This window comes from Nocardia sp. NPDC005998 (genome assembly GCF_040614395.1).
GTDB lineage: Bacteria > Actinomycetota > Actinomycetes > Mycobacteriales > Mycobacteriaceae > Nocardia.
Map to the genome: position 1 here is coordinate 169,497 of NZ_JBEXUI010000007.1, position 57,465 is coordinate 226,961.

Annotated in this window: 54 protein-coding genes, 1 tRNA gene and 4 pseudogenes (2 of these 59 running past the window's edge); 24 read left to right on the plus strand and 35 right to left on the minus strand. The window is 65.8% G+C overall.

What is annotated here, in order from left to right:
* The 6 genes and pseudogenes from ABZ293_RS13340 to ABZ293_RS13365 form a co-directional block, all read right to left on the minus strand.
* Positions 1-76 (minus strand): annotated as a pseudogene (locus ABZ293_RS13340) (recombinase family protein) (its annotated part extends 334 nt beyond the left edge of the window); the annotation flags it as partial.
* Between the two features lie 207 nt (positions 77-283).
* On the minus strand, positions 284-1,519 hold the full coding sequence (locus tag ABZ293_RS13345) for a DUF262 domain-containing protein (protein WP_355180248.1): 1,236 nt from the start codon (positions 1,517-1,519) through the stop codon (positions 284-286).
* 662 nt (positions 1,520-2,181) lie between these two features.
* Positions 2,182-2,652, minus strand: a complete 471-nt coding sequence (locus ABZ293_RS13350) for a hypothetical protein (RefSeq protein WP_355180250.1) — start codon at positions 2,650-2,652, stop codon at positions 2,182-2,184.
* A complete protein-coding gene (locus ABZ293_RS13355; RefSeq protein ID WP_355180252.1) occupies positions 2,633-3,619 on the minus strand; it encodes an IS30 family transposase in 987 nt (328 codons plus the stop codon). Before ABZ293_RS13355 ends, ABZ293_RS13350 begins: the two co-directional genes overlap by 20 nt.
* A 555-nt stretch (positions 3,620-4,174) precedes the next feature.
* On the minus strand, positions 4,175-4,801 hold the full coding sequence (locus ABZ293_RS13360; protein WP_355180384.1) for a hypothetical protein: 627 nt from the start codon (positions 4,799-4,801) through the stop codon (positions 4,175-4,177).
* Positions 4,802-4,925: 124 nt separating this feature from the next.
* A pseudogene (locus ABZ293_RS13365) lies at positions 4,926-5,564 on the minus strand (serine/threonine-protein kinase); the annotation flags it as partial.
* Positions 5,565-5,979: 415 nt separating this feature from the next.
* On the opposite strand from ABZ293_RS13365, the gene ABZ293_RS13370 reads away from it, so the two are divergent.
* Positions 5,980-6,300 (plus strand): hypothetical protein, encoded by a 321-nt coding sequence (locus ABZ293_RS13370; RefSeq protein WP_355180254.1) that lies wholly within the window; start codon positions 5,980-5,982, stop codon positions 6,298-6,300.
* On the opposite strand, the gene ABZ293_RS13375 is transcribed toward ABZ293_RS13370, so the two are convergent.
* Positions 6,248-6,640 carry a restriction endonuclease gene (locus ABZ293_RS13375; RefSeq protein ID WP_355180256.1) on the minus strand — a complete coding sequence of 131 codons (393 nt, stop codon included), beginning with the start codon at positions 6,638-6,640 and terminating at the stop codon, positions 6,248-6,250. The genes ABZ293_RS13370 and ABZ293_RS13375 overlap by 53 nt on opposite strands.
* Positions 6,600-6,938 carry a hypothetical protein gene (locus tag ABZ293_RS13380; protein WP_355180258.1) on the minus strand — a complete coding sequence of 113 codons (339 nt, stop codon included), beginning with the start codon at positions 6,936-6,938 and terminating at the stop codon, positions 6,600-6,602. The genes ABZ293_RS13375 and ABZ293_RS13380 overlap by 41 nt, the downstream gene beginning before the upstream one ends.
* Before the next feature lie 279 nt (positions 6,939-7,217).
* Here ABZ293_RS13380 and ABZ293_RS13385 point away from each other — a divergent pair, with 279 nt between their 5' ends.
* Positions 7,218-8,219, plus strand: a complete 1,002-nt coding sequence (locus ABZ293_RS13385) for a hypothetical protein (RefSeq protein ID WP_355180260.1) — start codon at positions 7,218-7,220, stop codon at positions 8,217-8,219.
* Positions 8,220-8,288: 69 nt separating this feature from the next.
* Here the strand turns inward: ABZ293_RS13385 and ABZ293_RS13390 are convergent, their stop codons facing one another.
* The 4 genes from ABZ293_RS13390 to ABZ293_RS13405 form a co-directional block, all read right to left on the minus strand.
* Positions 8,289-9,071: a hypothetical protein gene (locus ABZ293_RS13390; protein ID WP_355180262.1), complete on the minus strand. Its 783-nt coding sequence runs from the start codon at positions 9,069-9,071 to the stop codon at positions 8,289-8,291.
* 316 nt (positions 9,072-9,387) lie between these two features.
* The gene (locus ABZ293_RS13395) at positions 9,388-10,638 is read right to left on the minus strand and encodes a site-specific integrase (RefSeq protein ID WP_355180264.1); all 1,251 of its coding nucleotides are present in this window, start codon (positions 10,636-10,638) and stop codon (positions 9,388-9,390) included.
* Positions 10,639-10,764: 126 nt separating this feature from the next.
* Positions 10,765-10,840, minus strand: a tRNA-Gly gene (locus tag ABZ293_RS13400).
* Positions 10,841-10,971: 131 nt separating this feature from the next.
* Positions 10,972-11,739 carry an NAD(P)H-binding protein gene (locus ABZ293_RS13405; protein ID WP_355180265.1) on the minus strand — a complete coding sequence of 256 codons (768 nt, stop codon included), beginning with the start codon at positions 11,737-11,739 and terminating at the stop codon, positions 10,972-10,974.
* Between the two features lie 139 nt (positions 11,740-11,878).
* On the opposite strand from ABZ293_RS13405, the gene ABZ293_RS13410 reads away from it, so the two are divergent.
* Positions 11,879-12,679, plus strand: a complete 801-nt coding sequence (locus ABZ293_RS13410) for a helix-turn-helix domain-containing protein (RefSeq protein ID WP_355180376.1) — start codon at positions 11,879-11,881, stop codon at positions 12,677-12,679.
* Here ABZ293_RS13410 and ABZ293_RS13415 read toward each other — a convergent pair.
* The 3 genes and pseudogenes from ABZ293_RS13415 to ABZ293_RS13425 all read right to left on the minus strand — a co-directional run bounded on the left by ABZ293_RS13415 (position 12,634) and on the right by ABZ293_RS13425 (position 15,128).
* A pseudogene (locus ABZ293_RS13415) lies at positions 12,634-13,519 on the minus strand (IS5 family transposase). The gene ABZ293_RS13410 and the pseudogene ABZ293_RS13415 overlap by 46 nt on opposite strands.
* Positions 13,520-13,620: 101 nt before the next feature.
* On the minus strand, positions 13,621-14,367 hold the full coding sequence (locus ABZ293_RS13420) for a lysophospholipid acyltransferase family protein (protein WP_355180266.1): 747 nt from the start codon (positions 14,365-14,367) through the stop codon (positions 13,621-13,623).
* An 8-nt stretch (positions 14,368-14,375) separates the two neighbouring features.
* Positions 14,376-15,128, minus strand: coding sequence for a lysophospholipid acyltransferase family protein (locus ABZ293_RS13425; protein ID WP_355180268.1), 753 nt, complete (start codon positions 15,126-15,128; stop codon positions 14,376-14,378).
* 110 nt (positions 15,129-15,238) lie between these two features.
* Here ABZ293_RS13425 and ABZ293_RS13430 point away from each other — a divergent pair, with 110 nt between their 5' ends.
* The 3 genes from ABZ293_RS13430 (at position 15,239) to ABZ293_RS13440 (ending at position 19,024) form a co-directional block, all read left to right on the plus strand.
* Positions 15,239-16,147 carry a hypothetical protein gene (locus ABZ293_RS13430; RefSeq protein ID WP_355180270.1) on the plus strand — a complete coding sequence of 303 codons (909 nt, stop codon included), beginning with the start codon at positions 15,239-15,241 and terminating at the stop codon, positions 16,145-16,147.
* 42 nt (positions 16,148-16,189) lie between these two features.
* Positions 16,190-17,728, plus strand: a complete 1,539-nt coding sequence (locus ABZ293_RS13435) for a Rieske 2Fe-2S domain-containing protein (protein WP_355180272.1) — start codon at positions 16,190-16,192, stop codon at positions 17,726-17,728.
* 339 nt (positions 17,729-18,067) lie between these two features.
* Complete coding sequence (locus tag ABZ293_RS13440; RefSeq protein WP_355180274.1) at positions 18,068-19,024, plus strand: DMT family transporter; 957 nt, start codon at positions 18,068-18,070, stop codon at positions 19,022-19,024.
* A gap of 184 nt (positions 19,025-19,208) precedes the next feature.
* Here ABZ293_RS13440 and ABZ293_RS13445 read toward each other — a convergent pair whose 3' ends face one another.
* The 4 genes from ABZ293_RS13445 to serS all read right to left on the minus strand — a co-directional run bounded on the left by ABZ293_RS13445 (position 19,209) and on the right by serS (position 25,662).
* Positions 19,209-20,465: an oxygenase MpaB family protein gene (locus ABZ293_RS13445; RefSeq protein WP_355180276.1), complete on the minus strand. Its 1,257-nt coding sequence runs from the start codon at positions 20,463-20,465 to the stop codon at positions 19,209-19,211.
* Positions 20,466-20,711: 246 nt separating this feature from the next.
* Positions 20,712-22,283, minus strand: a complete 1,572-nt coding sequence (locus tag ABZ293_RS13450) for an MFS transporter (protein WP_355180378.1) — start codon at positions 22,281-22,283, stop codon at positions 20,712-20,714.
* 139 nt (positions 22,284-22,422) lie between these two features.
* Entirely contained in the window at positions 22,423-24,210 is a 1,788-nt protein-coding gene (locus ABZ293_RS13455) for a bifunctional diguanylate cyclase/phosphodiesterase (protein ID WP_355180278.1), read from the minus strand.
* 189 nt (positions 24,211-24,399) lie between these two features.
* Positions 24,400-25,662, minus strand: a complete 1,263-nt coding sequence (gene serS / locus ABZ293_RS13460; RefSeq protein WP_355180280.1) for a serine--tRNA ligase — start codon at positions 25,660-25,662, stop codon at positions 24,400-24,402.
* Positions 25,663-25,754: 92 nt separating this feature from the next.
* Between serS and ABZ293_RS13465 the strand changes: the two genes are divergently transcribed.
* From ABZ293_RS13465 to ABZ293_RS13490, 6 genes are all read left to right on the plus strand, one after another.
* On the plus strand, positions 25,755-27,446 hold the full coding sequence (locus tag ABZ293_RS13465; RefSeq protein WP_355180282.1) for an aldehyde dehydrogenase family protein: 1,692 nt from the start codon (positions 25,755-25,757) through the stop codon (positions 27,444-27,446).
* Between the two features lie 89 nt (positions 27,447-27,535).
* Complete coding sequence (locus ABZ293_RS13470; protein ID WP_355180284.1) at positions 27,536-28,675, plus strand: septum formation family protein; 1,140 nt, start codon at positions 27,536-27,538, stop codon at positions 28,673-28,675.
* Complete coding sequence (locus ABZ293_RS13475; RefSeq protein ID WP_354961496.1) at positions 28,675-29,025, plus strand: metallopeptidase family protein; 351 nt, start codon at positions 28,675-28,677, stop codon at positions 29,023-29,025. Before ABZ293_RS13470 ends, ABZ293_RS13475 begins: the two co-directional genes overlap by 1 nt.
* A 157-nt stretch (positions 29,026-29,182) precedes the next feature.
* A complete protein-coding gene (locus ABZ293_RS13480; protein ID WP_355180286.1) occupies positions 29,183-29,503 on the plus strand; it encodes a PE family protein in 321 nt (106 codons plus the stop codon).
* Positions 29,504-29,535: 32 nt separating this feature from the next.
* Positions 29,536-30,690 (plus strand): PPE domain-containing protein, encoded by a 1,155-nt coding sequence (locus tag ABZ293_RS13485; protein WP_355180288.1) that lies wholly within the window; start codon positions 29,536-29,538, stop codon positions 30,688-30,690.
* Complete coding sequence (locus ABZ293_RS13490) at positions 30,687-31,517, plus strand: ESX secretion-associated protein EspG (protein WP_355180289.1); 831 nt, start codon at positions 30,687-30,689, stop codon at positions 31,515-31,517. Before ABZ293_RS13485 ends, ABZ293_RS13490 begins: the two co-directional genes overlap by 4 nt.
* 36 nt (positions 31,518-31,553) lie before the next feature.
* Here ABZ293_RS13490 and ABZ293_RS13495 read toward each other — a convergent pair.
* From ABZ293_RS13495 to ABZ293_RS13525, 7 genes and pseudogenes are all read right to left on the minus strand, one after another.
* A pseudogene (locus ABZ293_RS13495) lies at positions 31,554-32,497 on the minus strand (IS481 family transposase); the annotation flags it as partial.
* Positions 32,487-33,677 (minus strand): Cmx/CmrA family chloramphenicol efflux MFS transporter, encoded by a 1,191-nt coding sequence (locus tag ABZ293_RS13500; RefSeq protein ID WP_355180291.1) that lies wholly within the window; start codon positions 33,675-33,677, stop codon positions 32,487-32,489. The pseudogene ABZ293_RS13495 and the gene ABZ293_RS13500, both read right to left, overlap by 11 nt.
* 452 nt (positions 33,678-34,129) lie before the next feature.
* The gene (locus ABZ293_RS13505; RefSeq protein WP_355180293.1) at positions 34,130-34,297 is read right to left on the minus strand and encodes a hypothetical protein; all 168 of its coding nucleotides are present in this window, start codon (positions 34,295-34,297) and stop codon (positions 34,130-34,132) included.
* 68 nt (positions 34,298-34,365) lie between these two features.
* Positions 34,366-34,659: a pyridoxamine 5'-phosphate oxidase family protein gene (locus ABZ293_RS13510; RefSeq protein ID WP_355180295.1), complete on the minus strand. Its 294-nt coding sequence runs from the start codon at positions 34,657-34,659 to the stop codon at positions 34,366-34,368.
* Positions 34,660-34,966: 307 nt separating this feature from the next.
* On the minus strand, positions 34,967-35,629 hold the full coding sequence (locus ABZ293_RS13515; RefSeq protein ID WP_355180297.1) for a histidine phosphatase family protein: 663 nt from the start codon (positions 35,627-35,629) through the stop codon (positions 34,967-34,969).
* Positions 35,626-36,540 (minus strand): prephenate dehydratase, encoded by a 915-nt coding sequence (gene pheA, locus ABZ293_RS13520; RefSeq protein WP_355180299.1) that lies wholly within the window; start codon positions 36,538-36,540, stop codon positions 35,626-35,628. The genes ABZ293_RS13515 and pheA overlap by 4 nt, the downstream gene beginning before the upstream one ends.
* Positions 36,541-36,550: 10 nt before the next feature.
* Complete coding sequence (locus ABZ293_RS13525) at positions 36,551-37,066, minus strand: hypothetical protein (protein ID WP_355180301.1); 516 nt, start codon at positions 37,064-37,066, stop codon at positions 36,551-36,553.
* A gap of 486 nt (positions 37,067-37,552) precedes the next feature.
* On the opposite strand from ABZ293_RS13525, the gene ABZ293_RS13530 reads away from it, so the two are divergent.
* The 5 genes from ABZ293_RS13530 to ABZ293_RS13550 all read left to right on the plus strand — a co-directional run bounded on the left by ABZ293_RS13530 (position 37,553) and on the right by ABZ293_RS13550 (position 41,959).
* Positions 37,553-38,314, plus strand: a complete 762-nt coding sequence (locus ABZ293_RS13530) for a DUF2470 domain-containing protein (protein ID WP_355180303.1) — start codon at positions 37,553-37,555, stop codon at positions 38,312-38,314.
* Positions 38,315-38,437: 123 nt separating this feature from the next.
* Positions 38,438-39,226 carry a CPBP family intramembrane glutamic endopeptidase gene (locus ABZ293_RS13535; RefSeq protein WP_355180305.1) on the plus strand — a complete coding sequence of 263 codons (789 nt, stop codon included), beginning with the start codon at positions 38,438-38,440 and terminating at the stop codon, positions 39,224-39,226.
* Between the two features lie 105 nt (positions 39,227-39,331).
* A complete protein-coding gene (locus ABZ293_RS13540; RefSeq protein WP_355180307.1) occupies positions 39,332-40,780 on the plus strand; it encodes an LCP family protein in 1,449 nt (482 codons plus the stop codon).
* Positions 40,781-40,790: 10 nt separating this feature from the next.
* A complete protein-coding gene (locus ABZ293_RS13545; RefSeq protein ID WP_354958658.1) occupies positions 40,791-41,339 on the plus strand; it encodes a ferritin in 549 nt (182 codons plus the stop codon).
* Between the two features lie 71 nt (positions 41,340-41,410).
* On the plus strand, positions 41,411-41,959 hold the full coding sequence (locus ABZ293_RS13550; protein WP_354958657.1) for a ferritin: 549 nt from the start codon (positions 41,411-41,413) through the stop codon (positions 41,957-41,959).
* A 295-nt stretch (positions 41,960-42,254) separates the two neighbouring features.
* Here the strand turns inward: ABZ293_RS13550 and ABZ293_RS13555 are convergent, their stop codons facing one another.
* From ABZ293_RS13555 to ABZ293_RS13570, 4 genes are all read right to left on the minus strand, one after another.
* Positions 42,255-43,178, minus strand: coding sequence for a DUF5926 family protein (locus ABZ293_RS13555; protein WP_355180308.1), 924 nt, complete (start codon positions 43,176-43,178; stop codon positions 42,255-42,257).
* Positions 43,179-43,422: 244 nt separating this feature from the next.
* The gene (locus ABZ293_RS13560) at positions 43,423-44,190 is read right to left on the minus strand and encodes a glycerophosphodiester phosphodiesterase (protein ID WP_354958655.1); all 768 of its coding nucleotides are present in this window, start codon (positions 44,188-44,190) and stop codon (positions 43,423-43,425) included.
* A complete protein-coding gene (locus tag ABZ293_RS13565) occupies positions 44,187-45,227 on the minus strand; it encodes a DUF4328 domain-containing protein (protein WP_355180310.1) in 1,041 nt (346 codons plus the stop codon). Before ABZ293_RS13565 ends, ABZ293_RS13560 begins: the two co-directional genes overlap by 4 nt.
* A 21-nt stretch (positions 45,228-45,248) precedes the next feature.
* Positions 45,249-45,620 (minus strand): rhodanese-like domain-containing protein, encoded by a 372-nt coding sequence (locus tag ABZ293_RS13570; protein WP_355180312.1) that lies wholly within the window; start codon positions 45,618-45,620, stop codon positions 45,249-45,251.
* Between the two features lie 586 nt (positions 45,621-46,206).
* Between ABZ293_RS13570 and ABZ293_RS13575 the strand changes: the two genes are divergently transcribed.
* Positions 46,207-46,818, plus strand: a complete 612-nt coding sequence (locus ABZ293_RS13575; protein WP_355180314.1) for a hypothetical protein — start codon at positions 46,207-46,209, stop codon at positions 46,816-46,818.
* A gap of 53 nt (positions 46,819-46,871) precedes the next feature.
* Here the strand turns inward: ABZ293_RS13575 and msrA are convergent, their stop codons facing one another.
* Positions 46,872-47,528, minus strand: coding sequence for a peptide-methionine (S)-S-oxide reductase MsrA (gene msrA, locus ABZ293_RS13580; RefSeq protein ID WP_355180380.1), 657 nt, complete (start codon positions 47,526-47,528; stop codon positions 46,872-46,874).
* A 313-nt stretch (positions 47,529-47,841) separates the two neighbouring features.
* On the opposite strand from msrA, the gene ABZ293_RS13585 reads away from it, so the two are divergent.
* The 4 genes from ABZ293_RS13585 (at position 47,842) to ABZ293_RS13600 (ending at position 50,931) form a co-directional block, all read left to right on the plus strand.
* Positions 47,842-48,465 carry a superoxide dismutase gene (locus ABZ293_RS13585; RefSeq protein WP_354958666.1) on the plus strand — a complete coding sequence of 208 codons (624 nt, stop codon included), beginning with the start codon at positions 47,842-47,844 and terminating at the stop codon, positions 48,463-48,465.
* A 385-nt stretch (positions 48,466-48,850) separates the two neighbouring features.
* Positions 48,851-49,378: a peptidase gene (locus tag ABZ293_RS13590; protein WP_354958651.1), complete on the plus strand. Its 528-nt coding sequence runs from the start codon at positions 48,851-48,853 to the stop codon at positions 49,376-49,378.
* A 159-nt stretch (positions 49,379-49,537) separates the two neighbouring features.
* Positions 49,538-50,020 carry a GNAT family N-acetyltransferase gene (locus ABZ293_RS13595; protein WP_355180316.1) on the plus strand — a complete coding sequence of 161 codons (483 nt, stop codon included), beginning with the start codon at positions 49,538-49,540 and terminating at the stop codon, positions 50,018-50,020.
* A 92-nt stretch (positions 50,021-50,112) separates the two neighbouring features.
* Positions 50,113-50,931 carry a class I SAM-dependent methyltransferase gene (locus ABZ293_RS13600; RefSeq protein WP_355180318.1) on the plus strand — a complete coding sequence of 273 codons (819 nt, stop codon included), beginning with the start codon at positions 50,113-50,115 and terminating at the stop codon, positions 50,929-50,931.
* Positions 50,932-51,183: 252 nt separating this feature from the next.
* Here ABZ293_RS13600 and ABZ293_RS13605 read toward each other — a convergent pair whose 3' ends face one another.
* Positions 51,184-51,951 (minus strand): SDR family NAD(P)-dependent oxidoreductase, encoded by a 768-nt coding sequence (locus ABZ293_RS13605; protein ID WP_354958646.1) that lies wholly within the window; start codon positions 51,949-51,951, stop codon positions 51,184-51,186.
* 177 nt (positions 51,952-52,128) lie between these two features.
* Here ABZ293_RS13605 and ABZ293_RS13610 point away from each other — a divergent pair, with 177 nt between their 5' ends.
* Positions 52,129-53,007, plus strand: a complete 879-nt coding sequence (locus tag ABZ293_RS13610) for an SDR family NAD(P)-dependent oxidoreductase (RefSeq protein WP_355180320.1) — start codon at positions 52,129-52,131, stop codon at positions 53,005-53,007.
* A 35-nt stretch (positions 53,008-53,042) separates the two neighbouring features.
* A complete protein-coding gene (locus ABZ293_RS13615) occupies positions 53,043-53,720 on the plus strand; it encodes a TetR/AcrR family transcriptional regulator (protein ID WP_355180322.1) in 678 nt (225 codons plus the stop codon).
* A 379-nt stretch (positions 53,721-54,099) separates the two neighbouring features.
* On the opposite strand, the gene ABZ293_RS13620 is transcribed toward ABZ293_RS13615, so the two are convergent.
* The 3 genes from ABZ293_RS13620 to ABZ293_RS13630 form a co-directional block, all read right to left on the minus strand.
* Positions 54,100-54,825 (minus strand): TMEM165/GDT1 family protein, encoded by a 726-nt coding sequence (locus ABZ293_RS13620; RefSeq protein ID WP_355180324.1) that lies wholly within the window; start codon positions 54,823-54,825, stop codon positions 54,100-54,102.
* Between the two features lie 444 nt (positions 54,826-55,269).
* A complete protein-coding gene (gene htpG, locus ABZ293_RS13625) occupies positions 55,270-57,222 on the minus strand; it encodes a molecular chaperone HtpG (protein WP_355180326.1) in 1,953 nt (650 codons plus the stop codon).
* A protein-coding gene (locus tag ABZ293_RS13630; RefSeq protein WP_355180382.1) for a TM0106 family RecB-like putative nuclease crosses the window boundary here: on the minus strand, positions 57,219-57,465 show its 3' portion. It continues 1,430 nt past the right edge of the window; 247 of the gene's 1,677 nt are visible here — the last part of the coding sequence; the start codon falls outside the window, past its right edge; it ends in the stop codon at positions 57,219-57,221. The genes htpG and ABZ293_RS13630 overlap by 4 nt, the downstream gene beginning before the upstream one ends.

A 57,465-nucleotide genomic window follows, 5' to 3' on the forward strand; every position in this document is an offset into this window, starting at 1 on the left:
CGCCGCCCCCGCCGATCGGATCGAGAGCATCACCGTCGAGGACGAGCGCGGGCGGCCGGTCGAGGGTGTCGGTCATGCCCGGACTGTACGAGAAAGGTCTGACAAGACTTGTTAGACACCAATGGTTTTCGACACGTTTTTGAGACACTCGCGGCGAGGCCGACCAGGGATGTCGATGTCCGCAGTCGGCTGCACAGAATTCCGAACTCGTCTGCACAAGCCGATCAGGGTCAGCCCAACGGCTGGGCTGACCCTGGGGCCTACAGTTCGGTGACGCGGCTAATCAGGAACCGATCTCGGCATCACGCCAGTTGAGCGGGTAGTCGGCACGGGAGGGGCCCTTCGAGAAGAAGTTTCGCCATGCAAAGTAGGCGATGGCCCGTTGCTTGCGTCCGATGTTGGAGCGGATCGTCTCGTAGATCGCCTCGAGGCTGTCGGGCCCGGACATCAGGTTCAGTGGGTCGTCACCAGGCTGGTCGAACAGTTCAAGGAGTTCCTGTTGGTGGTGTTGGACTGTTGATCCGGTGTCGGCTTCGTCCCGCGCTTTGCCCAATGCCGCGAACAGTGGGATGAGGAAGTTGTCCGAGGCCTGTACGGCCATCTCCCACTTGGGGTGTCCCTCGTATCGCTCCTGGATCCGGTGGTTCAATTCCAGGCACACCCACTTGAAGTCGTCGCGGCACGCCTCGCTGCCGACCTCGGTAATCCGGGTGTCGAACTTTTCGCTGGGGCCGTCCTCCACCAACTTGCGGGTCTTGATGTGGGGGTCACTGCTGACGTATGCCTGAAGGCTGTCGATGAGAAGCTCGTATCTGTAGCGGGCTTCCGTTGGTGCGGCTGGAGCGTCCTTGGGCCGGCGGCCACGAGGGCGCGGCGTCTCCTTCTCCTCACGTTCGGTCAGCAGTTTGATGTTCCAGCTCTCGAAGGTATTTCGTACGTCGCTCTGTGCGACTTCCAGCAGATGCCGCGGGCTGACCTTCTGCTGCCCCACGTTGAGCACCATGAACAGACGCAGCTTCTCGTCGCTGTCCAGGTCGTGCCATACCTGCTCCATCAGTGGTCGGGCGAGGAACGCGTCGAGGTCGAGAGGCTGCTGCCCCAGATCAGCCATCGCGTTGAGCTGGGTTCGTACCTCACGGCTCGGTTGCTCACCTTGTTCCAGGGCGAGCAGGCCCTCGGCGGCGACGGTGAGCACATGGGTGCGCTGGAGTCCGTCAGCGATCTCGTACCGGCCGTCTTCGCCCTCGACGATCACGACGGCGGGCAGCGTACCGCCTCTGAGGAGATCGCGAAGCATGCGCTTCTTGATCGCGTTCTTGCCGATCTCGATCTTTGCCCGCTGGTACACGGAATCGGGAATGTTGCCCGGGGCGATCGTCCGGGTGGCCGGGTCGTAGACGGCAAATCTGGTCAGGTACTCGCCGACCGTCTCTTGCCGGATGGTCCAAGTCGCGCTGTTGGTGGCGAGATCTCGTATAGAGGGACCGATGGCTGACGCCGTCTCCGTAGTGGTGGTCATAGCCCAACTCTCGTATGAATACTCAGGTTGTAGCCGCTCAAAGTGGTTGAGCGCTAACAAGAATATAGCGCTATCGATTGAATAGCGCTATGAGTTAGGGGAGTTCAAGTCCTGCGACGGAGGGTTCGTCCATGCCCGGCATGTGAGTGACTCCTTCTGAGGCGCGCACCAGACCGGAACCCCTGGTTGCTCTTGCGTCCGGTAACGAAGCTGCGCTCAAAGGGTCAGTGCATCACCGCACCTCAGACGCCGCGTCAGCGCTGTCTGCTCTGTTCGACGCGAACTCTAACGGGTCCAGAAGTCCTCAGGCTTGCGTCCGGGGCGGAATCCGAAGTGCTCGACCAACGCGACGGCTTCGGGAAAGTTGTCGGCGAGCGCTTCGGGTAGGTGTGCATCGCTGCCGAATGTGACTGCGCGACCGCCTTCTTCGGCCCACCATTGGGGTATCCAGGGTCGCAGCCGGCGAGTGTTGATCTCCAGCGCTCGTCCGCTGTCAGCGATCGCTCGCATCGCTGTGCGGAACCCATCCTCGAACATGCGCGGGTCGAACGAGCCGGCCGTCGCGGTCGGCCAAGCACGCACGGCGTAGTCGATGTGACAAAACACCGCGAACGAGTCCGATCCTGCGACGACGCGGGGGATCTCCTCGAGGTAAGCCCACATCACCTGATCGGCAGGCCAGATACGAAGGTGTTGGGTTCGCTGCGGTCATCGCGGATTTGCAGGGTGTGCAGGGAGCCGTTCACGCGGTCCAACATCGCCAGGTCCAGCAGTTGGGCTGCCCGGTCGTGGAACAGGTGCGGTTGGCCGAATTCGACGCGGGTGAGAATGCTCAGGTTGGGGAACCGATGTCGGCAGCGCTCGATGCAGTCGAGGTAGCCAGCTACATCGAATTCTGGAGGGTGCAGGTAGCCGCCGGGGTCGAGGAGGTGCCGTTGGTGGGGCATGAGGTCTTCGACGGTAGTGCGCCATGCAGTGTCGAAGTCGAGGTGCACGGTGAAGATCACCGTCGGCAGACCGATCGCGATGGCGCGTTCGCAGGTTTGTTCCATCCGTCCGGCCGCGCCGGAGGCGGGTCCTCCTGTGTCCCAGGACCATTCGCTGTGCACATGACTATCGGCGGGAAGTGCCACAGTGTTCAGCGTAGATTTCCGCCGGGCTGCGATAGCCGTGGATCTTACGGGGCCGGTTGTTGAGTTCGTCGGCGATCGCGTCGAGGTCGTCTTGGCTGAACCGGCGTAGATCGGCGTTCTTCGGCAGATACTGACGCAGCAGCCGGTTGGTGTTTTCGTTTGTGCCCCGTTGCCAGGGGCTGCGTGGCTTGCACAGGTAGATCGGCATGCTCGTGGCCTCGGTGATGGTCTTGTGGCCGGCGATCTCCCGGCCACGGTCCCAGGTCAAGGTGCGCCGCATCGGTGCTGGGAGGCTGAGCAGGTAGCGCGTCAGATGCGGGGTGACCTGGTCGGCCTTGATTCCGTCTGGCAGCGCAACCAAAGCAGTGAAACGACTGGTCCGCTCGACCAGTGTCGCGACCGCCGATGGCCGTGACCCCATGACGAGATCGCCTTCCCAATGCCCGGCGACCATACGGTTTTCGACTTCGGTCGGACGCTCGCTGATCGGAACCAGATCCTTGATCACGCCTCGCCCGTCGGGGCGCCGCGCGCGTTTGGGATGGCGCATCACCCGCCCGCTGCGCAGCTGACGGGTAAGTCCGCGGTCGATCGCTTTGCGGCGACGCGGATCGAACAGCGACAAGTAGATCGCCTCGTGGGAGACTCGCATGCTTGAGTCACTGGGGAAACATCGTGCCAGCCACCCGGAGATCTGTTCTGGAGACCACCGCATCATCAGCTTCTGTTCCACTAACGCCCTCAGCCGCGAATCCCTCGCGAGCTTGGCCGGTTTCGGCCGCCGTGCGCTCTGATACGCCTGGGCATCGGCAGCCGCTGCACGATAGCTCTCCCGCCCGCCGTGGCGGGAAACCTCCCGAGAGATCGTCGACGAACGACGACCCAATCGACGGGCGATCGCACGTGCCGAGCAACCCGCAGCCAGCCCACGAGAGATCTCCTCACGCTCGGCCAAGCTCAGATGCACGCTGCGACGCCGCAACGGCGGCTGTCGCACGCCCCCGGTCTGGGCCAGAAACCGTCGCACATGATGCACCGGCACCCCAGCCGATCGCGCGATGACGCTGAATGGCTCTCCAGCGCGCCACTGCCGCCACACCTCATCTTGCTGACCCGCCGACAACCCATAATCCCGCACCACACCCTCCGCCCAACATGATCATCCACGCGGCGATGCATTGACCACTTGAGCTCAAGAACGTTCGCGAGACACCTTGCGGCGTCGGATGTTTTCGCAGGCCAAGGATGTAAGGCCGAACGCACCCGCGACGGCCTAGCGGCCGCTCGGGCGCGCGGCCGGACCGGTGGGCAGAAGCCCAAACTCGGTCCACGGCAGGTCCAGCTGGCTCGACATATGTACGACGAACTCGATGACCGCGGTAAGCGCCGGTACACCGTTGCCCAGATCGCGGCCGAGTTCGGGGTTCGACCAGGATCACCGCGGCGACGTCAGCGGTGACCGAGCGTCCCCACAACGGTCACGGTTCCAGGTGCAGGAATTCCGGCGGAACGCCATGGCGTATCAGCAATTCGCGGTGACCGGTGACCTCTTCCGGGGTGGTGCTGTACCAGGTGAGCATCTGGAACATCTGTGCGGCCGCACTGGGCTGGACCTGGGCAGCGCGCAGCGCCGCTTCGCCGCGGCCGCGAAGTCATGCACGGGTTCGACAGAATCGACGTGGTGGTTGTCGCCGTCGTAGACCGGTTCATGGGGTGTTTCGGCCAGCAGGGAGCCCAGGGTTTCCCGGGCGATGATCCGGCCCTCGCCTGCCAGGGCGATCGCTGCGGCCGCGCCGGCCAGCAGTTTCTCCTGCGTGTCCCATGGCAGGAGTTCGTAGGGTCGCCACACCGAAATCCCTGCTCGCACATGCAGTCCAGCCGCATCCCAAACTCGCCCGATGGTGCGCCTGCCAGCCTGCCCGAGGGTGGCCGTCGCCAAGCTGAGCTCGTCGAGGAGGATACGCAGCAGCCGGAACCACACACCTGCGAGTACGGTCCGACCGGGCAGGTCCACGGTGCCGGCGGTCAGGGCCTGGCGAGTGTCGTGCACCGAGTCCCCGCGCACGTAATTGCCGAAGACCGCGTCGGCGTCGGTCGGTGCGATCGGGTAGGTGTCGAACAGCCACGGTGCCCACCCGGACAAGGTCATCGACCGCAGGCGCGCCGCGTCGAGCCGCTTCAAGATCTCGGCTGGACTGGGCCGGGAACTCTGGTGCTTTTGCCAACATTGCGAGGATCAACGAACGGAGCAAGGGCGATGCCTCGGTCAACGGAGGTGGGGGCGCCATACGGTGCTGTTCGTAGAAGTCGGGCCCCGGGAACGGAAGCTCTCCCGTCACCAGCTGGCATGCCACGATGCCCAGCGAGTACACATCGGACTTTATCGTGGCCCGCTGGCCGGCGAAGCGTTCCGGCGCGGTCCACTGCTGTGTCCCACGGTCCTTGTAGGTGACTGCGGCGGTGGCTTCCTCGGCGTAGCGGGCGATGCCGAAATCAGCCAGGCACCAATCACCGCGGTATCGGAGGATGTTCTGCGGCTTGATGTCGCGGTGAACGACCACGCTACCCATATCCAGCAGTGCCGTCGCCACGTCCGTCAAGACCGCGATGACATCGGACTCACCGAGCTGACCTTCTGCAGCCAGATACTGATTAAGTGAGCACTCTGCCTTCGGCATCCGCAGCAGCAGTTCAGATTCGGTAGACCCGACCTCGTCGAAGGGCACGATGTTGCGGCAGTTGCGGATGTCTTCCACCAGGAGGTCGCGGTTCCCGCCCGGGATCTTCTGGACCTTCTTGACGACTGCGCGCTCGCCGTCTCGCTCAACCTCGACGACAGAGCTCATCCCTGGCTCATCTCCGATGGGGCCAATTACCGTCCACCTCTGTTCGAGCTGAATGAACTCCGTCATGTCGAAATTTCACCACGCTCGACCGCGTCGCGTCGGAGGCGGTCGGCTACCAGGGAAGCCAGGCCACTCCGACGATGGCAGTGATGACATCGAGCACAGAACTGGACACATGAAGAACCCCAAACGATCTGGGGGACAGCGTCATCGGGGTTAGGTGGGTATAGCGTCGCTGGTTCAGCCATCCCGAATTGGATGGTCGAACCGGGCGTTCGGAGCCGTTTCGCACCCGGGGTACTGCAGACAGTTACTGGTCTCTTCTAGACCAGGCTCGTCTGAGCCCGGCCGCTCTTCGCTCTAGTCTCTCGGCTCCGCTGTGACACCCTTCAAGGTCGCGTACCGACCCAAGGAGTTCGATCGTAGCCGAATGACGACGACACAGGCATGTCTGTCAGTGCCCTGCTGCACCATCGTCTACATGAGCGCGCACGATGGCATCAACGCGGCCAACGCCGAGGCGGCCCGCGCCGCTGGATGGCCGGAACTCGCCGGCACCCCAGCGCAAATCCCCTGGGCTATCAGCGTCCGCGCGGACAAGATGCGCGAATTCGACACCGGAGCAGCTGAGGAGTCGATGTCCGACGTCGACCGAGTCCTGTTCCGAGAGGCCCTTCTACGCCAGACCCAAGCCAGCGAATGGATCGATTGCCGTTCTCACCCTTGGCCGGCGCTGGCCTTGCGCTGGCTCACCCCTGACGAGCGCGCCGCCCTGCTCGCCAAGGGTGCGGATCGTCCCTGACAGTCCGCCGGTTTCTCGGGCTCAGTTCCAGGGGGTCGGCCCGGTCTGGGATTCCCACGCTGCCAGCGCTTTTGCTGGCATGAGCAGGATCCGGCCTTGACCGCGTACGCGCGTGCTTGCGGGTGAATGTATGCGCGGTGGTCACCACGGCCGCCACGTCGGCGCCGTGGATGGTGTGCGCGGTTCCGCCGAAGCGCTGCACGTCTTGGCTGCCCACGCTGCGGCCGTCGCGATACCGCTTGGCCTGCAACACGATCCGGCGGCCATCCGGTGCCCGCGCGATCACATCGGCGCCCAGATCACCGGACCCGCCAACCACCCCGGACATCGGTGCAGCCATCACGGCGACACAACGCGGCCAGCGCCTCCTCGAACTCGGCGGGGCTCAGCGTGTTCTGTCGCAGTGCTGCCAGTACCCGTGCGTCATCGCGAGCACGCTCCTGGCGGCGATGCCGCACCGCCAGCACGACGGCGCCCGCGGCGACAACCAACGCACACACCCCAACAGAGGCGAGTATCAAGGCTTGCCGTTGGGCGATCTCCGCGACCTTGGGTGCGATCACCAGCACGGCGACGACGGCGGCCATGAACATGAACGCCGCCGCATCCGATCCGCGGCGACTACGTCGTCTTCCCATCCGTGCCCCCTCAGCAGCCCGCCCAGCTCTTCCTCAGCCTGGCGCAAGCGCCAGGCCCATCTTGCGATTGTCGCGGCTACCGCCGGATTCCACTCAATTTCGGAGATCAGGAAACGGCCCGATTCGGCCTGGCCACAAGACGATTCGACGTAACGGGAAGCGTCCGATGCGGGGCAAAGGTCGCGAATGTTGTCAGTGCCGGAGTTCACACTGGATCCTGCGATCAGTCTCAGCCAGCGAATCACTCTGCGGCTGCCGAGATCAGAAGGGGGATCGCGGGTGTCAGAAGGGCCGTGGTTGGAGCGGACAGTACTGCTGGGTGGGCCCCGCAAGCGTGCCACCAACGGTCCTCTGCGGGTGTACCTGCCCTACGAAGGCTCCTCGAACAAACCCTGGATCAGGGCGGTCGTGGGCAAGGGCGCACCGATCAAACCGGCCGTTCACGGCCACCTCAAGGTCTGGGAGCTCAGCGCCAACCACTTGCTGCCCTTGGCGGCGGCGATGGCCGACCGGTACGGCGAGATCGAGATGCGACTGCAGGTCTCACCGACGATGACGTGCACCCACAGTTGCCAGACCGCTCGCCCGGACACGGTGTGGGAGTGCGTGTGCGAGTGCGGCGGCCGTGACCACAGCGGCAAAGGCACCTACAACGACTGGTACCCCACCGGCCGATTCCGCATCGAGCGCCAAGGCGAGATCGAAGTGCGGTACCTGCAGATCCGGCGCGGGCAGATCCCTCTACCGCCGGACATCTCACCCATTGCTCTCGAACGCGCCCTACCCATCTCCCCGCCGCAGGCCCCACCGGCACGGCGGGAGAATCCGCGACCACAGCTGCGCCTGATCCCCACGCCGCCACCCCCGCCGCAGCCTCAGGCTGTACCTGCAGCACCGCCGACACCGTTGGAGCCTCGGACAGCGTTCCCCCGGCCGCCGCGTGATCTCGGGCGGGTTCCCAGCGACACCATAGACAGCTACCAGCCCGAACCTCCAGTGCCGGTTGCCATTTCCAAACCACACAAGCCGGGGCGGGCTGGGCCCCTGATCGCGGCGGCGGCCGTGGTCGCGGCGATCTGCTTGGGCGCGTGGCTGCTTCTTCCCACCGACTCGAAGGACGAGCCTCGGGGAACGCGCACCCCGGTAACGGTGCAGCAGGACAGCCCAGAGCCTGCACCACCACCCGTGGCCGCTGAGCCCGCGCCACCTGCGCCGCCGGTTCAGGCCCCACCACCAGCCGCGCCCCCGCGCGGGTGCTACCCGTTCCAACCGAACTGCTAAGCCTTATCCCCGGCTCGTAACGCGCCGCAGTTCACAGTGTGGAAGGCGAAACGCCGTGCCGGTCCATCTTCAGTCCTCGGCGGACACCCGATGTTGTAGGCCGACCAGATCGGTAGCAGCCGAGTTCTGTTCGACCTGGCGGTCAGTGTGCATCGGACTGATCTGCCCGCGGTATGTCCGCAGGATTTCGCTGACTTGGTCGCGGTGTTCGCGGGCGGCGCGGTCGGCCATGGCGTGGGCGGCGGTGATTGCGCGGGAGTACTCCATGTCGCGTTGTTCGAGTTGATGGTGGTGTTCGGTGGCCTGGTCGTCGAGACGCTGTCGTAGAGTTGCGTTCTCCTCAGTTGAAGTCTTGGCGTTGGTGAGTGCGGCGTCGCGTTCGCCTTCGGCGTGGGCCTGTGCTGCGCGGGCAGCGTCGAGGTGTCCGCGCATTTCCTTCAGCACCGCTTCGGCTTCCTCGTAGACCCGGTCGCGATCTGCCTCTACCTCGGCGATGCGCGCTTGTGCGTCGGCAGCAGCTTGTGCTGCAAGGGCTTTGGCCGGCTGCGTCTCCTCGGCGGCTTCGTCGGCGGCGGCCAGGGCCAGCTCCTCGAGCTCGACCGCGTGTTCCAGTCGACACGCCATGACAGACGCGGCTTTCTCCACGTCGGCGCGAGCCTGTTCGGCGGCGGCGATGCGGACAGTCGCGTCCCGCTGAATCTCGGCGATCTCGCGGTCAATGACCGCAGGGTCAGTGACCTCGGCGATCAATTCGCCGGCGTCGACCAGCATGGCCGCCAGTTCTGTGCGGGTCAGTTCGATGCAGTCGACAAGATCGGCAAGCGCGATTGTGCCGTCGGTGACCGGACGCAACGGGCGCTGCTCCACCCGTTCGACAGCCTTGTCGTCGGCTTTGCGCTTGCGGCGCAGCGCTTTCTGCGCGGTGTGCTAAGGGTTGTCGCAGTATTTGCGCGGTGCGCCCGGTCTGCCACTGGGCAGGACGGCGGCCTCGCATGTGCCGCCGTTGTCCAAGGGGAACTGGCATCCCGTCGGGGTGTCGGTGGTGGTGGTGCGTGGGTTGACGGCTTTCAGCATCGTGGAATTCCGTTTCATTCCATTTCATTTCATTCCGACGCCGCGGTTATGAAATGAATCCTGATGGGCAGGTGGAGTGCTCGGGGACACTGGTTCAGGCGACGGTGCGCAGCATCGCGGCGCGGGCGCGTGGGAGCCTGTTGGCGATGATTTGGGCGGCTGCGGCGCTGGCGCGGCGGTCGTTGTGGCCGTAGCGGGAGTCGGTGGTGTTGACCGACTTGTGGCCGGCGTCGCGGGACACGACGAACAGGGGCACGCCGTCCTGGAGCTTCCAGGAGATGCCGGTATGGCGCAGAGTGTAGGGGGTGAGGCGTTTGTGGCGTATCGAGGCGATCGCGTCGGCGAAACGCTCTAGCAGGTAGTCAGGATCCGCGCCTTTCCACTGAGCGTTGGGGCCGAACGGTTCGAGGTTGCCGTCGGCGAGAGCACGCAAGCGGCGCAAGCCTGGTATCCACGCTTTGGCGTAGAAGTAGCCCGCGCTGATCGGAGTGTCGTTGCTGGTGTGGACCAGCAGCTCATCACCCGGGCGATCGAGGTCGAAGCGCTCGAGGGTTTCCAGCGGAACCGTGACGGTGCGAATACCGCGCGAGGACTTCGGTTTTCCCAGCTTCATCCCACCGCCGACGTGCTTCCATGCCTTGTTGATGCGCACATCGCCGGTCCGCTTGTCGATATCGCGGATCTGGATGGCGGTGACCTCACTCGGTCGGGCCATCGAGACCAGGTTGAACTCGGCGTGCGGGCGCCACCGCGGTGGCATCAACTGCTCGAAGAGCTCCCATTCGTCGTTGTCGAAGATGTCCAGCTCCGGCGCGTCGTGGCGCGGCAGCCGGATGCCCAGGCATGGGTTGTAGGGGATCAGCGGCGTCGGTCGTTCGGCCACAGCCGCGTTCAGACCAGCGGACAGGAACCCGTGTTTGTTGTGAATGGTTTTCGCGCCGTTGCCCTTGTCCTGCTCAAGGTGCACGATCCAGGCAGCGTCCAGATCCTGGTTGAACGCGGTGATCGGCAGCGAGGAGCCCATGAACGGTTCGATGTCGACGTCGATGTAGCGGAGGTAGCCGGCGCGCGTGCGTTCCTCGATTCCGGTCAACCGCGCGGTGTACTTGCGCAACCACGCCACCAGCGTCGTATACCGCACTCCGGCACCGAGCTGAATCTCGCGGATCCGGCGCGCCTCGGCGACCCCGACCACCTCGGCCAGCTCACACCAGCGCACCGCGGCCTCGAAATCGTCGAAGGTCTCCGACGTCGAGCGTCGACGCCCGGTCTCGTCGTAGAAGTGGAACGGAACCTGCCAGGCGATCGACCCGTTACTACGGGGTCGCGGGCGGGGTGTGAGCATGAAGCCTCCAGAGCCGGTGGGTGCCCTGAGAAGCCGGTTGTGACCGCAAGTTGGTGACGTGGTGACACAGGTGGTGACATACACGTCTAGACCAGGGTAGCTCACGCTACTGACCTGGCCTTTTCGTGGAGCGGATGACGGGATTCGAACCCGCGACCCTCACCTTGGCAAGGTGATGCGCTACCAGCTGCGCTACATCCGCATGCGCTCGATGTGGTCCGGAACTCGGCTGCATCGGCGTGCGTCCAAAACTGTAGTCCGACATTGGCCCCAAATAAAAATCGGACATTGCTGGCAGGGGCTTCGGGTGCCGGGGATGCGGATGCGGGTCGGTCAGCGAATGCTCTGGTCGGCGGAGGTTGGGGTGAAGGCTGCGGCGTGGTCGGCAGCCCATTCGGCGTAGGTGCGGGGTGGGCGGCCGAGGATTTGGCGGACGTCGTCGGTGCGGATGGTATTGCCGCCAGCGCGCACATAGGCCTGGCCAGCCAGTGCGCCCTCGACGAATTCCGGGGACATGCCTGCCGCGATCATATGTTCGCGGGCAATATCTTCCGGCACGTCGACCACCTCGAGCGGATGGCCGAGGACGGTCGCCAGTGCTGCGGCTTGGTCTGCGGTGGTGAGCAGTTCGGGGCCGGTGAGGGTGTAGACGTGGCCCGTGTGGCCGGTGGTCGTCAAGGCCTCGACGGCGACCGCGGCGATATCGCGTGGGTCGATGACGCCCTGACTGCCGGTACCGGTCAGATTCGGCACGGGCTGACCGGACCGGATGGCATCGGCCCAGCTCAACGTGTTGGAGGCGAAGCTGGACGGCCGCAGGACGGTCCACTCCAAACCGCTGGCCCTGGCTGCTTCCTCGCCGGGAATATGCCACGTGCCGACCCGGCCGAGGCCGGGTTCGCCGGTGCCTATGGCGGAAAGTTTGACGATGCGGCGCACGCCGACCTCGCGGGCCACGGCAACCAGCGCGCGGTCGGTCTCGGCATATTCCGGGCCGAGCACACCCACGATGAAGGCCGCCGCCGCGCCGGACATCGCGGCGGCCATCGAGTCGAGGTCGTGGTAGTCGGCCCGGGCCAACTCCACTCCGGATGATTTCACTGCCGATGGTGCCGGTGGCACCGGTGATCACGATCATGCGGCCAGCCTGCCGCCCGGGCCACCTGGGTCGATAGGAAATTTCGGCACGTTTTCGGTCGCTGTATACGGCTGTGAGCTGCTTACAGTGGGTCCGGTGACCATGCCGACCGCCGACCTCACCGAGTCAACGGTGCCCGCACCCGAAGCACTGCGGCCGTGGATCACCGAATTCGGCAGCATCCCGACCGGCACAGATACCTCCGTGCCGTACACGCATGTACCGCATGCCGGGACAACGATCGTGCTGCGCGACCGCCGCGACACACTCGTCGTCGGGCCGCAGACCCGCGCCGCCTACTCGGCCGCGGATAAGCCCGCCGGATGCACCCGTCTGCGCCTGGCCCCCGGCGCCACCCGGCAACTGCTCGGCGTCCCCGCCGCCGACCTCGCCGATCGCGTCGTCCGCCTCGCCGACCTCCCCGGCGTCGCCGCCGATCTGGCACACGAACTCGCCGCGCTGCCAACCGAAGATGTCCTGCGGTTCCTGGAAGCGATTCTCCCACAACGCATCTCCGAAGATCAGACCCAGCGCGCACACCGTGAACTCCTCCGCGACGCCGTCGCCGCCATCGCCACGGTCCCGACGGTCCGCGGACTCGCCGCCGACCTCGCGGTCAGCGAGCGCCAACTCCGCAACCTCTTCACCGCCGGAATCGGTGTCTCCCCCAAGCATTTCGCCCGTATCGGCCGCGTTCGCCGCATCATTGCCAGCGCGGGCCAAACCCCGTGGTCCCAATTGGCCACCGCCACCGGCTATTACGACCAGTCCCATATGACCGCCGACTTCCGCATGCTCATGGGCGTCCCCCCGACCTCCTTCCTCCGCGGCGATCTCCCAGCCCCTAGGACGCGTCCTCAAAGCCACATGAGCAGGGTGGCCAGGTCGAGCATGCCGCGGTAGGAGGTTGCCGTCTTGTCGTAGCGGGTGGCGATGGCCCGGTATTGCTTGAGCCGGTTGAAGCAACGCTCGACGACATTACGTCGGCGATAGGCCACCGGATCGAACGTCGGCGGACGGCCACCAGCCGTGCCACGGCGCCGCCGGTTGGCCTGCTGGTCGGCGCGTTCGGGAATCGTCGCGGCAATGCCGCGACACCGCAGGTGTTCCCGGATCGCACGCGAGGAATAGCCCTTGTCCGCCAGCACCCGCCGTGGCCGCGTCCACGGCCGCCCGCGCCCGGGCCGTGGCATCCAGATCCCGGCCAGCACCCTGGTGAACACGGTGCAGTCGTTAACGTTGCCGCCGGTCAACACAATCGACAACGGTCGCCCGAGCCCATCACAGGCCAGGTGGATCTTCGTCGTCGGCCCACCACGAGACCGGCCGATCGCGTGATCAGCGGGCTCGCTATCTGCCCCGGGGTAGAACCCGCCTCCCGCCGGTGTGGATCACCCGCCCGCGCCGGGCACCCGCAGCATGCTGGTGCGCACGCACGATCGAGGAATCCACCGACACCTCCCGGTCGAGCTCAGCGACAGCGTCGGCGATCACCCGCACCCGCTCGACCAGCAGCGTCAGGGTTCCGTTGCGTGACCACCGCCAGAACCGGTTGTAGACGGTCTTCCACGGCCCGTACCGCTCGGGCAGGTCCCGCCACGCGATTCCGGTCTTGGCCTTGTACAACATGCCGTTGACCACCCGCCGGTCATCGATCCGCGGACGCCCCTTCGCACCCGACACCGGCAACGACGCCTCCACGACCTGCCACTGCTCATCGGTCAACTCATGCCTGCGCACCACAACCCGACATCAAAACAGACCAGCAACCACCGCAAAGCAAATCAGCCACAACCACTTTGAGGACGCGCCCTAGCCGTTGCGCAATCCCCTGGTCCTGAGGCTCAGTGGGTTCGACGTTGGGCGGCGCGGCGGGCCATCTCCGCCCGCTCGAGCACGGCGGCTTCGGCGAGGGTGGGGGCGGTGCCGCCGATGCGGGCGGGTACCCACGGTTCGCCCGCTGGCATCGGGTAGTTCGCCTGAGCGTCCGCCAGCAGTTCGCTCATCCGAGTGCGGAGTTCGACCGTTAGATCGTCGGTCGGGTCGACGGGCGGGATCGGGTCACCGATGCGGATATTGATCGGAAAACGATGGCGGCCGAGTTGCTTCGGGAAGCCCTTGGTCCAGATGCGATGGGCACCCCAGATGACGATGGGAATGATCGGGACGTCCGCGTCGATCGCCATGCGCGCGGCACCGGACTTGAACTCCTTTAGTTCGAAGCTGCGGCTGATGGTCGCCTCCGGGTAGACCACGACCAGCTCGCCCGCACGCAACGCCGCGACCGCGCGACGGTAGGAACCCGCGCCCGCGCTGCGATCGACACCGATTGCCTTGCAGTGCTTCATGAGAAAGCCGACGATGCCGTGTTCGAGTTCGGCCTTCATCATGAAACGAACATTGCGCCGCGAATTGCGCCCGACCAGACCGACCTCCATGAAGTCCAGGTAGGCGGTGTGATTCACGGCGATGACGGCGCCGCCGGTGCGCGGAATCCGGTCCTGTCCGGCGATATCCACCCGCAGCCCCTGCACCACGAAGAGCGTGCGGACCAAGCCCGTGAGAATGTCATAGACCGGTTCCCGCGACATGGCTTCCCCTACAGCGAACCCTTGGCTGCCCGGCGCGCCGCCTTCTCCTCGGCCTCGGCGGCGTCCATGGCATTGGCTGCCTCGAGGGTGGGCGCGCTGCCGCCCAAACGTGCTGGCACCCAATAGGCGCCGGGTTCGTGCACATAGTCCTGCTGCAGATCCAGCAGCATCGCCTGCATGGTGCTGCGCAGCTGAGCGGTCAGCTCGGCGGCGGGTTCATAGGGCTGGATCGGCTCGCCGACCGCGATGGAGATCGGCGTATTGGTGCGACCCAGACGCTTCGGGAAGCCCTTGGTCCACACCCGCTGAGCGCCCCAGATGACGATCGGGATGATCGGCACATCCGCCTCGATCGCCATGCGCGCGGCACCGGACTTGAAGTCCTTGATCTCGAAACTGCGGCTGATGGTGGCCTCGGGGTAGACGCCGACCAACTCGCCTCTGCGGAGGTATTCGACCGCCGCCTTGTACGAGTCGGCACCGGCCGCACGGTCCACCGGAATGTGTTTGAGCGCCCGCATGATCGGGCCGGAGATGTTGTTGTCGAACACCTCCTGCTTGGCCATGAAGCGGACGTACCGCTTAGGGGTGCGCGCCGGCAGACCCGCGTAGGTGAAGTCCATGTAGCCGGTGTGGTTGATCGCGATAACGGCACCACCGCGCGCGGGGATACGTTCAGCGCCCTTGACGGTGAACTTCAGACCTTCGACGAAGAAGACGGTACGGGCCAGCCCGATGATCGTCCGGTAGACGGGTTCCACAATTCCGCTAGCGTAGTCGCTGACTGTCCCATCCGGCAGAGCCGCCGCATCCGCGCGCGTGCCGGACCCGTCGCTCCTATGCCGAACGCCTACGAAAGAGGACCCTCGAAGTGGAACGCGCTCGCCCGATACCGCGTGAACACGACCAGAAGGACCCGCGGACACGAAGGGCGCTCCTCGCCATCACGACTGGCCTGGCACTGACCAGCGCTGTTCTGCTCACCGGATGCGACTCCGTCTCCGGCATACCCGGTGACGAGCCGCCCAACACATCGGCGAAGACCACGACCCCGTCGGCCGCGATTCCGACCACGGCCACGCAGGCATTGGCGCAAACGTTCAGCGTGCCGGTCGGTGAGGTCCGCGGTGTGTCCGGCGCGGCGGATGTCGTATCGCGCTTCGGCGCGGCACTCGAGCGGGCCACACCCGCCGAATTGCAGTCCAAGTGCTGGATGATGGCCCCAGGCAATGTCAGCGATATGTCCGCCGACAAGAAGACGATCCTGACCGCCATCGCAGAGCCCGCGACGGTCACGAAGAACAGCGTCAGCTGGCAGAACGCGGGCACCACGATCAGCTTCGACCGCGCCGCGATCGAGTCGGGCATCAAGAACTCGAACCAGACCGTCTGCCCGTGGGTGGCGCAGGACGGCGCCGACCCCGGCCCCAATGAGGCCGACGCCAGGCATACCGTGCGCCGCTATCTGGCCCGTTTCGTCGGCACCCCGCTCGATCCCTCCGATAAGGAGGGCACCTATCCGCTGGTCTGCAAGGCGAGCCCCGCGAACTGGGATCCCACCGGAACCGGCAGCCCGACATCCGCACCGCTGGCCAATAACCCCGGCAGGCTGACCGGCATCACGAAATTCACCGATCAGGAGATCCGTTCGGAGCGGCTGCGCGCGGGTTACGTCACGGTCGAAGTTCCGGTCACCAACTCCTCGGGTGTGACCCAGACCCGTACCTTCACCCTCACCGAGGGTTCCGAGGGCTACTGCATCGGCGACGTTTCCGCCTAGCCACTACCCTGGGTGGCTGGTAACGGTCAGGAGGAGCAGCTCGTGCAGATCACCAGCGTCGGACACGCCGGATTCCACATCCGCACCGCGGCCGGGTCGATCCTTTGCGATCCCTGGGTCAATCCCGCGTACTTCGGTTCGTGGTTCCCGTTTCCGGACAACACCCAGTTGGACTGGGATGACCTGGGCAATTGCGATTTCCTGTACGTCTCGCATCTGCACCGCGACCACTTCGACGCGGTGCACCTGGCCGAACATGTGAACAAGGATGCGACCGTACTGCTGCCGGACTATCCGGTGCCGGACCTGCGGCGCGAACTGGAGAAGCTGGGCTTCCACAAGTTCTTCGAGACCCAGGATTCGGTGAAGCACCGAGTGAGCGGTCCGGGCGGCGAGATCGACATCATGATCATCGCGTTGCGCGCGCCCGCCGACGGTCCGATCGGCGACTCCGGGCTGGTGGTCTCCGACGGTGAGACCACCTGTTTCAACATGAACGATGCCCGTCCGGTCGATATGGATGTGCTACACGACGCGTTCGGGCACGTCGATATCCATCTGCTGCAGTATTCGGGCGCGATCTGGTACCCGATGGTCTACGACATTCCGAACCGCACCAAGTCGAACTTCGGCAAGCAGAAGCGTCAGCGCGGTATGGATCGCGCCCGCAGCTATATCGAACAGGTCGGTGCCACCTGGGTCGTCCCCTCGGCCGGTCCGCCGGTCTTCCTCGACGATGAGCTGCGCTACCTCAATGACGATCGCGGCGACGAGGGCAATATCTTCCCGGATCAGATGGTGTTCCTGGAGCAGATGAAGATCCACGGCAACGAGGGCGGGATCCTGATGATCCCGGGTTCGGTCGCCGAAGTCCGCGGTGCGGAACTGTCGCTGACCCATCCGTTCGAGCCGGGCCTGATCTACGACAACAAGGCCGAATATATCGAGCTCATGGCGCAGCGTCTCGCGCCGGTGCTCGCGGCCGAGAAGGCTTCGTGGGCAACAGGTGACGAGCGGTTGCTGGAACAGTTGCAGGCGCTGTTCGAGCCGATCATGAAGCAGAGCGATCTGATCTGCGATGGCATCGGATACCCCGTCGGCCTGGTCATCGGCGAGGAAACCGTGGTGCTGGACTTCCCCAACCACGTGGTACGCGCGCCGATCGAGGGAGAAGGCAAGTACCGCTACGGTTTCCGGATCGCGCCGGAGTTGGTCCGGACCGTACTGCGCGATGAGGAGCCGGACTGGGTGAACACCATCTTCCTGTCCACCCGCTTCCAGGCGTGGCGGATCGGCGGCTACAACGAATTCCTCTACACATTTTTCAAATGCCTCACCGATGAGCGGATCGCATACGCGGACGGCTGGTTCGCCGAGGCGCACGACGATTCCGCGTCGACGGAATTGGCCGGATGGGAAGTGCAGCGGCGCTGCCCGCACCTGAAGGCGGATCTGTCGAAATTCGGTGTGGTCGAGGGCAATACGCTCACCTGCAATTTGCACGGCTGGCAGTGGGATCTGGAATCCGGTCGGTGCAGAACCTCCAAGGGACACGAGCTGCGGTCGCGCAAGCTCGGCTGAACCGCGTGTGCTGGTTCCGGCCGACCACACTTATGCCGACCGGAACCGCGCGAGTAACACACCAGGTCAGCAGCCTTCCCCGGTGCGTCTCAGCGACCTGAAACGCAAATCCCCAGAACAGCTTTCGCTCCACAACAACCGGGAACCAGGTTTCTTTCCGACGTGAAGGCCGGGCACAACCGAGGCTCGTGCAAACCACGTGATTGCCTCGCACAGCTGTGCACGCTGTGCGAGGCAATCACTGGAGGTGCGACAAGCGCGGGCGGGTCGGGGTGGCACGGCGATCGTGATGTGTTGTGGCTCGGCCGGTGGTTGAGGTTGTGGCGGTACGGTGCGGGGGTGGCGGTGCGGGCGAAGGTGGGGTTGGCCTTCGGGTTCTGTATTGGGGCCGGGGTGGCCGTGCAGGGCCGGATCAATGGTGCGCTGGGGGCGCGGCTGCAGGATGGGATCGCGGCTGCCTGCATCAGTTTCGGTGTCGGGCTGGCGGTGTTGCTGATCGCGTTCGTGTGCAGTCGGCGGTTGCGTGCTGGGCTGGGGCGGGTTCGGGCGGCGCTGTCGAGCGGTGTGCTGCGTCCATGGCAGTTGCTCGGCGGGCTGTTCGGTGCGTTCTTCGTTGCGTGCCAGGGACTTACGGTGGCCGCGATCGGTGTCACCGCATTCACCGTCGCCACGGTCAGCGGTCAATTGCTGAGCAGCCTGGTGGTGGACCGGCTCGGATTGGCCCCGCACGGCCGCACCCCGATCACGGTGGCGCGTATTTGTGGTGCCGCATTGGCCATCGCGGCGGTGGCTCTCGCCGCGACGGGCCGCTCCGGCGTACCGGCCGGATCCGCCGCGGTTCCCGACTGGCTGCGCACCGGCCCCACCGCACTGCTGGTCATCCTGCCCGCGCTGGCCGGGATCGGGCTGGCCTGGCAGCAAGCCGTCAATGGGCGCGTCGGCACGGTGGGCGGCCCCTTCTCCGCGACCCTGGTGAACTTCGGCATCGGCACCGCGGCCCTGTTCGCCATCGAAGCCGCCGTCCTCGTCGGCAGTGGCCGGCCCATCGAATTCCCCGGCGAACCGTGGCTCTACCTCGGCGGACTGATCGGTGTCGCCTTTATCGCCCTGGCCGCCCTGACCGTTCGCTGGATCGGTGTCCTGCTGCTCGGCCTCACCTCGGTGGCAGGCCAACTCCTCGCCTCCATCAGCCTGGACATCCTGACTCCAACCGGCGGCGGACTATCCCGCACCGCGGCAATCGGCTGCACCCTCATCTTCGTCGCGGTCGTCGTCGCCACCCGCTCGCGAACTTGATGCTCCTGACCCGCGCGCGCTGGTGCGCGGGATTACATGTCACGGCGGGCGTAAAGCGTTCGACCCCCTCTCCCGGCGATCGAGCCGTAGACCCTGATGCCTACCCCACACGCAGGGCAGTGCGCGGGACGGGCGCAGAGCGGTCGCCGCCCTCACCGGGACGATCAAGCCTCGAACCTGATGCCTACCCCACACGCAGGGCGGTGCGTGGATTAGCGAAGGTGTCGTGGCGGGCGTAGGTACGGTCGCCGCCATTGCGGGCGATGGAGCCGCGGACCAGGCGGGAGCGGACGCGGGCGCCGAATTTTTCCTGGATGCGGGTGGCGCCGGGGATGAGTTGGCGGGGGACTTCCAGGGCGCCGTTGACGACGGCGGTGGCCAGGACGGCGCTCTGGAAGAACTTGCTGTTCTCCAGGCCGAGGAAGTCGGAGTTGCTCGGGCCGAGCACGATTCGACTGTAGGCCACCATATAGCTGGTGAGCACCCGGCGGATGACGCGTTTGGCGACGGTGTCGGTGCCGATGAACAGCCCGCCCGCCGCGGGAACCAGGGCCTGGGCCAGACGGCGGGAGTCCTCGTCGGGAATGAATTCGGTATCGGCGAGGATCCAGAAGGCGCGCCAGGTATCGGTTTCATTGGTCGGCAGGATTTCGGCGTCGATGCCGAGCAGGAAGCCGACATAGCGCCAGAGCTGGAATACGGCGTCCTTCTCCTCGGCCGAAAAGCGCAGGCCGAGCGCCTGTGCGCCAACCAGATTCGCCATCGAGAACAACCCGAGCGTGCCGACGGTGAGCACCTGGTTCACCGGATGGTCCCAGGCCGCGTAGTCCCAATCGGGTCGGCGATTCATGCCAGCGCGGACCAGCGCGTGCATCAGCCGCACCCGCAGCACGCTCTTGTAGCCGACCTGATTGCGCCCCAGCCCACCGGGAGTCGTCACATCCAGCCACCACTGGGTGGTTTCGGCGAGGCGGCGCGGCGCCATCGCGGCGAGATCACCGGTGCCGACCAGGGTCTTATCCGCGCGGGCGGCGAGGTAGCCGCCCATCAACGCGAACATCCCCATCGCGATTCCGCCCCACACGCTGGTGCGTTCCACGACCCGGGCACCCCGATCGATCTTGGTGCGGTCCAACCAGTAGGGATCCGCCTCGACCTGCCCGAAGAACGCCACCAACTCCGCGGGCGCATCCGGCACCGCATCGATACCGCGCTCGACGGCGATCTCGAACATCCGTCGTCCCGCACCGACCGGCAGCTGCTCGAGCATTGCGACCACAGCATCCGCCAGCGGATCCCCGACCTGCGCGAACCGACGGAACGAATCCCGCTGCGCCGCCGTGCAGCGCAGATCGCCCGGCGCCATGAGGGGCACCGCGTACCGGAACGGAAACTCCGTGAACAGCGGCGGAGTCGGCAGCAGCTGGTTGTCATGCGTCATTGCATCGCACCCATCGGAAGAGATGTTCGCACTCGGCTGCGACGTCGAGCGCATTCTGACAAGACCATCCCACAAATACGAATATCTGGCAACGCTCCATGCCAGAATTGAGCGCGATGGCTGCCCCCGCACGGTCCTCATGCTGGCGGTCTACGCCGACGAAGAGATCGCCGCCCACATCATCGAAACCACAAGCACCCAAGCCGAATTCGCCGCCACCCACCTACCCGGCGGCTCGGTAGTGGGTCAATTGGGGCGTTGGGGTAGCCAGGAGGGGGTTAGGAGGGCTATGGCCAGAAGGAGGGTGCCCAGTAGGGCCACTGTGGTGGACATCGAGAACCATAGGGTGGCTACGGCGGTGAAGCCGAAGACTGCCAGGGCTACTACCTCGGAGGCCAGGCCGGATACCGAGGTTACTGTGGCGCGGGCGGGGCCTTCGATTGCGTCCTGGAGGCGGGCGCCTGCTACGACGGTTGCGTTGTAGATGATGCCGTAGGACGCGCCGATCGCGGTGAAGCCGAGCACCGCGAGTACGTACACCGCGGCGGGCCAGCGGACGGCGAGGCCCGAGATCAGCGCGCCGCCGACGAACAGCACACCGGCGATGCCGACCGCGCGGGCCATGGTCCGCGCCGATATCGCTTCGGTGCGACCGGCGAGCACGGAGCCGATCAGTGAGCCGAGCACCGTTATCCCTACCAGTAGCGGCACGATGGCGGTTGCGACACCCACTTCCGCGGCCAGCAGGGCGAAGTACTCGTCGAATGCGGTGATTCCGAACAACAGCGCGCCGAGCATGACGCCATTGCGCACGGCACGCACCCGAATCGCCTCCCCGACGCCGGTTCGCAGCATGCTCAGGTATGTCACGAATGGTCTGGATACAGACTCGTCGCAATCCGATGTGGCAGTTCCACCAGCTGCCGCTGGCGCACGATCGTCACAACCTTCGTGCTCAGTGGGGATCAGCCGAGGCAGTGTCGACTTGCGCGCCACCGGACCGATCGATGTCGCAGGGTCGGCGCTGTCCGCTCGTTGGCGTGCGATGGATGAGTTGATCGAGCCGTCCTCGTCCGACTGCCCAGCGGGGCCGAGCACCCGCGCCCGTCGCGCAGCGGCGGTCACATCAGCCGCCACCCGAGTACCACCAGCTGGCTGCTGCCCCGATGACGAATCACCCGCGACCGCATCATCTTCCAACTCCTCGACAGCGGCCGCGGAAACCGCCTTCGGCGCACTCGGCAGCGATAACGCGATCAGCGTGTGCACCGCCGCGAACAGCACGCTGGACCAACCCAGCAGCGGATAGCCACCCCAAACGTAGAGCGGCGTCGCGGCAACGATCGCAATGACGATCGCCGCCTCCGATGCGGCCCTGGCATATCCGATGAGCTGTGGATATGCCTGCCGCGCACCGTGCGCCACGAGTTCGTCGTAGAGCAACGCCTCGAAGGTTCCCGAAACGAGCGCACCCGAAGTACCCCAGAGCAGGAAGCCGAGCGCGAAGCCCAGATAGGTCGGCAACACGGTCCACAAGGTGAAACCGGCGGTCAGCAGCACACCGCTGGAGACCAGCAGGCCACGCCGCGAGACCGTATCGGCCCAGGCACCGGAGGGCACCTCGAGCAGGAACGCCGTCGCCGACCAGATCGCCAGCAGTGACGAGATCTGCCCGGTACTCAGTCCGTGATCAGCGAATAGCACCGCGTACAGCGCATACAGCGGAATCAGCTCACCGATGCCTTTGAACAGGACCGCTCGTACCGTGAGCCCGCGAATACCGTATTCGTCGGTGCGCCCCGTCAGCCGTGCGCGCAGCGACTCAGCGGTTCAACTGCCGTAGAAGAGCAAACGCATGCTGTGATGCTCGGTCACCCGACGGCATCCCGTCAAGCGATTTTCCCGCGCCGGAAAGGCTCACCCACCGGACATACCGCACATCCATCACGTTCCCAACTCAACCGAGGGGCAGCCACCCATTGGCCGCATGCAAATCCCCATCACCGAGTTCTCGATCACTGACCCCAGGCCCAACCCGCCCCTGGTGCTCATTCAGATCGGTGATCAGTTCCGAAACCGGATGTGAATCGCTGTAGTGGTACCCCTGGGCCAGCGCGAAACCGAGTTCGGTGAGCACCGCGGCCTGGTATTCGGTCTCCACCCCCTCCGCAATGACCTGCAGATCCAGTGCGCTGCTGAGCGCGGCGATCACGCCGAGCAGCGGCGGTGCTGGTGAATCCGAGCGGATCGCGGCGACAAAGGACTGGTCGACCTTGAGGATGTCACTGGGCAGTGTGGCCAGACGACTCAGCGAGGAGTACCCGGTGCCGAAATCGTCGATGGCAATGCGAACACCGCGCTCGCGCAGCGTGTGCAGATTGCTGATGGCCGTCTGGGATTCGGCGGCCAGCTCGCTCTCGGTCACCTCGAGTACCAGCTGGTCGGCGGGCCACCCGGTACTCGCCAGAATCCCCGCGACGCGATCCGCGTAACCGGTCTCGGCCAGTTCCAGGCCGCTGACGTTCACATTCAGCGTCAGATCCAATTCCGCGAAGGTCTCCTGCAGCCGGGCCGCGTCAGCGCAGGCCCGGCGCAAGACCAACTCGTCCAGATCGGCGATGAGGTCGTACTCCTCGGCGACCCGGATCAGTCCCTCGGTGGTGACATCCGGCTGCGCACTCGACGACCAGCGCAGCAGCGCCTCCACACCGACCGCCTTGCCGCCGCCCTCGGTGAGGCTGACGATCGGCTGATAGTGCACATCGAGTGCGCCGCGGTCGATCGCCTCGCGCAGTTCGACCGCCAATGGCAGCTGCCGCGACGACTCCAGCACCGTGCGGTTGCGCCCCGCCTGCTTGGCCCGATACAGACCGACATCCGCCCGGCTCACCAGCAGCGATCCCGACTCCCCCGGCTGCCATGAGGTGACACCGGCGGAACATCCGGTGGTCACCGATGCCCGCAACTGCTCGGTCAGCAGAATCGCCGCCTGCTCGGTGGTATTCGGCATCAACAGCGCGAAGGCGTCACCACCGTAGCGAGCCAGTCGCTGATCCGGCGCGAGCAACTTCGACCAGGTATTGGCGACCCGCTGCAGCACCGCATCGCCCGCGCGATGGCCGAGGTGATCGTTGATCTTCTGGAAGCGGTCGAGATCGACGAGTACCAGCGCCAGTCCCTGTCCGGTGCGGGTGGCTGTTTCGATCGCGCTGTTCAACGCCCGGTCGAAACCGCGCCGATTGAGCAATCCGGTGAGCACATCGATATCGGCCTCGGAGGCCATGCGGGTCAGAATGCCGACCACCACGCCCACTCCGAAGGTCACGCCCGCCGGAATCAACCCCGACCACCACGGCAATGCGGGATGGATCGGCCGCGACGGCATTACCCACAGGCACATGGCCATTGCGAAGGCTATATGCGCGAACGCCTGCGGCCATGCGAAGAACAGCGCGGCATCACAGGCGACGAATACATAGAACGAGGCGAGACCGATCGCGCCGACGGTATTCGGGAAGGCGTAGATCGCGATCGTCACCAATACCGTCGCGATCGCGACATAGCCGTGGTGAATCCCATGCGGCAGCCGCGGACCCCAGCCGAGCAGGCTGAGTCCGAGCAGCAGCGCCACCGCAGCGGCGGTACCCACCAGCGCCCGATTGCCTTCGCTGCCCGGGGCAATTCCCGTGATCAGCAGGCCGAGCGCACCCCCCATTACATAGAAGGCCCCGGTGGTCCGGGACATGACCATAGCCGTCGCCAGCGCAGACGCGGCCCGCACCCGGGTTCGGGTATCGCCGCGAGACCCGATTCCTCGCACGGTGAATAGCCTAGACATAACAATTCCTGCCGGTTGCCACATCACGCGAATCCGGCATGGCGAACCACCAGCTATTTACCTCTAGGCAATGTGGGATGGGCATTTTCGGCCCATCTACTTCGACGGTCTCAGCACCTCGGTGCCGACGAATGGCACCAGCGCGGCGGGCACCCGCACCGAACCGTCGGCCTGCTGATTGTTTTCCAGGATTGCCACGATCCAGCGCGTGGTCGCGAGCGTACCGTTCAAAGTGGCTGCGATCTGCGGTTTTCCGTTCTCGTCGCGATAGCGCACGGCCAAGCGGCGGGCCTGGAAGGTGGTGCAGTTCGAGGTCGAGGTGAGTTCGCGGTAGGTCTGCTGGGTGGGCACCCAGGCCTCGCAGTCGAATTTGCGGGCGGCCGAACTGCCGAGGTCACCGGCGGCGACATCGATGATCCGGTAAGGCACCTCGACGGCGGCGAGCATGTCCTGCTCCCAGGCGAGCAGGCGCTTGTGTTCGGCCGCGGCCTCATCCGGCGTGGTAAAGACGAACATCTCGACCTTGTCGAACTGGTGCACGCGGATGATGCCGCGGGTGTCCTTGCCGTAGCTGCCCGCCTCGCGCCGGAAGCACGACGACCAACCCGCATAGCGCTTCGGGCCGTCGCTGAGGTCGAGGATCTCGTCCGAGTGGTAGCCCGCCAGCGGCACCTCCGAGGTGCCGACCAGGTACAGCTCGTCCTCCTCGAGGTGGTAGACCTCGGCCGAATGCTGACCGAGGAAGCCGGTACCCGCCATGATCTCCGGGCGCACCAGCACCGGCGGAATCATCATGGTGAACCCGTTGGCCACCGCCTTCTGGGCGGCCAGCTGCAACAGACCGAGCTGCAGCAGCGCGCCGTAACCGGTCATGAAGTAGAAGCGCGCGCCCGACACCTTCGCGCCGCGTTCCATATCGAACAGACCGAGCGATTCGCCGAGCTCCACATGGTCCTTCGGCTCGAAATCGAATTCCCTTGGCGTGCCGATGGTCTCGAGCACGATGTAGTCGTCCTCGCCGCCCGCGGGCGCACCCTCCTGGACCACATTCGAAATGGCCCGGTGCGCGGCGTCCATATCGGCGTCGGCGGCATGCTGGGCGGCCTCGGCCTCCTTGACCTTCGCCGACATCTCCTGCGCCTGTTCGAGCAGGATGGACCGCTCCTCCGGCTTCGCCTTGCCGATCAACTTGCCCATCGCCTTGTGCTCGGCGCGCAGGTTATCGGCGGTGGCCACCGCCGCACGCCGCGCCGCGTCCGCCTCGAGCAGCGTGTCGACGAGGGCGGGGTCTTCGCCGCGGGCGCGCTGCGAGGCGCGGACTGCGTCGGGGTTGTCCCGCAGGAATCGGAGGTCGATCATGGGTGACCAGCCTAATGGTCGCGGTATTGCGGTTTCACGCCGATATCCCAGGATGCGGACCGTGCGGGGGTGTACGCGCGCATAGTTGGTTTGTGGGCACAACTTTCGACGAAACCGCGATTGATAACGCAGTGGCCGATCTGGTCGCGGGCGAGAAGACGTGGGCGCATACCCCGCTGCGTCACCGCCGCGAACTTCTCGACGATATCCACACCCGCACCGGCCGCTTCTCGCACGAGTGGGTGCGGGCCGCGCGCACCATCAAGGGGCTGCATCCGGACTCGCCGCTGGTCGGCGAGGAATGGATGTCGGGTCCGATGACGCTGCTGCAGGCCACCGCCGCGCTGTCGGCCACGCTATCGGCGCTGGAGCAGGGGCGCAGTCCGCTGGACGGGGTCGCGCTGGCCGAGGCGCCCGGCGAGCGGGTCGCGGTGCCGATTCTGCCGCTCGATCTCTACGACCGGCTGCTGCTGAGCGGTTTTCACGGCGAAGTATGGCTGCGCCCCGGCGTCGATGCCGATACCGCGCGCAGCCGCGCCGGACTCGGCCAGCTCGATCCGACCGCGACCGGGGGCGTCGGCGCGGTGCTCGGCGCGGGCAATATCACCTCCATACCGCCCCTGGATGTGCTCTACGAGCTCTACGCCCACAACCGGGTGGTCGCGCTCAAGCTGAATCCGATCACCGACCCGCTGTTCACGGTGTACGAAATGGTCTTCGCGCCGCTGCTCGAGCTCGGTGTGCTGCGCATACTGACCGGTGGCGCCGAGGCGGGCGGGTATCTGGTGCATCACCCCGATATCACGCATGTCCATATGACCGGCAGCATGCGCACCCACGACGCGATCGTCTGGGGCCCGGACGGCAAGGCCGACGGACGGCCGCTGCTGGACAAGCCGATCACCAGCGAACTCGGCGGGGTATCGCCGACGATCGTGGTGCCGGGCGAATGGGACGACGCCGACCTGCGCTTCCAAGCCGAACACGTCGCGACCCAGCGGCTGCACAATGGCGGCTACAACTGCGTCGCCACCCAGGCGGTGGTGGTCAGTTCGGATTGGCCGCAGAAGGACAGGTTCCTCGCGGAGTTGCGTACCGCGATCGAGCGGGCGCCGCAGCGCCGGGCCTACTACCCGGGCAGTGACGATCGGGTCGCCGGGGCGCTGGATTCGTATCCGGAGGCCGAGCGGCTCGGGCCGGATCACGGGCGCGTCCTCGTCGAGAATCTGCCGCGGACCGAAACGCCGCTGCTGCGCACCGAGTACTTCTCACCGGTCCTTGGTGTCGTCGAACTGCCACATACCGGCAGCGAATTCCTGCAGCATGCGGTCGATTTCGCCAATGACGAGGTGATCGGCACACTCGGTGTCAACGTGATCGCACACCCGAGCACTATCAAACGGCTCGGCATCGCCTTCGACCGCGCCATCGAGCGGCTGCGCTACGGGGCCATTGCGGTCAATGCCTGGACCGCACTGGCCTTTTTGGCCCCGCGCGCCTCCTGGGGTGCCTATCCCGGCCACACGCTCGATGACGTGCAGAGCGGAATCGGCGTGGTGCACAACGCTTTTCTGCTCGATGATGTGGAGCGCACGGTGGTGCGCGGACCGTTCCGGCCGTCGCCGCGGTCACTGCTGCGCGGGGAAATGGCGCTGTCGCCGAAGCCGCCGTGGTTCGTCACCAATGCCACCGCGGCCGCAACGGGGCGCAAGCTGACGGAGTTCTACGCGACCGCAAATCCGGCGCGGCTGCCGGGTCTGTTCCTGTCCGCATTCCGCGGATGACGCACCTCGCATAGCCACTACCGGGGCGCTTCGAATCGATCCGACCAGGTCGTGGCACCCGAGATCAGACGCTGACATGATGGATCGCGATGTCTGCTGATGATCTGCCCCAGGACCCGCGTGAACTCGAGCCGCGCTCGGGCGAGTCGTCGCGTGCGGAATCGTTCCCGCAGTCGGTGATCATCGACCGCGACGCGGTCGCCGACGGCAAACTGCATCTGTCCGCGCCGAAACTGCGCTGGGTGCTGCTCGCCGCGGCGGCGGGTGCCGTCCTCATCTCGCTGGTCGGCCTGTTCATCACCGGCTACGACAATGAAAAGAGGCTGGAGGCGCACACCCCCGGTTCACCCGGCGAGACGGCGCTGGACCGGGAGTTCGGCACCGCGGCGAAGGGCGATTGCCTCAGCTGGAGCAAGCAGGATCGCAGCGATCTGGTGAAGGTCGCCTGTTCGAACAAGCATCTGTTCGAGGTCGCGGCCGATGTCGATATGGCCAAATATCCCGGCGTGGAATTCGGTCCCGGCTCACGCTTCCCGGACTCGCTGCGGCTGACCGAACTCAAGGAAGAGCACTGCAACCCGGCGGTGACGCAATATTTGAGCGGCAGGTTCGATCCGCGCGGCCGATATGTCGTCGGCCTGATGTACCCCAGCCCCGACGGCTGGAAGCACGGCGACCGGACGCTGCGCTGCGGGCTCCAGTTCTCCGGCAGCACCGGCACCCCGCTGCCGATCACCGGCAGCGCCGCCGAACACGACCAGTCGAAGGTCTTCGAGCCGGGTACCTGCCTGGGCATCAACCAGAATCTGCCCACCGATCCGGTGGACTGCGCACAGGCGCATGCCGTCGAAATCGTCTCCACCGTCGACCTCGGCCAGCGCTTTCCCGGCGGCCCGCCCACCAAGGACGACCAGGACAAGTTCATGGAGGACGAATGCGGGCGCGCGGCCAACGACTACCTCGGCTCCCCCGACGCGGTGCGCAATAAAACGCTGACACTGTTCTTCGATTACCTCGACGCCCGCAGCTGGCTGTCGGGCAGCCACAAGCTGGACTGCATGATCGGCAAGGGCACCGACCGCGAGGGCTTCGCACCGATCACCGGCTCGGCGAAGGGCGAGATCCTGATCAATGGCCAGGCGCCGGTCCCGCCGCCGAACTCCGGGCGCTCGACCCCGGCACCGCTGCCCGGCGCGGCACCGCTGCCGCCGCAACCGCAGCCCCGCTGATGTCGGTCGCCATGTCCGCGGACCGGTTCGAGGAGCTGGTCGGCGATGCGCTCGATCTCATCCCGCCGGAGCTGACCCGTGCCATCGACAATGTGGTCGTGCTGATCGAACCGCGCAATCCGGAGGATCCACATCTGCTCGGCCTGTATCACGGAATCGCGCTGACCGAGCGGGACAGCCACTACGGCGGATCGCTGCCGGACACCGTAACCATCTATCGCGAAGCGATTTTGGACATCTGCGGCGATGAACGTGAGGTCGTCGAGGAGGTCGCGATCACCGTGATCCATGAGATTGCACACTATTTCGGCATTGACGAAGACCGGTTGCATGAGTTGGGATGGGGCTAGTCTTTACCCAGCTGTGTGGGACCGGAAACAGCTGAGACAGACCGGGATAGAAATGTGGGGATTCGATGGAACCGATCGCGTGGCTGTCGCGTCCTATCACTCGTAGGGGGAATTCTCGTGGTTCCGCCCAGTAGTTGCCACTAGAAGGAGTCGAGCCATGGTTGGCCTTGTAAACATCTCACCCGAAGCCGTCCTCCTCGCAGCGGGAGAGCTGGATCTGCTCGCCGAAAGGCTCGCCGCCGCACAAGCTTTGAGCGCGCCGGCAACCCATGTCGTTCCCTCCGGAATCGACGAGGTGTCCCTGCTGGCCGCGCAGCATTTCAACAAGGCGGCGATCACGCACGACCAGTCGGTGGGCCAGCTCGTACTCGAGCTGCATCACGCCGCCGCGACGCTGCGCAGTCAGCTCGCCACGCACATCGGCGAAGACATCGTGAAGGCGGGCGTCATGAACGTCCAGGCCTCGACCATCATCTGAGCTGCGATCACGGATTAAGGGGAGTTACTGACATGACCGCAGGTGTTACCGGGGTGTTCTGGCTGCCCCGCCTGGCAGAAGCAAATTCCATCGCCCTCAACGCGGGTGCGCACGGCGTTCCGATCTCGGCCGCCGCCACCGCGTGGGGCGCGCTGACCGGTGCGTGGGTGGACGCCACCGCGACCGTCGCCCGGGTGATGGCCGAACTCGGCGTCGGCATGCAGGGTGTCACCGGTCTCGCTGTACTGAGCCGGCTCGGCGGCATCACCGCATGGGCCGAACAGCAGAGCGTCATGGCCGCCACGATGGGTGCCAAGGCGGCAGCGAACGCGACCGCGTACACCGTCGCCTCGATCGCCATGCCGAGCCTGCCGGAGATCGCGGCCGTGGACGCCGCCCGGGTCGCCGCGCACTCCACCGGCGGCGTGCTCAACGGCTCCTCGGAAGCCGCCGAGGCCGCCAAGGCGGCGCTCGATCTGCGGGCCGCGCTCACCATGGAGACCTACGAGGCCGCGACCAGCTCAATGGTCGTGACGCCCGGCGAGTTCATCACCCCGCCGCCGATCGCCAACGGCGCCGGTACCGCGGACGCGGACCAATCGTCGGATGCGGCTTTCGGGGGCGACCCGGTGCAAGGTGCGCTCGCCGCCGCATCCGCATTCGTGCAGAACCCGGCAGTGGTGAGCGCAGCGACCCAGGCGGCCAATGTCGCGGGCGGGGTGCTCTCCGGCGGTGTCACCACGGCCGGAAATATCGGCGCGAGCGCGATCTCGGCCGTTACCGGTGCGGCGGCGCCGTCCGCGGCCACCACGGTCGCGCCGATGGCCGCCATGGGAATCGGCGGTGTCGCCAGCGCCGCCACCGCGACTCGTTCCGCATCGTCGGTGCCGGGTGCCACGCTCAACAACGGTTCGCTCAAGATCCCCGAGGGCTGGGGTGCAGGCGCGACCAGCGGTGGTACGCCCGCCGCGGCGGCGACCGAGAACGTCTCGGTTCGGCTCGACAGTGCGCCGGTGCGCAGCGCGTCGACATCCAGCAGCCCGCTGATGGGTCACGGCACTAACTCGGATGAGGACGATGAGTCCGAGCACAAGACCCCGGATTACCTGGTCGCCGATCACTTCGCCGACGGCCGGTATGCCGCCGACGGGGTCATCGGTGCCGATGCCTCCGGGACGGCTAAGTGACGGTGCTGGGTGCGGGCCGCGGTCCGTCCACGCTCGCGTCGGTCGTGCTGTCGCTCGACGAGATGCAGTATGTCCTGGAGACACTGGAGATCGACGAGCTCCCCATCGTGCTGCAAGCGATGGGGAGCTACGACAATGTGACCGATCACGATGCCGCGATGGCCGTGGCCGCCCAGTCGCTCAGCGATCGGGAACTCCTGATCGATGGTGCCGTCCACCACGAACTCGAAGACCGGCTGCGCGCGCTGTACCGCCCGCACTGGGTGGTCGCGGTGCGGCTGATCGTCGAAGGTCAAGTGAGTCGCATGTGTCTGGCGAAGGGCGATGACCTCGTGGCCGTCGCCCTTCGCGGGCCGCACTCCTACGTGATCGACCAGGTCGAAGAGGATCTGCCCGCGCCGATCCTCGCGGCACTCGGCCCCGCCGAAGCGCTCGAACTGACCGGTATGAATGCTCCTACCGAACAGCTCGTCCCGATCTTCGACGATGCGGGTGATGCCGCGGCAACCGCGGCCCGCCTGACCAAGGTCGGCAACCCCCCAAGGGATGCGCAGGTCCTGGCCTCGGCCATGGTGCAGATCCACTCGCACACCGAAATCGTCGGCGTTATCTACGGCGACGGCACGAAGGACTACGCCGACAACCACATCGCCGTATTCAACACGCGCGGTGGACGATTCATCGCGACCGCGAGTGTGTCCGATGACGGGACGAAGTGGACGTCGCTCAGCAGCGGAACGACCGCGAGGCTGCGGACGGCGCTGTTGGATTTGATCAATTCGCTGCCGGAGCGTGCGGAGTTTCCTAGGAATCCGAAGTTGGCCTAGGTGTATGAGGCCGTGACGTTGGTGATGCCGGTGTGGAGGCGGCCGGTTTCTGGCGGCCGAATGTGGCCGATGGCAGGTGTAGTGGGTGTTCCAGATCCCGAGTACGCCGGTGCGTTGGTTTCGCTGGTCCATTTGTGGGCGTAGCGGAATTCCTCGGCCAGGATCCGGTTGTGGCGTTCGACCTTGGCATTGTGGCGCGGCGGGTAGGGAGTGATCCACCGGTGCCGAGCTCCGAGTAGTACTTTCGCGAAATCCTTTGCTCGGTAACAAGACCCGTTGTCGGTGACGATGCGTTCGATCCGGTCGATGCCGTGTGCGGCGAAGAACGCCCGCGCCCGGAGTACGAAACCGACAGCGGTGGTCGCTTTCTCATCGGGCAGCGCCTCGGTATAGGCCAGCCGTGAGAACCCGTCGACCGCGGTGTGTAAGAACACGTAGCCGGTGCGGGTGCCGCGCGTCTTGGTGCGGGCAACGGCTTTGGCGTGATCGGATCCTCTGCCGTGCGTGCGCCAGCCGCCGCCGGGGATGCGGCCCATTTTCTTGATGTCGACGTGGACCATGTGGCCCGGTCGGCGAGCGAGAATGCGGCGTGGCTGTCGGTTGGTGTCACCGCCCGGGTCCAGGAACCGGCGCCGGTTCAGTCCGAGCCGGGCTAGGTGCCGGGTCACCGTGCGCGCCGACACTGTTAGACCTTGGACGGTCAGTTCGGTGGCGATGCGTCGTGCCGACCATTTGCGTTCGCGCCGCAACTGCTCGATCCGCACGATGGTCTCGGCGGCGGTCGCGGTGGGTTGGCGTCGTGGCGCCGAGGATCGGTCGAGCAAGCCGAGTTCCCCGTATCGGCGAAAGCGGTTGACCCACTTGCTTGCGCACTGCCGCGAGATACCCATCTCGGCGGCGACGTGAGCGATCGGGCGAGTCCGACACCGCTGGATGAGTCGCCGCCGGCCTTCCACCGACAACGGTGCGTTAGCGTGCATCGGCGCGCACCTGCTCGGCCGGGCCCGCGACGAGCCGACGGCGACCTGCCAGAACAACACTTACCGCGATGGTCGTGAAGACCGCGCTGCACCACAGCGCCGTGGTGGTGTGACCGGTGTAGTTGACGACGAGACCGGCGGTGGCGGGGCCGATAACGGCACCGGTGTTGAAAGCGGTGGTCGCCAAGGCACCTGCGATACGCGGCGCCGTCGGCGCGGCGTTCTGCACGATCGTCGCGATCAGCGCCGATCCGACACCGAACGCACCCGCACCTGCCACCGTCGACATGATCATCACCCCGGCCAAGGCGTGCGCGGTCATCGCGGTCAGCACCCAGAACCCAACGAGGACGACCGTTCCGGCAGTGATGATCCGTTCTCGGTAACGGTCGCTGTAGCGGCCGGTCAGCGTCACACCGGCGAACGAGCCGACTCCGAACACGGCCAGCACGACCGGAACCCACCGACCGCCGCCGGGAATGCCCGCAGGGATCGTGCCGAGATAGGTGAACCCGGCGAACGTTGCCGCGTTGACCAAAATCCCGGCCATCACAGCAACCAGGACCGGCCCCCGAACCGCCACCGCCCATTCCCGCCACATCGGTCCTGAGGCGGCCGGACGATCATCCTCATGCACGCCGCGACCGATCATCGCCCAGACCGGCACGAGCACTGCCGCACTGATGAGGGCAACGGCCCAGAACGCTGATCGCCATCCCCAGACCTGTCCCAGCAGTGTGCCCGCAGGGACCCCGGCGATGCAGGCCACCGTCACTCCGGACACCACCACCGAGGTCGCACGCCCAACCGCCGCCGGGCCGACCAACCGCGGCAGCGCAGCCAGCACGATCGCCAAGAACCCAGCGTTCGACACCGCCGCGACGACACGTGTGATCAGCAGTACCGTGAACCCGGTCGCCACGGCACCTATGACATGAGCGACACAGAAAAGCCCCAGAAACGCTGCCACCGAATATCTGATCGGCAACCGGCCCGCCATTAGCGCCATCACCGGCGCCCCTACCACCATGCCGGCGGCGAACAGCGAGGTCAGTAAACCAGCAGTACCGAACGAGACCCCGACATCGACCGCGATCTGCTCCAGCAATCCCGACACCATGAACTCGGACGTGCCCTGCGCGAAGACAGCGACAGCCAGCACGAACACCACAATGGGCATGAACAGACAACTCCCCGGAGGCAGGGCGCCACAAATCCCAATGGCGGCACCCGAGATGGTTGCAGAATCGGGCGAACCGTCACCCGACAGCAAAACGACATCGTCCGGCGTTGCGAGATACCCGAACACCACTAGTCGCTCGGCGACCAGCGGGAACCACGCTCACAACGCCGCCCGGCACACAGGCCGAGCGGCTACCGTCTGGACGCCTCCAGAGAACTCACCCCATCACGCTAACAACGGATCCGCGCCAAGCCAACGCAGCGACCACAACGTCATGACCCGCAACAACTAGGGTTCGCGCTCGACGATGTCGTCGAGATCGTCGACGAGGTAGGCGATGCGCCGGAACCCCAGTCAGTTCGCCGACGGACCTTGTGCCGCTTCCGAATTCATGGGCCGGTGGTATTCGGTCAGCTCGAGTCGACCGCTGCCGTCCGGCGCGTTGACGGTCACCATTTCGTCTGTACGCCATTGAGCCCGACGACCGGGTCCGCCCACTCGCCCTCGAGTCGCATCGGATTACTTCGTTCGAAGCCGAGGTCGACGAAGAATGCCGTCACGAGCGCGAGATCGTCTCCGACGAAGCCGACATGATCGAATCGCTGCACACCGCTCATTCGATGCCTACCGTCTGCTGGTCGGGTTGGATGAGCGCAACGACGCGCTCTTCGGCTCGCGAGTACGGCTAACTGATGTATTTGGTAGCCAGTTGGTCGACGATCGTCCAGGCAGCGTCGCCTTCGACCCACTCGATAACGCGGCCCCGGATGATGATCGGCTGGAACGGGTCGTCGGCTGCAGTCAGGGAGAGCGCGACTCGAGGGTCACGGCGCAGGTTGCGAACTTTGCGGGAGTACAGGCCGGTGACGATCGCAACGTACTCGCCGTGCGTGCCGATCCAGCCGGGGACGGTGTATGGGGCGCCGTCGGGCAGGACGCTGCCAAGGTGGGCGAGCGAGGCGCCGCCGAGCACACCCATCGCCCCGCAGGTGCGAACTAGTCTCGACGCCACCGCCGAACAACCCCAAGCCACACCCCAGCGCGATCACGCATTCGTCGAGAATGCGCTGATGCAGGCTGCTCTCGACGTTTGCCTGCATGAGCGCATGGTGATCATCCGTCCAGGGGACGGGCAGGGCTCGGGGGTGTCGAGAAGGTGGGGGTGGTGAATTTGGGTTGGTTGGCTGCGGTTTCGATGGGTCCGCGCTGATCTTGTGGTGGTGGAACTGATCTGAGTTCGCGCCGGTGGATCAAGGGCCGGAGCTCGTTCAGCGTGTTGAGAGGGTTCAGCCCATGGGGTCGTCGGCGGTGGGGGCGACTTCGTAGCCGAAGGGTGGGGTGAAGCGGCCCCAGCGGGTGCATTCCCAGCCGCCGATGGCGCGGGGGAGCAGTTGGATGGTTTCGGTGTTGTCGAGGTGGTTGTTGGTGGTGAAGGGGGGAGCTACGCCGCTGAGGGTGCGGGAGACCAGGCGCATGGCGGCACCGTGGTTGACCAGCATGATGTCGCCGTCACTGCCGTCGGTGAGGTATTTGGTGCGGAGGTCTTCGATGATGGGGAGGAAGCGGGCGAGGACGTCGTATCCGGACTCGCCGCCGGGGACTCGTTCGGCCAGATCGCCCTCGTGCCAGGCGCGGTAGATCCGTTGGAATTGTCTGTGCGCTTGCTCGGTGTGCTGGCCTTCCAGTTCGCCGACCTGCACTTCGTGGACATTGTCGAGGACCTCGACGGGTACACCGGTTGCCGCCTCGATATACCCGGCGGTCTGTCTGGCGCGCAGTGCCGCCGAGCAGAACAGCGCCTTGGGCGGTCTCGCGAGGCTCGAACCGAACGTCTTCGCTTGGGCCGCACCACGTTCGGTCAGCGGCAGGCCGGGCACCCGGGTGTCCAGGATTTTCGCGACATTGCCTTCGGTCTCGCCATGACGGACGAGAATCAGGTTGCCTGTCATAGGTCGGTCACCCCCTTGCGCAGCTGGGTGAGCCACTCCGCGGCGGGCTCGTCGGAGGGCGGTGGGGTTCCGGTCGCCGAGGTCGCTGGCCAGGAGCCCAGAAAACGGATCCGCGCCGTGCGGTGCAGTGCCTTGAGCGCCTCGGCAACGGCGGTGTCATCGATGTGCCCGACACAGTCCAGATAGAAGCGGTAGACGCCCAAACCCGTTCGGGTGGGCCGGGATTCGATTCTGGTCAGGTCGATGCCTCGGGTGGCGAATTCGGCGAACGCGCGCATCAGTGAGCCCGGCTCGTTGGGTAGTTCGAGCACTATCGACGTGCGGTCCGTGCCGGTCGCGGGCGGTGCCACCCTGGGGCTGGTGACCAGTACGAAACGGGTGATCGCCTGCTCGTGGTCGGCCACGCCGGACACCAATGCCGTCAGACCCCGACGCTCACCGGCAAGTGCGGTGGAGACCGCGGCGTCGGCACGCCCGGCCGCGACATCCTCGGCGGCAGCCGCATTCGACGCCGAGGTGTACAGCTCGACGTTCGGCAGCGTGCCCGCCACCCACTGCCGCACCTGCGCCGCGGCCACCGGATAGGCGGCCAGGGTGCGGACATCGGCGAGCGTCGTCCCGGGCCTGGCCACGATCGTGAAACTCACCTCGAGTTCGGTTTCTGCGATGATCTGCAGCCGCGGGCCGATGGCGAGCGAATCCAACGTCGCCGAGATGGAACCCTCGACCGAACTCTCGATCGGCACGACAGCACCCTCGACATCGCCGGACCGGATCAGGTCGAGCGCCGCACCTTGACTGGGCGCGGCAATCCGCTCGACCGGTCCGTCGAAGGGTTGCGAGGACTCGAGTTTGGCGAGGGCCATCTCGGTGAAGGTTCCGGACGGCCCGAAGTACGCGATACGCGGCACGGTTACGAGATTACTTGCGTGTGCTGAGGATGCTCAGAGTTCGAGCTAGATCGTCGGGCGCAGCGGTTTCGATCGCCAGCAATACATTGCGCGCTGCCTCGACCGCGGGCGGCTTCAACGAGGTCAGAAAGGCGATATCCGGCTGAGCCAGCGCCGCCCGGATATCCTCACCGCACAGCGCGGCAACCGTTCCCGCGACGATAGCCAGGGCGCGCTGCCCCTCGTCGGTTCGCGCGATGAAGCCACCATCAGAGTGTGCGATCTCGGCCAGAAAATCAGCCACTACGGCATCGGGCACATCCGCATCGAGAATTCGAACACCGGTCTCCCCGGCCCCGATCCCCCGCACCAACCCTTCGCCCAGACTGCGCCGCGCGGGCGTCGGCGCCGACAACGAAAGCAGCACCGGCTCCCCCGCCACTCCGTGCGCCGCCTGCACTCCATCCGCCATACCCCCACCGTAGCCGCGGCCGGTCACCGCGCTGGTGACATGGGTCTGCCCGACCACCTCGGGTCCACCCGACAACTCCGGATCCGCCTAACCACCACATCCACCGATCACCCCGAGAACCCGCACCACGCCGGTCGCCGAACCCTTGGCACGATGGTGGTCGCCGGATGCTCCGGACCGGCCGCGGCAACCGGCACCTCATCGCATCCGGCAGTCGCACGCTGTCGCACCGCAGTCAGCAGAACATGCGATCGGTCGACGGTACGCGTCCACGCGGAGGAGTCGGTACCGGTGGCGATTGTTCATGGCAACCGGCACTGGCGCCGCAGTTGGCGAGATGCACGCAGTTGGCCGACAGTCGGCATAGCTGAAACGGATCGAGATCCCACGGGCAGCCCGGTACCAGTCGCGCGCGGCGACCAGGCCCAGGCGTTGGCGAGCCAGCACCGGTGCGGCCGAAAGGTGCGGGGAATCCTCAGGATCCAGGTGACGGGAACGGTTGCGGAAAATTCAGACGTGACTTAGCTTAGGGTAACCTAATTGAAATGCCTGGAGGTCTGCATGCCAAACCTGACCGTCGCACCGTCTACCGCCGAGCGGGTTCGGAGTGCGTGTGCCCATGCGGAGCAGGCGGTGCTGGCGATGCCGGGCATCGATCCGACTGCGATCTCGGTGCATCATGTGCGGCAGTGCGGTGATGCTGTGATAGCGGTGCCGACCGCATCCATGGCCGCGGTGCTGGCCGGGAATTCAGGAGAGAGCGGCGCCCCTGCGGTGCTCGAGCTCACTGATCACGCACCGCTGCCGCTGCGGGAACCGGTTCGGGCGCTGGTGTGGCTGCGCGGCTGGGTGCGGGCGGTGCCGACGCAGGCGCAGCGGGCGCTCGCCACCGAGGTGGCCAAGGATCATCCGCATCCCGACCTGCTCGATGTCGGGTACACCTCGACCCTGCTGCGTGTGGTGATCAATTCCGCGGTGGTGGCCGACTCCACCGGCGCCGAATCCGTCTGCGTCGACGAACTCCGGCTGGCCCAACCGGATCCGTTCTGCGCCCTGGAATCGGCCTGGCTGCAGCATATGGACGCCGACCACGCCGATATCGTCGCCCAACTCGCCCGCCACCTGCCGCCCCGCCTGCAGCGCGGCACCGTGCACCCACTGGCCATCGACCGCTACGGCCTGACCCTGCGCGTCGAAGGCCACGACGGCGACCATGACTTCCGCCTCTCCTTCGACACCCCCGCCGATGACATCGAATCCCTGAGCCGCGCCGTCCGCACCCTCGCAGGCTGCCCCTTCCTCAACGGCCTGCGCCGCAGCTGATCCGAACGGCGCGCACCGGCCAGTTCATGTCGACGGGCACTCATGGGCACGCCCAGCAGCGCGTCGACCGCAACCGACACGCGCATCACCCGTGCAGAAGGTATGGGCAATAGATTCGGACGCATGCGTGCAGAGACCGGTCCCGATCGGGACGAGCCCGTGAGCGATCGGGAGCGGCTGGGGATACGGCTCGAGATCCTGGTCGTTCTGGTCGTGACCTTTGGGCTGAGTGGGCTCAATGCGGCGCTGTCGCTGCTCGACAGTGCGTTGTCGCCGGGTGGCGTCGGCGGGCGGACCGTTGCGCTGAATCCCACGCGAGCGGCGCAGTCGACCATCGATCTGCTGTTCCAGTTGCTCAGCGCACTGCGTTTGGGCGGATGGGCCGCCCTGGGGCTGTATCTGTTGTGGCGCAGCGGAATCGGGCCACGAATGATCGGGTTGGCCCGGATTCATTGGCGTTCCGATGTGGCGCCGGGGCTGGTGCTGGCGGCCGTCATCGGGTTGCCGGGGCTCGGGTTGTATCTGACCGCACATGCGCTGGGGTTCAGCGTGACGATCGTGCCGAGTTCGCTCGGTGACCACTGGTGGCGGTTGCCCGCGCTCATTCTGGCGGCGTGTGCGAATGCGGCGGCGGAGGAGATCGTGGTGGTGGCCTATCTCATTACCCGGCTGCACAGGCTGGGTTGGTCGGAGAACCGATCGCTGCTGGCCTCGGCGCTGCTGCGGGGCAGTTATCACCTGTATCAGGGCTTGGGCGGTGGGCTCGGGAACCTGGTGATGGGCTTGATCTTCGGTCGGTTCTGGCAGCGCACGAACCGGCTGTGGCCGCTGGTTTTGGCCCACGCCACCATTGATGCGGTCGCCTATATCGGCTATACATTGCTGCGCGGTCACGTTTCCTGGTTGCCGTAACATACGCGGGTCCGGGCGGCGAATTATCGAAGAGCGCTCATCCGAGCGAACGAACCAGCGGCCGCTCGTCAAGCCCCCCGACGGCCCACGATAAGTAAAGTCTGAATGATGAACGGCGACGACCCCCAGCGCTACGAGCGGACGCGGCGGGCGCCGCAACCCTTCGGAAACCCGGGTGCGCCGTCCAAGCCACCGCAGCGACGCGAACCGCACCACCCGGCTCCGGGCCGCGATCCGCACAGCCAGCCCCCGGGTCGTCGCGACCCGCACCCGCCGGGACACGACCCCGGGCGCGTCGAACGCACCAAAGTGATCCGACACGACGGGTCGAACCACGCCCAACCACTGGCGTACTCCCAGGTGCCACCGGAGCCCGCCGCGGCACGGATGCCACCGCCGACCCGCAGGCCCGCGCCGACGCACGCGCCGACCCAGCAGCCGCAGCCGTACCGCGATCCCCAGCCCCGCGGTGTGCCCGGCTACGCACCGCCGCAGCAGCCGCAGCCGTATCGGGATCCGCAGCAGCTGCGCTCGCGTCGCGAGGCCCCACCGCCGCCCCCGCCCTCGTTGCCACCGTCGCGCCGGGAGCGCGAACCGCGACCGCCGCGCCGCCGCAAACTGCACCTGTTCCGCTGGTTCCTCGTGCTGTTGGTGGTGCTGGTACTCGCGGTGGTCGGCGCGATCGTCAAACTCGACGGTTCGCTCAATCGGATCGACGCACTCGCGAATTACGCCGACCGCGTCGGCGATACCCCCGGCACCAACTGGCTGCTCGTCGGCTCCGACGGCCGGGCCGGGCTGACCCCCGAACAGGAACAGGCACTCGCCACCGGCGGTGAGGTCGGGCCCGAGCGCACCGACACGATCATGCTGGTGCACATCCCGAAATCGGGCGCGACCACCCTGGTCAGCCTGCCGCGCGATTCCTACGTGGGCATTCCGGGCCACGGCAAGGACAAGCTCAATGCCGCCTTCGCCTTCGGCGGCGCGCCACTGCTGGTGCAGACCGTCGAGACCGCCACCGGAGTGCACATCGATCACTACGCGCAGATCGGCTTCGGCGGATTCGCGGGCATCGTCGATACGCTCGGCGGCATCGATATCTGCGTGCCGAAGGCCATCGACGATCCGCTCGCTGGCGTCGATCTGCAGGCGGGATGCCAGACGCTGGATGGGCCGCAGGCGCTGGGTTTCGTGCGCAGCCGCGCGACCGCCCTCGCCGATATCGACCGGATGAACCACCAGCGCCTGTTCATGGCCGCCCTGCTGAAGAAGGCGACCAGCGCTGGCACACTGGCCAATCCCTTCACACTGTGGCCGCTGGCCAGCGATACCGCGAAATCGCTGAAGGTCGATAAGGGCGATCACATCTGGAACCTCGGCCAGCTCGGCTGGGCAATGCGCGGCGATACGGTGGCGACCACCGTTCCGATCGGCGGGTTCACCGATACCGACAGTGGCAATGTGCTGCTGTGGGATAAGCAGAAGGCGGGCCAATTCTTCGACGACATCGCCAGGGACCAACCGATTCCGGAAGATCTGCTGACGAGGTAGCGTCGGGTCCATGCCGGACACCGACGCAGACGAGCCCTTCCCCGCCCTGCTGCGCGACCAGATCCGTCGTGGCTTGACCGCCGCGCAGCAGTATCTGGCCGCCGCCGTCTACTTCGATTCGAATCGCCTGCCGCAGTTGGCAAAACACAGCTACAGCAAGTCCGACGAGCACCGCTCGCACGCCCTGCGCATGGTGCAGTACCTCCTGGATCGCGATCTGGAGGTACAGGTGGGCGGCCTGGATGACGTGCAACCCACCTTCGAATCGCCGCGTGGGGCCGTCGTCTTCCTGTTGGAATCCGAACGCGCCCGCAACGCGCAGATCTCCGAACTGGCTCGGACCGCCCGTGCCGCAGGCGACTATCTCGGCGAGCAGTTCATCCAATGGTTCCTCAGGGAACAGGTGGAGGATGTCGCCGGGATGACCACGTTGCTGACGGTGATCGACCGTGCGGCAGGTGATCTGTTCGATGTCGAGGACTTCATCTCGCGCGAGCTGCGCACCACACAGCGCGCCGACATGACCGCACCCAAAATGGCGGGCGCGCGCCGAAATTAATTAGGCAATACTTGCCTCAATAAGGCTGCACTTGGATGACACGCGGCCTGACCAGCGCTAATGTCGCAACTATGTCCAGCCATCCGGAGTCCCCCCGCAGCAAATTCCACGGCCTGCTCCACGACCAGATCCGGCATGAATTCAATGCCGAACATCAATACATCGCGATCGCGGTGTGGTTCGACAATGCGGATCTGCCACAGCTGGCCAAGCGTTTCTATGCACAGGCGGTCGAAGAGCGCAATCACGCAATGATGATCGTGCAGTACTTCCTCGATCGGGATATCAGCGTCGAACTTTCCGGTATCGACCCCGCGAAATCCCATTTCGAGAATGCTCGCGAACCGATCGCGCTGGCCCTCGCGCAGGAAAAGAACGTCACCGATCAGATCATCCAATTGGCGAGCACGGCCCGCGAAGAGGGCGATTACCTGGGTGAACAGTTCATGCAGTGGTTCCTGAAGGAGCAGGTGGAGGAGGTCGCCAATATGACAACCCTGCTCACCATCGCCGATCGTGCCGGATCGAACCTGTTCGACCTGGAGGATTTCATCGCCCGCGAAATGAGCGGTCCGAGCGATACTTCCGGGGCCCCGTCCGCGGCGGGCGGCAGCATCTAGTCCGCGATTTCCGAGAGCGAAACAGGGTCGGCTCGCCGCGACGAGCCGACCCTGTCGCTGTTATTAGAACGCGGGGCACGCAACCCCCGCTATCAGCAATACGACTTACTTGGCACTCATGGTGCTGAGCAGCGTCTTGAGCAGCGTGAGAATGGCGTCCATGGTGTTCCCTACTTTCCTCATCATTCGGTGAGAGTGTCCCTCACCACCACCAGCTTTCGGTGATGCAGTGAACCTAACCGAGTGCGATTAGAAAGGGGGGTGTTTCACAAAATTCTCTGTGATTTTTTTCGAATCACCGAAGGGTGACCTGACGAGACCGCAGTCCGTCGCGGGACCGACGCTCGTCCGCCGAGAGCGGAGCGGTATCGGCCAGCGCCGCCACCAGTCGGTCACCGAACTCGATCGCAGGTTTGGTCCACTCGCTGGCATGCAACTCCGGGTCCAGATCGAAAACCGGCACCAGCAGGCCGTGCGTGCGGAAGGAACCCGCGAAACGCGACCCCTCGCCCAGTTGCAATCCACCCGCGGCGTGCAGCCGGGCCAGCGCCAGCATCAGATCGTCCTCATGCTCCGGACGAACCCAGCGCACATGCGCCTTCTCACCCGCGTCGACCCACCAGGCGGCACCGATGGCATCCGGACCGAGATCCAGTCGCGCCGAGGGCATGATCGCCTGCTTGGCCTGTTCGATGGTCGCGGCGACCTGCGGATCGGGCTGTACGCCCTCGGGCACCCACCAGTCGAAGTCCTGGTGCACGGTCAGCTCCAGTGCCGCGTCCGGGTCGATCACATCGGCCAATCGCGGTCCGCCCGCGACACTTTCGACCGCGGTCAGCGATTCGCCCGGTTCGGCGGACTGCGTCCAGAGGATGGCGGCCGCGAGGTCGGCGGCCGGATCCACACCCTGGAACTGCACCTGCGCGGCGACATACCCGGTCGGCGGCTCGCCCGCCCGCACCAATGCGGCGACCGCGCCCGGCAGCACCGTGGCGAGTACGACGGAACGCTCCGCCGCGATATCGGCCGATAGCTTCAGCGTCGCGGTCGCCGACGGCACGAACTCGCGCAGCGCCACGAGATCGCATTCCGCGGCCAACCCCTGGAACGGACGCGTGACGGCCTGCGCCGCCTGCTGTTCCAGGGCGGCCCGCCGCTCGGCGAGACGCTGGGCCCGGTTCCCTCCGGGCTTCGGACTATTGCGCTTGCTTTTACCCACGGCAGGTCAAACTACATGGTGCGGATCGATATGTGCCGCGCGCCGCTCTGAGTCATTTGCTGCGCAACGCGCTGCGTCTTCGCGGCACCCGATGCTTCGACGACTCGACTGCCTTCAATAGCCATGACTTCGCGCGACCGAATCGATGACAGTGTCTTCGCCCGGCCGTGAACGGTCAAGGGTGAGAATCGCTCCGCGAGTGGCTGCGCTGCGACGAAAAGCTATGCGGCCGAAGCAATTCGACTCAGGCGGCCGCCAGCAGCGCCTTGGTGCGGGCCGGGTGGTTGGTGGCGACCCAGCTGACGCCGAGATCGGCGCACAGGCGCACATCGTCGGGGTCGTCGACGGTCCAGCAGTAGGTGGCGCGTCCCGCCGCGGCGGCCTTGTCGACCAGGTCCGGATGCTCGCGCAGGGTTTTCACCGAGGGGCCGACGGCGGTGGCGCCGACCGTGGTCGCGGCGCCGCCGCCCAGGTAGCGCGATGATTCGCCGAGTAGCACCGTCGGCAGCAGCGGCGCGGAACGGCGGATCCGCCAGACCGCGGTCGCCGCGAAGGACATGACCACCGCGCGGGAGTGATCGGCGGAGGCGGGGGTGGCGATGCCGAAGCGCTGGAGTTCGGCAAGCAGCTTGTTCTCCACCAGCGCGCCGTAGCGCACCGGATGTTTGGTCTCGATGAACAGCTTGGTCGGCCTGCTGCGCCAATCCAGGACCAGCTCGATCAATTCGCTGAGAGTGAGCACCGAAGCCGGTTCGCCCGCCGCGCCGAAATCGAGGCCCTTGAGCTCATCTAGGGTCAACTCGCTGACCAGTCCGGTGCCCGATGAGGTCCGGTCGACGGTGCGGTCGTGCACGCAGACCAGGTGCCCGTCCCTGGTCAACCGGACATCACACTCCACGCCATCGGCGCCCTCCTGTAGCGCCAGCTCGTAGGCGGCGAGCGTATGTTCCGGGCGGGCCGCCGAGGCTCCCCGGTGCGCGACGACGAACGGTGCGCGACTGCCCTGGCTCACTTGGCCAAAACCTCCTCATGCTCACGGTGCGGTGTAGTTGTCTCGGGCATTTCCACCGGCTCGGCGGCTTGCTCTTTCACGGCGCCACCCGGCTGCACGGGTTCGATCACCGGCACCACGGGGTCGACCGCCATCACCCACCGGCGCGCGATCCTGGTGCGGCCGAACAGATCACGACCGGTGATCGACCGCTGCACCCAGAGGGTGAGCACCGCGACCCCCGCGGCGGCGAGATCGGTGAACGCGGTGAACAGCACACCATCCGCCTTGGCCTGCAGGGAATCCGCGGTCCGCCACAGCAGCGCCGCCACCGTACACGCCGCGCCGAGCAGCCATCCGAGCCACCAGATGCGCACGGCCCGCAGCGCCCGGGGATCGGCGCGCACGGTGACCAGCTCGGTGAGGAAAACGCCGGGCCACAACAGATTCACCACCGGAATCAGACAGCCGAGCGCGAGCATCCGGACCGACCGCGGGTCACGCCGTCCGGCCTCGGCGAAGGCGGTTCGACGCGCCTCGATCAACCAGCCGAGCATCGCGAGCGCGCAGACCAATCCGAGCACCAGGCCGACCAATGCGGACAGCCACACCATCACATCGGAGAAGTGCAGCAGCAGCGACGGGATCAACCGGGTGCGGTTGCGCAGCAGAATCAGGTAACGCCCGAGTTCGGCGCAGGCGGCGACCGCGAATACCCCCGCAGTTGCGATGAGCAGCGCAGCGGCCCGGTTCGTCAACCGGTCCAATGGCCGCCGGACCTCGGCGGCGGATCGGACCGGCGGATCCACCAGACCCCAGCGCGGAATCTGCTGATACCGCGGAGTTTCCAGGGACGGCCGCGGCCGGCTCGAGCTCGGCCTGCGGATGCGCTGATCGGGGCGGCGTGCCACCCAGCGGTAGTTACGCCGCTCGGCGGGTGCATCGATGGGCGCCGGTGACAACAGCACGCCACGGCAACGCGGGCACCAGTGCATCGGGGTCGTCTGCACGGCCCAGCGCGCGCCACAGCGCGCACAAGGTTGTACCACCGTACTCATGGCGCCCCTTACTCTCTCGCCTCAGTAAATCTTTGCCTGGTGATCGCCGTCCGCGACCAGCGGACGGCCCGCCCGCTGCCAGGCGACCATGCCACCGCTGACGTTGATCGCCTCATATCCGATGTATGTCAAGTACTTGACCACCTCGAAGGAGCGGCCGCCCTGTCGGCAGACCACATAGAGCTCAGCGTCGTAATCCAGCTCGTCGACTCGCGCGGGCACATCGACCATCGGGATATGGATCGCTCCCGGCGCGTGCCCGAGGTCCCATTCGTCGTCTTCGCGCACATCGAGCAGGATCGCCCGCGGCGTTTCCGCGGCGACCTGCTCGGTCTGATCGAATTCGCCCGGCACGGCTTCCACCGGCACCGACGACACTTCGGGGCTCGTCACGCTTCGATCCTGCCATGGGTAGTGCACCGCGGGGGAGTTCCGGGCCCGCTGCGCGGGGGATGGACGGGGCACTTCACGGCCTCGACATCGGCACGTTACCTCAGGTATGTTCTGTGCTTCCGGATCCGGTTCGACGCCCCGCTCCGGCGCCGCTTGTGCATATCCTCGGTCGAAGTTATCCACATAATCCACAACTTGATCCACAGGCTTCAGCTATCACATAGCACACGACTCACAGGCTCTGGCTATCAAGAAAATGTTGAAAGAATTGGATCTACGAGGGCTGATGCGACTATCAGCGGATCAAGGACGCCATAACTCCAGGTTGCTGGTAGTCCCCCGACGCTCTTCCGATCGATTCTTCCGATCGATCCGAAGACGCGCGCTGGCGGTACGAACGACCGATCCGAGACTCCCCTCCTTGCCATCCCGGAGCGGTCATTCGCCGCGGCTTCGGGAACTGAGGCTGTGCAGTCCCGATATCTACTTGGACGCCGCTGATCGCCGATCGGTTCCGTAAAAACGAGAACGCCGACGAAAAACTGAAATACCGGGTTCCCGCAGGTGGTGTCGGTAGCCTGGGTGCATGGATGTGAGCAGGGGGCTTCTCGACGGAATGGATACGACCGAACTCGACACCGCACTCTCCGAGGCCGCATGCCTAGGGCTGCAGGTCGATACCGAAAACGCACAGCTGAGCCTGGATCTGGAGGTTCTTACGCTTCCGGTCGAAGGACCCGCACCGCAGGACTATCGCGTGAAGCTGATCTTCACCGGGGTCAGTCGGGTCGCGGCCTCGCTGCGCACTCAGCATTGGGACGATCTGGCCCCCACCGTGCTGCCGCTGCAACTGGACGGCCTGGACAAGGCCATCCGCAGCTTCGGCGGTGGACGGCTGCACGGCTGGGAATTCATCGATCTGGACGACAGCAGCTGGGTGCACTGGAGTGAACTGCTCAGCTTCGACACCAAGATCGACTCGCACGCCTCCGCGCATGTGCTGGAGTTCTCCCAGGAGGAGGGCATCGATCCGCGCGAACTCGACGTACGAGTCTGGTTCGACGGCATGACGATTCACGACGCGAACGGCACCGAGATCCCGGTGGCCCAGTTCATCGCGGGAGGGGTGCGCTGGTGGCAGGCGCATGACGCCGGCGATCCGCGGACCATGCGGCCCGGAATCGTGCCGCAGCTGTAAACATCGTCGAAATCGCCTACCGCACACCCGGTCACCGGGTGTGCGGTCGTATTTCAGGCCCCCGAACCGACCGGACAGGTGACACCGGTGGCATGCACCGGGCAATAGCCGCCCGGATTCTTGGCGAGGTACTGCTGGTGGTAGCTCTCGGCGTAATAGAACCCGGGCAGCGCGTGCCGCGGATCGGTCGCACCCGGTCCGGGCAGATCGGTGATCTCGGTGGTGATTTCGCCGTAGCCGACTGCCGCAAGTCGCTCGCCGTAGACCTGCGCGGTGCGGTGCGCGAGCTGTGCCTGCGCCGGATCGACGGTGAAGATCGCCGAGCGGTACTGGGTACCGCGGTCATTGCCCTGCCGCATGCCCTGGGTCGGGTCGTGGTTCTCCCAGAATTGCCGCAGCACGGCGCCGTAGTCGATGACCGCCGGATCGAAGACGATCAGCACCGATTCGGTGTGGCCGGTTCGCCCGCTGCACACCTCTTCGTAGGTCGGATTCGGCGTATACCCGCCGACATAGCCGACCGCGGTCGTGTACACGCCGTCGAGTCGCCAGAATTCTTGCTCCGCACCCCAGAAGCAGCCCATCGCCAGCACCGCGACCTGCAGGTCTTCCGGAAATGGCGGATGGATCGGGTGACCGTTCACATAATGGATATCCGGCACCGAGATTGGGTCGGGGCGGCCGGGTAAGGCCTGCGCCGGCGTAACCATGACCGGCTCGGGTAGACGGAAGCGTCCGACCAGTTCGTCGTACCACGACATGGTTCGATGCTAGTCCGCCTCCCCGAATCTCTTGGCCGATGAGTTTGGTACCCCATCAGGTCTATACCGGACCACCGGTGGGGTAGATGGCAGAGTTAGCCCATTCCGACGAATTACCCATGTGCTCACGAAAACCGGTCGTTGCGAAGGCAACCGGAATGAGGGGGCACAGGGTGAGGTTGGAACCCATCGGGTGTACGAATGATGGTTGGATGTGCGCGACGACGAGGGCGCACCCGGCCCGACATTAGGAAGGGACATCGTGGCTGAGTACACGTTGCCAGATCTGGATTACGACTACAGCGCCCTGGAGCCCCACATCTCCGGGCAGATCAACGAGATTCATCATTCCAAGCACCACGCCGCCTATGTCGCGGGCGTCAACGCGGCCCTGGAGAAGCTCGAGGCCGCGCGCGAGGCCGGCGACCATGCCGCCATCTTCCTGAACGAGAAGAACCTGGCCTTCCACCTGGGCGGACACGTCAACCACTCGATCTGGTGGAAGAACCTCTCCCCCAACGGTGGCGACAAGCCGACCGGCGAGCTGGCCGCCGCGATCGACGACCAGTTCGGTTCGTTCGACAAGTTCCGCGCGCAGTTCACCGCCGCGGCCAACGGCCTGCAGGGCTCCGGCTGGGCGGTGCTCGGCTATGACACCCTCGGCCAGAAGCTGCTGACCTTCCAGCTCTACGACCAGCAGGCCAACGTGCCGCTCGGCATCATTCCGCTGCTGCAGGTCGACATGTGGGAGCACGCCTTCTACCTGCAGTACAAGAACGTCAAGGCGGACTACGTCACCGCGTTCTGGAACGTCGTCAACTGGGAAGACGTGCAGGAGCGCTTCGCCCGCGCCATCGGCCAGGCCAAGGGCCTCATCTTCGGCTGAGTCAGTTCACCTTCGGGCCCGCGAACACGCCATTCGAGGCGACCGGTTCGCGGGCCCGATCGTGTTTTGTGGCTCGGCCTCGGCTCAACGCTGAGACGTTCGATGTCTCGTGATTCGGTCCATGGGCCTACCTCAGGTTTCGAGCGAAGCGAGATCGAACATGTGCCGTTCGCGGTCCGGCTCGCGCCCGAGTGGCCGGTGCGACACGACGCACTCGTGAGCAGCGGTCGCTCGGACGTGAGCCACCAGGAGGCCGCGAACACGCGGCTGCCAGAAGCACTAGCACTCTTTGGTACTTGTGTGCCAGGTGAGTATTGGCGCATTCTCGGGAATCCACAGTTCGAGGACGGGCAACGCCGCCCCCGGTTCCATGACGGGAGGCATCATGCATACGAATGGACCCATCGGCATCACGCCGTTCCATGCCCGCGGATCGCTGCGGGGGTTCGTCATATCCGGCCGCTGGCCCGATACCACCAAGGAATGGGCGCAGGTGCTGGTGCTCGCCGTGCGGGTGGCATCGTTTCCCGGATTGCTGACCACCTCGACCGTCTTCGGCGTGCGCGAGGAGCTGCCGGATGATCCGGCGCCCGGCACCGTCGGCCTGGTCCTCGCCGAGGGACCGGTGCTCGGTGAGCAGGCGCTGGCACCCGGTCGTTTCGCCGACCACGTGCCAGCGGCCCTGCTGATGCTGCATCCGCCCTCGGAGACCAGGCCGTCACTGCCGGAATGCGTGGGCGCGGCATCGGGCTGTGTGCTGCTGCCCGGCGTCCCGCACCTGGGACTCGAGCATCGCGCCGCCTGGGCCGAGGCGGAATCCGACGGCACGGTCACCTCCCTGGTCAGCCGGGTCGGCTTGGACCCGATCAGCGATCCCGACACCGCGGTGTTGGCCATGCTGCTCGCCGCATAGGCGGCACCGGCTGCACCGCGCCATCGGGCATTTCGTCACCGAGGCGAGCGCCGAAGCGGCGGTGGCGCATGCGCGCATCGAAATGCGCTGGAATCGCGACGGGCGGAGCGTGATAAGGCCAACACCTCGCAATGCGAGCAATTGCGCACAATGAATAGTGTGCAGAAAGTGAACGGGCCGGTGATCCGGGCCGCCCGTGCCGATGACTATGACGCCATCGCAACCGTCATCGATGACTGGTGGGGGCGCTCGGTGCTATCCCACCTGCCGAGGTTGTTCCTCGATCATTTCTATCGAACCAGCCTGGTCGCCGAGGTTCCGGTGGCACGGATGCGGGAGCCGACCGATTGGCTGGCCGGATTTCTGATCGGCTTCCTCTCGCCGTCCGAATCCGATGAGGCCTACATCCATTTCGTCGGCGTTGATCCGCAGTCGCGCAAGAGCGGCCTGGCACGCGAACTGTACGAGCGGTTCTTCGCGATCGCCCGGGCGAACGACCGGCACATCGTGAAGGCGATCACCTCGCCCGGCAACGACGCGTCGATCGGCTTCCATCGACACCTCGGTTTCACGGTCACCGGCCCGGTGCGCGACTACAACGGACCGGGCCATCACCTGATCACCTTCGAACGCAAGATCTGATCCGCTTCGCGCGCAGCGAGATTCGCCCGTGTTGGTGGGTCCGCGTGGTGCGGCACGGTTTAGCCTTGGACCGTCGAAAGGATTGTCAGCAGATGTCTGGAAACCCGCTTGCCGCCGCTGAACCCTGGGATCTCGTTGCCGACGGATACGCTGAATTCGGCCCGTCGATCATGGCGCCCTTCTCCGCGCACGCACTCGAACTCGCGGGTCTGTCGGCGGATTCGCATGTGGTGGACGTCGCCGCGGGGCCGGGCACACTGAGCCTGCCTGCCGCCGAACGGGTGGCTCGGGTGACTGCCATCGACTTCTCGGAGCCGATGCTCCAGCGACTCGCCGAGGACGCTCGGGCGGCGGGGCTGACCAATATCGAGGTGAGCGTCGGCGATGGACAGGCGCTGCCCTTCGACGATGATCAATTCGACGCGGGCTTCTCGATGTTCGGGCTGATGTTCTTTCCGGATCGGGCCAAGGGTTTCGCCGAATTGTTCCGAGTGCTGCGCCCTGGCGCCATCGCCGTGGTGTCGAGCTGGGCGCCGGTGGCCGAATCGCCACTCATGCGACTGATGTTCGGGGCGTTCGCCGCCGCCGACCAGTCCATCCAGGAGCCCCGGCCCAACTTCCTCAACCTGGAGAATCCGGAGGTCTTCGCCACCGAGATGCAGACCGCGGGCTTCGCCGGGGTGAGCATCCAACGGCATACCAGCGCACTCGTTTTCGCCAGCTCCGACGAGATGTGGGAAACCATGATGCGCAGCAGCGCGCCGCTGGTGCTGATGCGGCGCACCGTCGGAGAGCAGGTGTGGGCCGAACGAGCCGAGATCATGCGTGCCTACCTCGCCGAGAACTACCGCCCGAATATGCCCCTGTCCACTACGGCATTCCTCGGCATCGGCCACAAACCGAACCGCTAACTCCCTGCTCAGCTGAGGAATCGGTGAGCGCGGCGACAACTGCCTCGGGCTGCTCTTCGGCAAGGTGGTAACCGCAGTTCGCGATCTCGCGCACCTGGACATCGGTCGCTTTGGCCGGCAGGAGATCTCGCAACGCCGGAGTGATCTGGACGCGCGGTTTCCCGGGCTGTTGGATCTGGTGCTCACTCGGTCATGACAAACGCCCCGCCATCCAGACGGAGGCGGGGCGCGGTTGCCTTGCGGCGCAGGCGGTTAACGGGGGGCCATGCGCAGGGCGCCATCCATGCGGATGGTTTCGCCGTTCAGGTAGTCGTGCTCGACGATGTACTGCGACAGCTGGGCGTACTCGTCGGGGCGGCCGAGGCGGGACGGGAAGGGCACACCGGCCTCGAGGCCCTTGCGGTACTCCTCGGTGACACCGGCGAGCATCGGGGTGTCGATGATGCCGGGGGCGATGGTGTTCACGCGGATGCCGAACTGCGCCAGGTCGCGCGCGGCCGGGACGGTCATGCCGTGGACGCCGCCCTTGGAGGCCGAGTACGCGATCTGGCCGATCTGGCCCTCGAACGCGGCGACCGAGGCGGTGTTGATGATGACGCCGCGCTGGCCGTATTCATCGACGGTGTCGGTCTTGGCGATCGCGTCGGCGGCCAGGCGCATGACATTGAAGGTGCCGAGCAGGTTGACAGTGATGACGGTGCGGAACAGCTCCAGATCGTGCGGGCCGTTCTTGGACAGGATGCGTCCGGCCCAGCCGACACCGGCGCAGTTCACCACGATGCGCAGCGGCACACCGGATTCCACGACCTTCGCGACCGCGGCGGAGACCTCGTCGTTGCTGGTGACGTCGGCCGGGATCAGGGTGACGCCGTCGGGCACATTGTCCCCGGCCCGCTCGATGGATTGGGGTACATCGAGTCCGAAGACGGTTGCGCCGAGATCGGCGAAACGCTTGGCAGTGGCGGCGCCGAGGCCGGATGCGCCTCCGGTGATGATGGCGGCGGAACCCGAAATCTCCACGATGGTCCTCTCGTTCGTGACAGCCAGTTGGCCCTTCGTCAATTTGCACCCTAACGGGTCCTATGTGAGAGCCCGATCACGGCTCCCTGACACCCGGAGCCCACCGCGCACAACGTGGCCGAATAGACAGAAAATTATTTGCGAACATATCTGTTCACAGCTGGTATCGTCGCTGGTATGAAGCTGTTTTCCGCCGCGTCCGTGGCCGGGCGCCGGATTCTGATCACTGGAGCGGCGCGCGGTATCGGTGCCGCATTGGCACGCCAGTTGCACGCGAAAGGGGCCAAGGTCGCCCTACTCGGCCTGGAGGCCGACCTGCTCGCCGAGGTGGCGCACGAATGCGGAGACGCACCCTGGCGGTATTGCGATATCGCCGATCACCTGCAGGTCGAGCGGGTGGTGAACACGCTGGTCAGCGAGCTCGGCGGACTGGATGTGGTGGTGGCCAACGCCGGGGTGGCGAAGCAATTGGCACTGCTCGGCGGGGATCCGCAGGTCATGGAGGAGACGCTCGCGGTCAATGTGCTCGGTGTCTACTACACGCTGCGCGCGGCGGGACCGCACATCTGCCATTCGAATGGATACGCGCTGGTCGTCTCGTCGCTGGCGGCCGCGGTGAATCTGCCGCTGGTCGGGGCGTACAGCGCGTCGAAGGCCGGTGTGGAGGCGCTCGGCAATACGTTGCGCCATGAGATCAGGCATACCGGGGCCAAGGTCGGGGTCGCGTATTTCGCCGAACTCGATACCGATATGACCTCGCGCGGTTTCGGTACCGCCGCCGCCCGGGCCATCCTCGGCCGGTCGACGGTCTCGGGGGTGGCGCCGCTCGGTCCCGCGATCGATGCGGTCGAGCGCGCCATCGCGCGACGCAAGCGTCAGGTCGTTTCGCCGTGGTGGGTGGCGGTGGCGCTGCCGTTCCGGCCGATCGCGCAGCGCGTCATCGATATCTCGCTGCGCCGCGGTGTGGCGCGGGCATTGGAGATCGCGCGTACCGAAGAGGCGCCGTTCACCACCGACCAACCGGCCCGCCCCCGCAAAATGGACCGACCGGCATAGCCGGACACCGTACGACCGACCATCGGAGCCACCGCATGCCCCAATCCGCCAGCAGCGCCCGCCAACTCCCCCGGGGCAGACACGGCCTGCCGAGGGAGGAGGTGATCGCCTCGCAGCGCGAGCGGATCCTGAGCGCGATGGCCGAGGCCATGGTTGAGAACGGATACGTCGGGACCTCGGTCGCGGCCATCCTGAAGCGGGCCGGGGTGTCGCGGGAGACCTTCTACGAGCAATTCCGTTCCAAGGAGGACTGCTTCGAGGCCGCCTACGAGCGAGCCGTCGAGCTGCTGATCGCCAATATCGCCGATGCCATCAGCGGGCCGGAATCCGATGCCGAGACCGCGGACCCGGCCGATCCGGACCGGTTGGGCCGGATCCTGGAGGCGTATTTCGACGGGCTGATCGCCGAACCCGCATACGCCCGGCTCTATCTCGTCGAGGTATACGCGGTGGGTTCGAAGGCGGTCGCCCGGCGCGCCGAACTGCAGGAATCCTTCGTCACGATGATCGCCGATGTCCTCGACGCCCGTACCGAACAGCAGCACTTCGCCTGCCAGACCCTGGCCGCCGCGGTCAGCGCGATGGTCACCGCACGCATCGCCGTCGATGATCTGGCCGGACTTCGAGCTCTCCGGGAACCGCTGTTGGACCTGCTGCGCCGCAGCGGCGATCTGTACGGCGAGGCGATGTCGCACTCCGAGGTGCGTGCCTGAGCGCTCGGAGCGCAGCGGCGAGCTGGCGCCTCTGATCGCGCGATCCAAGGTGCGCCATGATCGGATGTGCGCCCAGCGCATCACGGTTAGCGGGTTGCTCGACAGCGCGATCCGAGGTGCCTGCGTCAACGGTGCATGCCCAATGCATCGCGCGGGCCACCGAACAGCGCCGCCGCCGGTGGCACGCCCGCCGATTCACCGAGGTCGCCGCCCGCGATCGGGGACCGCGGGTCGGGGCCCCTCGCCCGACACCGCGACGCCGAGACCAGCAGCGGCAGCCGGACCGCAGTACATCGGCACTTGCGACTCGACGGCTACCGGTGGAGCAAATGCGGGTGCGGCACCGGGCGGCCGCACGGCAGCAGACGGGGACGATCGGTCAGTGCATCTCCTCGGCAGCCTCGGCCGCTGGCCGGTCCGGAACGAGTTCGGTGCGGCGTGCAAGCCGTGCTCGGATCAGCAGGGCAGCGCCTGCGGCGGCCGGGGCGAGGATGGCGAATGCGCCGCCGGTGAGCACGCCGATGCCGGGGATGGCCGCGGCGAGCAGGCTCGCGGTACCGAAGTAGAGGAACAGCAGGCCGGAGCCGATGCCGATGACATGTTCCGGAAGGTGTTTGCCGACCAGGATGCCGACGGCGATGGCAAGGGCGTCGGCGGCCACCATGCCGATGGTGGAGCCGATCCAGACACCGATCCAGCTGTTGTCGGTGGCCAGTGCGGCGGTGGCGAACATGGTTCGGTCGCCGAGTTCGGCGAGCAGGAATGCGGAGAGCACCACGAAGTACGGGGCGGTATTCGTGCGCGGCGGCTTCGGGTCGGCGTCATGGGCGTCATCGCCGCCGAAATGCTCGCGCAGGGTCCACAGGCCGACGGCCAGGAAGGTGATGGCGGCCACCAGTGCGATGGCGCGGGTCGGCAATGCGGCACCGAGGAAATAGCCGACGCCGACGGAGATCAGATGCACCGTCGCGGTCGCGGTCGCGATGGCGCCGAGCACCACCCACCAGCGGTAGCGCAGCGCGAATGTCAACGCCATGAGCTGGGACTTATCACCCAACTCGGCGAGAAAGACTATTCCGACGCTCAGCAGAATCGTGGCGATCATGTGGTGTGCACTCCCGGGTCTCCGGCCTGTCGGCCAGGAGATCGGGTACGCCTCCGGCCGACAACGAAATGGTTGTCTCGGCCGAAGGTCTCGCCCACCGGATCTACGCCGGTTCACGCTGCCGGATCCGCACCCTCGTGAGGTGACGGACCAGTATGTCGACAGCGCAATTGCGGGCTACTCCCCTTCGCTGGCACCGACTCTACCCCCGCGGCGGCGCCCGCGGCAAACCGTTGTAATCGAAATCGCAATGCGCACAATAAGTTTGGCGCTCCAATGGTTGAGTTTCGGGTGCCCTTATAGATACGGCAGGAGGTGCTGATCCGAAAATGAGCTAGCCCTTGGCAACCACATCGGCACTGCCGCCCAGCAGAAGTTGTCGCGTAAGCAAATGGCCGCCTCACACAAGGTGTGAGGCGGCCAGTGCGGCAGCGATGAAACTACTCAGAGCGTGCGGGTCAGCCGCTCGGTGAGGATCTGCGCGAATCGGGCCGGATCCTTCAGCTCCCCGCCCTCGGCCAGAACCGCTGTGCCATAGAGCAATTCGGCGGTTTCGGTGAGTTCGGGGACCTTACCCGCGTCGGCGTCCTGCTTGCGCGTGTCGTAGGCGTCGCGCAGACCGGTGACCAGCGGATGAGTCGGGTTGAGCTCGAGGATCCGCTTGGTCTCGGGCACCAACTGCCCGGACGCGCGGTACATGCGCTCCAGCATCGGGGTGAAGTCGAAGACATCACCGACGAGGCAGGCGGGCGAGGTGGTGAGCCGATTGGTCAGGCGCACCTCCTTGACAGTGTCCAGCGTCTTGCCGAGCCAGGTGAGCACCTCGGCGAAGTCCTTGTCCTGCTGTTCGCGCAGCGACTCGGTGGCCTTCTTCTCCTCCTCGGTCTCCAGATCGACCTCGCCCTTGGCGATGGACTGGAACGGCTTGCCGTCGAATTCGGTCACCGAGCCGACCCACATCTCGTCGACCGGATCGGTCAGAATCAGCACCTCGCGGCCCTTGGCCTTGAAAGCCTCCATATGTGGGGAGCTTTCGATCTGCTGACGGGTCTCGCCGGTCATGTAGTAGATGGCGTCCTGGCCGTCCTTCATGCGCTCGACGTACTGCGCGAGCGTCGTCAACTCCTCGTTGGAATTGGTCGAGGCGAACGACGAAACCTGCAGCAGCGTCTCGCGATTGTCGAAGTCCGAGAGCAGCCCCTCCTTGAGGACGCGGCCGAACTCCTTCCAGAACGTCTGGTACTTCTCCTGATCGTCGGCACCCTGCAGATCCTTGACCGTGGACAGCACCTTCTTCACCAGACGCTTGCGGATCATCTGGATCTGCCGGTCCTGCTGCAGGATTTCCCGGGACACATTGAGCGACAGGTCCTGCGCATCCACCACACCCTTGACGAAGCGCAGATACTCCGGCATCAGCTCCTCGCAGTTGTCCATGATGAACACCCGCTTGACGTAGAGCTGCACACCGCGCTTGTGCTCGCGGGTGAACAGATCGAACGGTGCGTGTGACGGAATGAACAGCAGCGCCTGATATTCGAAGGTGCCCTCGGCCTTCATCGGGATGATCTCCAGCGGATCGTCCCAGCCGTGGCTGACGTGCTTGTAGAACTCCTTGTACTCCTCGTCGCTGACCTCGCTCTTGGGGCGCGTCCACAGCGCCTTCATGGAGTTGAGGGTCTGCTCCTCGAGAATCGTCTTCTCGGTCTTCTCCTCGCCCTCACCCTCGGTGACGGTCCGCTCCACCTGCATGCGGATCGGCCAGGCGATGAAGTCGGAGTACTTCTTGACGATTTCGCGGAGCTTCCACTCCAGCGTGTAGTCGAAGAGGTGATCTTCCTCGTCGGCAGGCTTCAGGTGCAGCGATACCGAGGTGCCCTGCGGACCGTCGTCGACGGTTTCGATGGTGTAGGTCGACTGGCCCTCGGACTCCCAGCGGGTGCCCTCGGTCTCGCCCGCCTTGCGTGTGGTCAAGGTGACCTTGTCGGCGACCATGAAGGTCGAGTAGAAGCCGATGCCGAACTGGCCGATCAGCTCCTCGGCGGCCGCCTCGGACTTGGCCTCGTTCAGCTTTTTGCGCAGCTCGGCGGTACCGGATTTGGCCAGTGTGCCGATGAGATCGACCACCTCGGCACGGGACATGCCGATGCCGTTATCCCGGACCGTCAGGATCCGGTTGTCCTTGTCGACCTCCAGCTCGATGTGCAGATCGGAGGTCTCGACGTGCAGATCCTTATCGCGGAAGGACTCCAGCCGCAGCTTGTCCAGCGCGTCGGAGGAGTTCGAGATGAGCTCCCGCAGGAACGTGTCCTTATTGGAGTAGACCGAATGGATCATCAGCTCGAGCAGCTGATGGGTTTCTGCCTGAAACTCGAGTTGTTCGACGTGCTCAGTCACGTCGCGATAGTACGACTTTTGAAATCGGCCAGGCCAGGAACCTCACGATCGGCGCTATGCGGCCCCGGTTGGCGCGGCTTCATCCATTCGCGCAGCACCATGGTGGCGCGGACATCGTCCTCGTTGTATTCGAGCAGCCGGGTGCGCTGGCTCAGGTCGGGTTCGCCCTCGTAGCCGACGGCCAGCCGATACCAGCTCATCGACGCCTCGCCGCCCGCCTCGGGATCGCGCCAGGAGAATCCG

Bases quoted from the DNA above. Each gene is read 5' to 3' on its own strand.
- ABZ293_RS13550 (WP_354958657.1), top strand. From the start codon at position 41,411: ATGTCCAGCCATCCGGAGTCCCCCCGCAGCAAATTCCACGGCCTGCTC.
- ABZ293_RS13575 (WP_355180314.1), top strand. From the start codon at position 46,207: ATGGATGTGAGCAGGGGGCTTCTCGACGGAATGGATACGACCGAACTC.
- ABZ293_RS13565 (WP_355180310.1), bottom strand. From the start codon at position 45,227: ATGAGTACGGTGGTACAACCTTGTGCGCGCTGTGGCGCGCGCTGGGCC.
- ABZ293_RS13600 (WP_355180318.1), top strand. From the start codon at position 50,113: ATGTCTGGAAACCCGCTTGCCGCCGCTGAACCCTGGGATCTCGTTGCC.
- ABZ293_RS13395 (WP_355180264.1), bottom strand. From the start codon at position 10,638: ATGCTCACACCCCGCCCGCGACCCCGTAGTAACGGGTCGATCGCCTGG.
- ABZ293_RS13475 (WP_354961496.1), top strand. From the start codon at position 28,675: ATGTCGGTCGCCATGTCCGCGGACCGGTTCGAGGAGCTGGTCGGCGAT.
- ABZ293_RS13380 (WP_355180258.1), bottom strand. From the start codon at position 6,938: ATGGGAAGACGACGTAGTCGCCGCGGATCGGATGCGGCGGCGTTCATG.
- ABZ293_RS13620 (WP_355180324.1), bottom strand. From the start codon at position 54,825: ATGATCGCCACGATTCTGCTGAGCGTCGGAATAGTCTTTCTCGCCGAG.
- ABZ293_RS13375 (WP_355180256.1), bottom strand. From the start codon at position 6,640: ATGGCTGCACCGATGTCCGGGGTGGTTGGCGGGTCCGGTGATCTGGGC.
- ABZ293_RS13510 (WP_355180295.1), bottom strand. From the start codon at position 34,659: ATGGGTGTGCTCGGCGGCGCCTCGCTCGCCCACCTTGGCAGCGTCCTG.
- ABZ293_RS13545 (WP_354958658.1), top strand. From the start codon at position 40,791: ATGCCGGACACCGACGCAGACGAGCCCTTCCCCGCCCTGCTGCGCGAC.
- msrA (WP_355180380.1), bottom strand. From the start codon at position 47,528: ATGGTTACGCCGGCGCAGGCCTTACCCGGCCGCCCCGACCCAATCTCG.
- ABZ293_RS13535 (WP_355180305.1), top strand. From the start codon at position 38,438: ATGCGTGCAGAGACCGGTCCCGATCGGGACGAGCCCGTGAGCGATCGG.
- ABZ293_RS13540 (WP_355180307.1), top strand. From the start codon at position 39,332: ATGATGAACGGCGACGACCCCCAGCGCTACGAGCGGACGCGGCGGGCG.
- ABZ293_RS13470 (WP_355180284.1), top strand. From the start codon at position 27,536: ATGTCTGCTGATGATCTGCCCCAGGACCCGCGTGAACTCGAGCCGCGC.
- serS (WP_355180280.1), bottom strand. From the start codon at position 25,662: ATGATCGACCTCCGATTCCTGCGGGACAACCCCGACGCAGTCCGCGCC.
- ABZ293_RS13515 (WP_355180297.1), bottom strand. From the start codon at position 35,629: ATGACAGGCAACCTGATTCTCGTCCGTCATGGCGAGACCGAAGGCAAT.
- ABZ293_RS13345 (WP_355180248.1), bottom strand. From the start codon at position 1,519: ATGACCACCACTACGGAGACGGCGTCAGCCATCGGTCCCTCTATACGA.
- ABZ293_RS13615 (WP_355180322.1), top strand. From the start codon at position 53,043: ATGCCCCAATCCGCCAGCAGCGCCCGCCAACTCCCCCGGGGCAGACAC.
- ABZ293_RS13500 (WP_355180291.1), bottom strand. From the start codon at position 33,677: ATGCCCATTGTGGTGTTCGTGCTGGCTGTCGCTGTCTTCGCGCAGGGC.
- ABZ293_RS13370 (WP_355180254.1), top strand. From the start codon at position 5,980: ATGAGCGCGCACGATGGCATCAACGCGGCCAACGCCGAGGCGGCCCGC.
- ABZ293_RS13480 (WP_355180286.1), top strand. From the start codon at position 29,183: ATGGTTGGCCTTGTAAACATCTCACCCGAAGCCGTCCTCCTCGCAGCG.
- ABZ293_RS13505 (WP_355180293.1), bottom strand. From the start codon at position 34,297: ATGAGCGGTGTGCAGCGATTCGATCATGTCGGCTTCGTCGGAGACGAT.
- ABZ293_RS13610 (WP_355180320.1), top strand. From the start codon at position 52,129: ATGAAGCTGTTTTCCGCCGCGTCCGTGGCCGGGCGCCGGATTCTGATC.
- ABZ293_RS13445 (WP_355180276.1), bottom strand. From the start codon at position 20,465: ATGACGCATGACAACCAGCTGCTGCCGACTCCGCCGCTGTTCACGGAG.
- ABZ293_RS13455 (WP_355180278.1), bottom strand. From the start codon at position 24,210: ATGTCCCGGACCACCGGGGCCTTCTATGTAATGGGGGGTGCGCTCGGC.
- ABZ293_RS13410 (WP_355180376.1), top strand. From the start codon at position 11,879: ATGCCGACCGCCGACCTCACCGAGTCAACGGTGCCCGCACCCGAAGCA.
- ABZ293_RS13485 (WP_355180288.1), top strand. From the start codon at position 29,536: ATGACCGCAGGTGTTACCGGGGTGTTCTGGCTGCCCCGCCTGGCAGAA.
- ABZ293_RS13360 (WP_355180384.1), bottom strand. From the start codon at position 4,801: ATGACCTTGTCCGGGTGGGCACCGTGGCTGTTCGACACCTACCCGATC.
- ABZ293_RS13530 (WP_355180303.1), top strand. From the start codon at position 37,553: ATGCCAAACCTGACCGTCGCACCGTCTACCGCCGAGCGGGTTCGGAGT.
- ABZ293_RS13420 (WP_355180266.1), bottom strand. From the start codon at position 14,367: ATGTCGCGGGAACCGGTCTATGACATTCTCACGGGCTTGGTCCGCACG.
- ABZ293_RS13590 (WP_354958651.1), top strand. From the start codon at position 48,851: ATGCATACGAATGGACCCATCGGCATCACGCCGTTCCATGCCCGCGGA.